The sequence below is a fragment of the Catellatospora coxensis genome (genome assembly GCF_016862635.1).
In the GTDB taxonomy this organism is placed as follows: Bacteria; Actinomycetota; Actinomycetes; order Mycobacteriales; family Micromonosporaceae; genus Catellatospora; species Catellatospora coxensis.
On record NZ_BONI01000070.1, the window covers coordinates 1 to 49,310 of the forward strand.

Consider the following 49,310-nt stretch of genomic DNA (forward strand, 5'->3'; position numbering starts at 1 on the left):
CCCGCCGGCCCTGGTGACGACGTGCCCGCCCACCCCCGTGGCGGGCGGACACGTCGTCGCGAGCTCGGCGCGTGGGGAAGGGCACCTTCCACAACGCATAGCGATGCGCTGAGCTGCTGCTCGTCTCGCTGACGCGAGCCGACGGCCCCCTCCTGTCAGCCGGTGGCGGGGATCGACCAGCCGTCGGCGAAGGTCGTGCCGGTGACCGGGCGGGCGGAGATGACGCAGCGCTGCTCGTCGGGCCAGAACCAGCCGGCCGAGCGGGCGATCGCCTGCCAGCCGTCGAGTTCCGCGTCGAGCGCGGTGCCGTACACGGCCAGGCCGAGCCGTCGCCACACCTCGTAGTAGGCGATCCAGTGCGCCTCCTGCTGGCCGTACCAGCAGACCGGGCTCGGCGCGCCCAGCAGCCGCTTGCCGGGCAGGTAGAACCCGCCTGCGAGCGAGGTGTAGAGGGCTTCGCGCACGTGGCGGCGCACGATGTCGACGAACGGGACGCCGTACGCCAGCGCCGCTTCGGCTGACTGGTTCGGCCAGGGTTGGCCCTTGTCCCGCTTGGGCGGCTTGGGGTCGAACAGCGGCGGGGCGATCCGGTCGTCCATGGCCCCGCGCAGCCTGGCCAGGGACGTGGCCAGGTCACTGGCCAGCGGAGGACGTTTGCCGAGCGGCGGATCGGTCACCCAGGAATGGAGTTCCCGCAGCGTCGGCAGGTGCCCGACCAGCGGCTGGGCTTCGGCGGGAGAGCGGACCCATACGAACTCGGGTCGGGGCCGGCCGAGTCTGCGATAGAGCTCGGTGAGGGCCTGCTCAGCAGCGGCCTGGCCGGTCGGCCCGCAGGCCGTGCCGTAGCCGTGCCACTCGTCGCGGACGGCGGCTGCCTGCTGCCAGAAGGCGGCACGTTCGTGCCGCGGGGCGGTCATACCGCGAGGGCGCGCACGCCCTTTCGCACAGAGGAGATCATGGCGCTGATGATCGCATCCGGACAGCCGTGTCGCAACGGGATATGAGAGGCGGGCCGCCCGGCATGTGGCGGCCCGCCGCTCGGTCCGTTACGGCATGGTCCACTTCTGGTTGGCCGCGCCCGCGATGCACTGCCACAGGTGGACGACGGTGCTGTCGGCGGAGTTGTTGCCCGACACGTCGAGGCACTTGCCCGACTGCGGGTTGCGCAGCGTCTGGTCTGCGGACTGGTAGGTCCAGTTCTGCGCGCCGGAGCCGTTGCAGGTCCACAGCTGGATCTTCGTGCCGTTGGCGCTGCCGCCGCCGGAGATGTCCAGGCACTTGCCCAGTGCGCGCAGGGTCTGCCCGTTCTGGGTCCAGGTCTGCGCCGTGGAGCCGTTGCAGGTGTATATCTGGATCTGCGTGCCGTCGGCGGTGCCGCTGCTGCGCACGTCGAGGCACTTGCCGCCCAGGCCCTTGATCTGCCCGGTGCCCGGCGTGGCGGTCTTCACGAAGGTGAAGTCGTCGACGTCGAACAGGCCGGTCCCGGTCCCGGTGAACGTCAGGTACACGTTCTGGTTGCCCGACGGCACCCCGGTCAGCGTGGTCTGCACGTTGGCGAACGTGGACCAGCCGCCGGTGTTGGGCACCGCGACCGTGCCGAGGATCGGCCCGGTGGTCGACCCGGTGCGCACCTGGATGCCGCCGCCCGCGCCACCGGACACGACCCGCGCCCGGAAGGTGGTCGCGCCGCCGACGTTCACGTTGTTGTACGCCGCCCAGTCGCCCGGCTCGATGTAGCCTAGCGTCTGGCCGTTGTTCGCGCCCGCCTTGGTGAACGCCTGCACGCCGCTCTGGCTGCTGAACGACTCGGCCTGCACGGTCACGTCGCCGACCGGCGGCTGCCCGAGTTCCTTGATCCGGATGTTGCGGAACTGGGCGGTGTCGGCCGCGCCGTGGTTCTGGATGCCGATGTGGCCGGCCAGGTCACGGGCGGCGTTGGTGTTGGTGAAGTCGTTGATCAGCACGCCGTTGAGGTAGATCCGCAGGCGCTGGCCCTCGACGAGCAGCTCGTACGTGTTCCACTCGCCGGCCGCGTTGAGCGCCGCGTCGCGGGCGGCGATGTTGGCCGACTGGAACGTGTACACCGCGCCGGTGGTGCGGTCGGCGGCGTCGGTGGCGTCGATCTGGATCTCGTAGCCGTTGTTGACCGCCGACCACGGGTCCGTCGACGGCGGGAAGCCGATGAAGATGCCCGAGTTCGAGTCGCCGGTGAGCTTCCAGTCCAGCTTCAGCGAGTACGAGGTGTACTGCTTGGCGCTGTACCAGTACAGGCCCATGCCGCCGACCGTGGTCAGGGTGGCGTCGGAGTTGGTGAGGCTGCCCGGCCCGGCCTGCGACCAGCCCGTGGTCGAGCCGTTGAAGATCGGCGTGTAGCCGGTCTCGGGGCGGCAGTCGGCCTTGCTGCGGCCGGACGCGTAGCGGATGCCGCCGAGCAGGTGGTTGCGGAAGTTCGCCTCGCCGTAGGAGGCCTGGGTGTGGCCGCCACCGGTGTAGAAGGACCGGCCGCCGTCGTACGCCTTGCACCAGACGTGCGGGTGGTCGGCGCCCATGCCGCCGCCGCTGTACGACGACTCGTCCAGGGTGGCCAGCACCTTCGCCGTGGACCGGGCGTTGGTCTGGTAGTTGTACCACTCGTCGGTGCGGGTCCAGGTCTGCGGCAGGTGCGCGGTCGCGGCGTGACCGCGGTCCTCGACCTTGACGTTGGCCTGCTGGATCGCCGGGTGCGAGGCGAACCACGCGCCGACCAGGTTGCCGTACCAGGGCCAGGAGTATTCGGTGTCGGCGGCGGCGTGCACGCCGACGTAGCCCTTGCCGGAGCGGATGTAGTTCTCGAACGCGGTCTGCTGGGTCGCGTCGAGCACGTCACCGGTGGTGTTGAGGAAGACGACCGCCTCGTACTGGGCGAGGTTGGCGGCGTTGAACTGGGCCGCGTCCTCGGTGGCGGTGACGGTGAAGTTGTTCGCCGCGCCCAGGTCACGGATGGCCTGGGTGCCCACGGCGATGGAGTCGTGCCGGAAGCCGGCGGTCTTGGAGAAGACCAGCACGTCGTACGGGGCGTCGGCGGCGGCCGCCGGAGTGGCGGTCATGGCCGCCACGGTCAGCGCGGCGGTTGCCGCACCGAGCAGGGGTCGCAGGATTCGCACGGTGATGCTCCTTTCTCGGACGGGAGCGGTCCAGGCGGGGCGGGGCTGCCCCGCCCGGACCGGGTCGATCAGGGCAGGGTCCACTTCTGGTTGGCCGCGTTGGCGACGCAGGTCCACAGGTGGACGATGGTGCTGTCGGCGGAGTTGTTGCCCGACACGTCGAGGCACTTGCCCGACTGCGGGTTGCGCAGGGTCTGGTCGGACGTCTGGTAGGTCCAGTTCTGCGCCGCGGAGCCGTTGCAGGTGTACAGCTGGATCTTGGTGCCGTCGGCGGTGCCGCCGCCGGCGATGTCCAGGCACTTGCCGAATGCCCGCAGGGTCTGGCCGTTACGCGTCCAGGTCTGCGAACCGGTGCCGTTGCAGGTGTAGATCTGGATCTGCGTGCCGTCGGCCGTCGCGCCGCTGCGCACGTCCAGGCACTTGCCCGCCAGGCCCTTGACCGGGCCGACGCCCGCGGCCGTGGTGAACGTGAACGAGTCCAGGTCGAACAGCGCCCCGGTGCCGCCGCCGAAGGTCAGGAACAGCGGGGTGGTGCTGTTCGGGGCGCCGGTGATGGTGCCGCTGACCGTCGCGAACGTCTCCCAGCCGCCGGTCACCGGAACGGTGGCCGAGCCGAGCACGGTGCCGGTGGCCGACCCGGCCCGGATCTGCAGCGTGCCGCCCACGCCACCTGAGGACACCCGGGCGGTGAAGCCGGTCGCGTTGCTCAGCCGGTACGGGTTGAACGAGATCCAGTCCCCGTTGTGGATGTCACCGACGGTCTTGCCGCCCTCGGCGGTGGCCTTGGTGAACGTGTTGATGCCCGAGGAGGAGCCGAAGTGCTCGGCCTGCCGGTGCCGCGGCTGCAGCGTGTGCTGCGTGTGCGTGGTCAGGCCCTGGTTGTCGGTGTACTCCGCGTCGAAGATCGCGAAGATGTTCGCCGCGTCGTCGTGCTCGCCGTCGACCGGGATGGTGATGGTGCCCGAGCAGCCGTTCTTCGAGGTGATCTGGTGGCCGTGCTGGTCGTGGCCGAGCACGTAGGTCAGCTTCACCCGAGCGCAGTCGATCGTGCCGTCACCGGCGTCGGTGACCGTCAGCGAGTAGCTGACCGTGTCGCCGAACGCGAACAGCTGGCCGTTGCCGGGGCTGTTGATGGTCACCGCGGGCGGGGTGTTGCCGACCGTGATGACGACCGAGTCGCTGCCGGTCGCGCCCTGCGGGTCGCGCACCGTCAGGGTCGCGGTGTACGTCCCGTTGGTGCTGTACGTCTTGCTCGGGTTGGCGGCCGTCGAGGTGGTGCCGTCGCCGAACGCCCACGAGTAGGTCAGCGCGCCGCCCTCCGGGTCCGACGAGCCGGCCGACGAGAACGCCACGGTCAGCGGGGCCGCGCCCGCGGTCGGGGTGCCGTTCGCGTTGGCGATCGGGGCCCGGTTGCCGGTGCCGATGTACTCGAAGCGGTACAGCGCCGAGTTGGCGTCGCCGTTGAAGTAGCCGGTGCCGTAGTCGAGCACGTACAGCGCGCCGTCGGGGCCGAACGCCGAGTCCATGACCTGCTTGCCGGTCCACGGGAAGGCGTCGATCGTGCCGCGCGAGCCGTCGGCGTTGACGTGGATCGGCTTGATCCAGCCGCGGCCGAACTCGGTCGCGAAGAACTGCCCGTCCATGTCCTGCGGGAACTTCACCGTCGACGTCGACGAGGCGTTGTACCGGTAGACCGGGCCGCCCATCGGGGACTCCGAGCCGCCGCCGAACTCGGTCGGCGTGCCGCTGTCGCCGCCGTACTTGATCCAGGCCGCGCGGGCCGGGGGCAGCGTGGACAGGCCGGTGTTGCGGAACGAGTTGTTCGTCGGGCCGCCGGTGCAGTTGAACTTCGGGCCCGTCGACGCGGTGGCGAAGTTCCACTCGTTGTAGGTCTCGGTGCTGGTGTTCGCGCCGGTGCAGTACGGCCAGCCGTAGTTGCCCGCCGAGGTGATCCGGTTGAACTCGACCTGGCCGCTGGGGCCGCGGTTGGCGTTGGTGGTGCCCGCGTCCGGACCGTAGTCGCCGACGTACACGACGCCGGTAGCCTTGTCGACGCTCATCCGGAACGGGTTGCGGAAGCCCATCGCGTAGATCTCGGCGCGGGTCTGCGCCGTGCCGGGCGCGAACAGGTTGCCCGACGGGATCGAGTACGACCCGTTGGCGTTGACCTTGATGCGCAGGATCTTGCCCCGCAGGTCGTTGGTGTTGCCCGCGGAACGCTGCGCGTCGTAGGCCGGGTTGCGGTCGGTGCGCTCATCGAGCGGCGCGTAGCCGTCGGAGGAGAACGGGTTCGAGTCGTCGCCGGTGGACAGGTACAGGTTGCCCGCCGCGTCGAAGTCGATGTCGCCGCCGACGTGGCAGCACAGGCCCCGGTCGGCGGGCACGTCCAGCACGTTGACCTGGCTGCCCATGTTCACCGTGAAGTCGGCGTTGAGGGTGAACCGGGCCAGCCGGTTGACGCCCTGCCACTGCGTCCAGCTCGTGCCGGTCGCGGGCGCGTCGCCGGTCGGAGTGGACAGCGGCGGGGCGAAGTAGAGGTAGATGAAGCGGTTCGTGGCGAAACCGGGATCGACGCCGACGCCCTGCAAGCCCTCCTCGTCGTGCTGGTACACCGGGATGGTGCCGACGACGGAGGTGGTCCCGGCCGCCGTGGTGCGGCGCAGGGTCCCGTTGCGGGCGGTGTGCAGCACGGACAGGTCCGGCAGCACGGCCAGCGACATCGGCTCGCCCATCTCGGCGACGCCGCGGGCCATCTCGATCTGCTGGAACTTGGTCGGGTCGATGGTGTGCGCGGCCGCGGGGGCGGTCGTGGTGGCGACCGCCGTCAGGGCCGACCCGGTCATCAACAGCGCGGCCGCGGCCGCACGCCATAGTCTGATGTGCCTGCGTGAATGTCTCTCGGACATTGCCGTCCAACCCTTCCTGACTGGGGGTATGCCAGGCAGGGCGCGCGCCGTCGCGCCTGATGCCGGGGTGGGCTAAGGGGTAACCGCGCCGCCGGTTACATCGACGAAACATGGTGGAGCTGTGACGGACACACTAGGGACTTTTCATCGAGGTGTCCATACTTTCCGATGGCGCGATGAAAAGTTTTGACTCGACGATCGAAAGTGGAGTGACACGGCTGGTCAGCGACCCGGTTTCACCACCATGTGTCGGCGGGTATCAGTCGCCATGAACCGCAACCTGATCCGGGCTCTGCTGTACGCCTGGGAGCGGCCGGAGTTCCGGGCCGGCCTGCAGCACCTGATCGACCTCGATCAGGTGACCGCTCTGCTGGCCGCACTGTCCACCGAGGACCGAGACCACGAGCAGGAACGCCGCGCCATGGACCTGCTGCGCTCCGCGCTGGACTCTCCCGAGATCCGCCGGGCGGTGCTGCTGCTCGTCGAGTCCGATGACATCCGCCTCCAGCTCGCCGCCGCGATCGCCGAAGGCCTGCCCGACCGGCCCGCCCTCGCCGTCGCGATCGCCGCCGCCCTCAACGATCCCCGCGTCCGCGCCCAGCTCAACGCCGCCCTGGAAACTCCTCAGGTACGCGACCTGCTCCTGCACGCCGCCGAGGACGGCGCCCAGGAGCGCCGCTGGTCCCTGGCCCGACGGCTGCTCGTGCTACTCGCCCGCCACCGCACCGCCCGCCGCCTCGCGTGGTCCCTACACCGCCACGGTCTGCTGCGTGCCCTGCGCGAGTGATGGGTTCGGTCCCACCTGCCACACAGCGGCGTGCGGGCAGGAACGGCGCCGGCCGACCCCGCCCGCGCGACGCAGGTCCGTAGGGCGGCTCGTCAGCTCACCCAGCTTCCGCAACTGAGGTTCGTCCAGGTGGTCGCGCCGACACTTCTGGTCTCATAGCAGGCGCGGAACTGGTCGAGCGTCGAATCACCCACCATGTTGGTGTAGTAGTTCCCGCGTGCCGTATGCGAAGCGATGGTCTTGTAGTAGACGTGCGTGGTCACGTATTCCCCGTCGAACCATCGGCGCTCGATCCTGATCCTGATGTCGACGTCGAAACACGGCGGGTGGTTGCCCGCGCACCAGGGGTCGAGGGTGATCCGAGCCCACCGGGCGTTGCACGCGGTCGACCTGCGGACATGCACTCCCCAGACGCCCACTGACGGCTGGTTGTACCAGACGTCTGAGTTGGGCGTCGTCGTCGTCGTGGCGGCGGCGTCGCAGCTTTCGGTCGCGGGGTTCTTGTTGTTGCAGCCCATGCCCGTGCAGGCGGCAAGCGCCCGCCCCGGAGATGCCACGACCCCGCCCGTCACGAAGGCCACGGCGAGCACGAGCGTCGCGAGCAGACGCCTGGCCTGGCTCGTTCTGTCAGACATTGCCGGTCTTCCTCCCCTGGTGTCCAGTGATACGGCGGCCGCCCGAAGGCGGCCCCGGTTCATTGGCACGCATTGTCCTGAAGGGAGTCACGACAGCCGCATCGGCCCGGCATCGCCCGGAGCGGGGCCGTCGAGGAGTGGCCGCCTCGACGGCCCGTTCACGCGGGAATGCCTAGGCCGCGCTGCCGACCGGCTGGTCGAACTGGGTCCGGTAGAGCTCGGCGTAGCGGCCGTCGCGGGCCAGCAGGTCCGGGTGCGTGCCGCGCTCGACGACCCGACCCGCCTCGATGACCAGGATCTGGTCGGCCTGGCGGACCGTGGACAGCCGGTGCGCGATGACCACCGACGTACGCCCGGCCAGGGCCTCGCCCAGCGCCTCCTGCACCGCCGCCTCCGACGTCGAGTCCAGGTGCGCCGTCGCCTCGTCGAGCACCACCACCCGCGGCCGGGCCAGCAGCACCCGGGCGATGGTCAGGCGCTGCCGCTCGCCGCCGGACAGCCGGTAGCCGCGCTCGCCGACGACCGTGTCCAGCCCGTCGGGCAGCGCTTCGACCAGCTCGGCGAGCCTGGCCCGGCGCAGCGCGTCCCACAGCTCCTCGTCGGTCGCCTCCGGCCGGGCCAGCAGCAGGTTGGCCCGCACCGACTCGTGGAACAGGTGGCCGTCCTGGGTGACCATGCCCAGCGTCTGCCGGATCGTCTTGGCGTCCAGGTCACGTACGTCGACGCCGGACAGCCGGACCGTGCCGCCGTCGGTGTCGTACAGCCGGGGCAGCAGCTGCGCGATGGTGGACTTACCCGCCCCGGACGAGCCGACCAGCGCCACCAGCTGGCCCGGCTCGGCGGTGAACGACACGTCGTGCAGCACCTGCGCGCCGCCGCGGGTGTCGAGCACGGCGACCTCCTCCAGCGAGGCCAGCGACACCTTGTCCGCCGACGGGTAGCCGAAGTCGACGCCGTCGAACTGCACCGACACCGGGCCGTCGGGCATCTGCTTCGGCTGCTCGGGCTCGGCGATCAGCGGCTTGAGGTCGAGGATCTCGAACACCCGCTCGAAGCTGACCAGGGCGCTCATCACCTCGACCCGGGCGCTGGCCAGCGAGGTCAGCGGGGCGTAGAGGCGCGCCAGCAGCAGCGCCAACGCCACCACCGAGCCCTCGTCCAGCGTGCCGCGCAGCGCGAACACGCCGCCCAGGCCGTACACCAGGGCAAGCGCGAGCGAGGAGACGAGCATCAGCGCTGTCACGAAGACCCACTGCACCATCGCGGTGCGCACACCGATGTCGCGCACCCGCCGGGCCCGCGCCGCGAATTCGGCCGACTCCCGTTCCGGCTGCCCGAACAGCTTGACCAGCGTCGCGCCGGGGGCGGAGAAGCGTTCGGTCATGTTGGTGCTCATGGCCGAGTTGTGCTCGGCCGCCTCGCGCTCCAGCCGGGCCAGCTTGTTGCCCATCCGGCGGGCGGGCAGCACGAACACCGGCAGCAGCACCAGCGCCAGCAGGGTGATCTGCCAGGAAAGCTGGATCATGACGACCAGCGTCAGCGCCAGCATGACCAGGTTCGCCACCACCCCGGACAGGGTGTCGCTGAACGCCCGCTGCGCGCCGATCACGTCGTTGTTGAGCCGGCTGACCAGCGCGCCGGTGCGGGTACGCGTGAAGAACGCGACCGGCATCCGCTGCACGTGGTCGAACACGGCGGTGCGCAGGTCGAGGATCAGGCCCTCGCCGATGGTCGCCGACAGCCAGCGGGTGGCCAGGCTCAGCCCGGCCTCGGCCAGCGCCAGTCCCGCGATGATCACCGCCAGCCAGACGACCGTGGTCTCCGGCCCGCCGTTGGTGATCGTGTCGATCACGCGGCCGGCCAGGATCGGCGTGGCCACCGCCAGCACCGCGCCGACCACGCTCAGCGCGAGGAAGGCCAGCAGCTGCCGGCGGTGCGGCCGGGCGAAACCGAGGATGCGCCGCAGCGTGGCCAGCGAGAACGGCCGACGCTCGTCCTGGGCGTTCATGGCGTGGTAGAGGGAGTTCCACGCCGCCATTTCCATGCTCATCGAGCTGTGCCTTTCCGTTGCGGAACGGTCGCGGCGGGCGGGCCCGTCGGCGACACCGTAGAACCTCAAGCGAGGGTCAGCTTCTTGACCTTGAAGGGTCGAGCTTGCGGGTCGAGACAGCTCGCGGTAATGAGCACGAGGTCACGCCGCGTTCGGCATGCTGACGGATACCCAGCGCGTAACACCGCGTGCGGCGATGTTGCAGGCTGCGTTGCGATCGGCGTGCTCAGCGAAGCCGCACGACCTGCAGCGGAACGTGGATTGGTTGGGTCGGTTGGCCTTGGCAATGTGCCCGCAGGCGGAGCATTGCTGGGAGGTGTACGCCGGGTTGACGTGTACCACCGCTACCGCTGCCCGCTTGGCCTTGTAGGCGATGTACTGACCGAGTTGGGCGAACGCCCATGAGTGCAGCGTGACCCGCTGGGGCCGTCGGAGCCGTACCCGGTCGCGGATGCCGCCCAAATCCTCTAGGGCGATTCCGCGGCCGGTGCGTTCGGCCTCGGTCACGATGGTCTTGGCGATGCGGTGGTTGACGTCGGCGGCGAACCGCGACTCCTTCCGCCGACGTTTCTTCAATAGCCTCTTGGCGGACTTAGTTCCGAGAGCCTGGAGTTTCGTGCGCAGCCGCTGGTCACGGTGCCGGGCTCGGTTAACGGCCTTGCCGCTGTGGCGACGGCCGTCGGAGTCGCTAGCAAGGTTGGCGATACCGAGGTCGACACCGAGGAACCCGTCCGGCTGCCTGGTAGGGGTGTCGGGGATATCACAGGTGGCGTATAGAAACCACATGCCGTCCCGGTGGACGAGGTCCGACTCTCCCTGACGATACCTAGCCAAGGTGGCGTATTGCGCCTCGCTGCAGCTGAACCGGATGGGCCCGGACCGCCCGTTGACCGTCCAGATTGACACCGTGCGGGCCGCCAACTGCCAGGATAGGCACCGGTCGTCGAACGGTTGCGCCGCTGCGCGACGGAAGCGGACCGGCCTGCCCTCAACGGCTCGACGTCGTGGCGACCCGGGCTTGCCGAGATGGCCAGCCGCGATGTTGGCCTTCAGCGCGGCATACGCACCGGACACCTTACGGGCAACGTGGATTGCTGGCTGTGCAGACAAACCCATGTCCTTGAGCTGGCCATAGGTAAGCCGCTGCAGCGACTGCTTGCCAAACACACCCCGCTGGTACGCCAGCTCGGACGCAACATTCGCGGCCTCGTTACACAGTTTCAGCGTCGCCTGTAATGCCACTTGCTGAGCGGCATCCGGGAATAGCCGGACCTGCACGACAATCTTCACCAGGCGCCCTTGCCACACTCGTTGGCTCGCCCGGCTGGCATCGACCGAGGCCACGCACGCTTGCCCACCCAGCCGACGCCGACCTCGGAGCAACATCCTGTCACTAGCCCGGTTGACGTCATACCTGACGTCTACCGGACGGGTCCGACATTCAGGCCGCGCGGCGCTGCTCCACGGTCACCTTCCGGGTGACGGCGACCCGGACCGGGAACGGATAGACCGGCGCGAGCGGGCCCTCCCCCTCGTCTCCGCCGCGGATCGACCAGGGGCTTCGCGGCCGGGCGGCACGGTCGGACGGCCCGTCGCCGCGCAGGCGCGGATGGTTCAGCGCCAGCAGCAGCCCGTATCCGGCGAGCACCAGCCCGTGCGACAGCACCCGGCCCGCCTCGACCCGGTCGGCCAGCGCGTCGTTGACGGTCAGCAGGCTGAGCACGATCACGAACGCGGTCATCACCGGCAGCAGCGCCGCCGGGCGAGTACGCCGCCAGGCCAGCCAGGCCAGGGCAGCCCCGATCGCCACGTTCCAGGCGGCGGACTCGTGCCACAGGTGCCCCGACGACACCGAGCCGACCACGCCGTGCGCGTGCCGCTCGGCCGCGGCCAGGCTGCTGATCTGCGCCACGCCCAGCAGGAACTGGCCCAGCCCGACGGCCAGCAGCGCCCGCCGCAGCCAGCCGGCGACGTCGAACCGGGCGCGCCGCGGTGGCGGGGTCGGCGCGGCGGCCAGCACCGCCGCGAGCGCCCGCTCGCTGAGCCCCGGCACCGGCAGCGCCGCGGCGGTCCGGGCCAGCCGGGTCACCGACTCCGCCCGCTGCCACCAGTCCGCGCACTCCGCACACCCGTCGACGTGCGCGTCGACCGCTTCGCGTTCGCCCGGCTCGTCCGCGCCGTCCAGGCGGGCCGACAGCAGCTCGCGCGCCTGTGTGCACCCCATGCCCACTCCCATGCGACACATTGTCGCCCATACCCGCGAGTTGGTTCCCGGGCATCGCTGTGACCTGCGGCGCTGTCGCGCACCGGGGGGATCGCATCGAAGGGCGGCGAACGATACGCTTCCGGTCATGTCCTACGGCGGTGACGACGAGCGCATCACGGCGCTGGCCCTGGCGGCCCGCGGCGGCGACCGCGCCGCCACCGAGGCGTTCGTGGCGGCTACCCAGCGCGACGTGGTCCGCTTCGTGGCGCACCTGGCCGGGGCCGCCGACGCCGACGACCTCGCGCAGGACACCTACCTGCGGGCGATGCGCGCCCTGCCCTCGTTCGAGGGCCGGTCCTCGGCCCGCACCTGGCTGCTGGCCATCGCCCGGCACACCGTCGTGGACCACCTGCGCGTGCTCGCCCGGCGGCCGCGCCCGGCGGACCTGGCCGACTGGGTGGCCGTGGCCGACACCGTGTCGGCGGGGGCGGCCGGGCGCTTCGACGAGCAGATCCTGCTGAACCGGCTGGTCGCGGGGCTCGACCCCGACCGGCGGGAGGCGTTCGTCGCCACGCAGGTGCTGGGCCTGTCGTATGTCGAGGCCGCCGAGGTGATCGGCTGCCCGATCGGCACCATCCGGTCCCGGGTCGCCCGGGCCCGCGACGACCTCGCCGCCGCGCTCGGCGACAGCGCCACCGCCGCCCCGCGCCGCCACCTGCGCGCCGTCTGACCGGCTCCGCCGACCCACGCCACCCGCATGTGGCGGACCCGTGGCAGCGTGAACACCGCTTCTTTTCCATAAACGGTGGCCTATCTCATCGAGTTCGATCTCGCGACATTCGCTGAGATAGGCCGCCGTTTATGGAGAGCGGACGAGCCGCGGGTCAGGGCACGATACGCCGACTCCGCCGGGCGACGGGTCAGGATCCGGTCGGGGTGGGCTTGCCGCGCAGGGCCAGGCCGAGGGCGGCCAGGGCGACGACCAGCGCGGCGATGCTCAGGCCGAGCGGCCAGCCGCTACCGCCGTCCGAGGACGCCGGGGTGTCGCCGGACGCGGAGTTGCTCCCAGCGGCCGCCGGGGACGCGGGCGCCGCGGCCTTCGGCAGGACCTTGAGCACGGGCGCGGGACGCTCCAGCTCGGCACCGGCCTTCGGCTCCTCGATCCAGCGCACGACCTCGCCGTCGGAGTACGTCTGCAGCGCCTTGAACACGATCTGGCTGACCTCCGGCACCGGCCCGGCGGACACGTCGAACTCCTGGAACTGGCCGGGCTTGACGGCCGAGGCGGCGTCCGCCGTCCAGGTGATCTTCGAGGCGGCCTCGGTGATCTCGTTGTCGTGGTTCTTGATCGGCGTCGCCAGCTTGCGCTTCTCCACCACGGCCGTCCAGCCGGGCACCGGTTTGACCGAGACGCTCGCGAACGGCGCGTCCTCGGGCAGCGTGACCTCCACCTTCACCGTCGACGCGTTGTCCTTCTCGTTCGGCACCCGGAAGGTCAGCCGGGCGTACCCGCCGGCGGTCGCCTCCTTCGGGTTGACCGTCACATGAGCCGCCGCCGGCACGGCCGACAGGCCGACCATCGCCGCCACCGCGACCGCCACCACGCCGGCCCGCCACCGCGCCCTCGCACCGATCTTCATCTCGCGTCCTTCACCTCGGGAGACCGGCGCGCCCCGCGGCGCGCCCGGCGGCGACCAGGTCACCGCGCGACACAGGTCGCCCCGGCCCGGCCGCCGGTTCCCGCACGTATGTGTGGACTGTCACCGATTCACCGGGAACTTCCCGGCTGTTCTCGGCGACACGGACCGGCGCGATGTCGGAGCCGTGACAGAACGCTCGGATGCGCCCGCCCATGCGGCACCGTGCACAGTGCATCGACCGCCGGCAGAGGAGGCACAGATGAGGGGCAGGACCAGGGCGGCAGCGGCCGCCATCGCGCTCGCCGCGGCGACCGGCCTGGCACAGACCGGCGCACCGGCCCAGGCCGCGGTGCCGGGCCTGCAGATCGTGTCCACGGCGAGCACGGGCGGCAGCGGCTCGCCCAAGAGCGTGACGGCCACGTGCCCGGCCGGCAAGCGGGTCGTCGGCGCGGGCTTCTATCTCGACGGAGCGGCCGCGCAGGTGGTGCTGGACGACCTGATCCCGGCGGCCGGTGCGGTGACCGCCACCGGTTACGAGGACCAGGACGGCACGGCCGAGAACTGGTGGATCCGCGCGTACGCGGTCTGCGCCGACCCGGTGCCGGGGCTGGAGATCGTCACCGCTGTCAGCGCCCCCGGCTCGGCCGCGCGCTCGACGACCGCCGCATGCCCGACCGGCAAGCGTGCCCTCGGCGGCGGGGCGACGATCACCGGCGGGCTCGGCCAGGTGGTGATCGACGCGATGATGCCCGCCTCGACGACGGTCACCGCGGCGGCGTTCGAGGACGGTGACGGCACCTCGGCCACCTGGACCCTGACCGCGTACGCGATCTGCGCGCCGGCGCTGCCCGGCCTGGTGCTGCCGACCGTCACCAGCCCGCCGACGACCGGCTTCCAGCAGGGCGCGTCTCCGGCATGCCCGGCAGGGACGGCGGCCCTCGGCACGGGCTGGGACGTCAATACCAGGTTCCCGGGTTCGATCTTCCCGGTCGCCGCTGCCCCGTCCGCCACGGGCGTGCTCACCGTGGCCCTGATGAACAACGCTCCCGGCCTGGCCGAGTGGACGCTGACCGGCCGCGCCGTCTGCGCGACGCCGTAGCCACGGGACACCTTCCGGCTGCCGACCAGCCGGAAGGTATCCCGCTGCCGCTCAGCTCACCAGGTCAGGCGGGCGTACCCGTCGGCTCCGGGTTTGCCGGTCACGCCCGCGGCCGAGTTGCCGCCCGCCAGGCCGCCGTCCGCGGCGAGGCTGCGGTAGTAGCCCCCGCGACCACCCGCACCGCCGCGTCCGCCGTTGCCGCCCGCGCCACCGGCGCCGCCGACGCCGTGCTCGACGTCGTCGGTCACGGCGCCGCCCGCGCCGCCCAGCCCGACCACCGTCGCGCCCGCGCCGCCGGCCCCGCCGGTGCCGCCGCTCGCGCCGTCGACCCCGGAGCCGCCGGCCGCGCCGTCGCCGCCGCCCTTGCCCGCATTGCCCGCCGCGCCGTCGGTGCCGGTGCACAGCGCCGCCGAGAGCACGGCCATCGTGCCGCCCGCGCCGCCGTCGCCGGGGGCGCTGCTGCCGATCCCGCCGGGGCGGGTGGTGCCGGGACGGCTGCCGGTGGCGTCCATGCCGCCGGGGCCGCCGTTGGAGAACTCCGGGCTGCCCTGGCCGCCCGCGCCGCCCGCGACCTGGGTCAGCAGCAGCGCGGTGTCGTTGAGCAGCACGCTGACCTCGGTGAGCGCGCCCTCCGCGCCGTCCGCGCCGGCCTTGGAGAGCTGGCCCGCGTTGCCGTTGCCGCCGGGCGAGCTCGGCGCACCGCCGGTCGCCGCCGCCGCGCCGCGTCCACCGCTGCCGCCGCGGCCGACCACGATGGACAGTTGCGTCGCGGGGAAGTCCGCGGGCAGCACACATTTGACGTACTGCCCCGCGCCGCCGGAGCCGCCGCCCGCGCCACCGCCGCCGGAGCTGCCACCGGCCCCGCCGCCACCGCCCCGGCCGAACAGGGACTTGCCGCCACCGCCGCCGCCCCCACCGGCTCCGCCGCCGTTGCCGCCGCCACCGCCGCCGCCCGCGCCCCACAGCTCCAGCGTCACCTCGGCACCGGCGGGCACGTCGAACGTGTACGTGCCCGCGGTGTCGTAGACCTGCTCACCGGCGGCGACGGCGCTCCAGGACGGCGCGCCGCCGACGACGGCTCCGGCGAGCAGCGCCGCGGTCAGCGCCGCCGCTCGATACGACTTTTTCACCACATGTCACCTTTCCTAGGATCGACCAGATCCTACGGAGGCGACTACGCCGAACCGATCTTCGCCACGCCCGTGACCTGCGAAAACACCTTCGACAGGGCTACATGGCGACGGCCGCGCCGGTGACCGCGACACCGCTGCCGGGGTCGGGCCCGATCCGGACGGTGAGCACGCTGGGGCGGCCCATGTCGACGCCCTGGTGCACGGTGACCGTGGCGGGCGGCGTCACCAGGCCCAGCTCGCGCAGGTAGCCGCCGAACGCCGCGGCGGCCGCGCCCGTCGCCGGGTCGTCCACCACACCGCCGGGCGGGAACGGGTTGCGGGCGTGGAACACGTTCGCGGACTCCCGCCACACCAGGTCGACGGTGGTCCAGCCGTGCCGGGCCATCAGCTCGCCGAGCACGGCCAGGTCGTAGTCCAGGTCGGACAGCCGCTGCCGGGTCGCCGCGGCAAGAACGGGATGCCAGACTCCGGCGTACGCCACCCGGGGCGGCAGGGCCGGGTCCAGGTCGGCGGCCGACCAGCCCAGCACGTCCAGCAGCGCGGCGAGATCGGCCTCGGCGATCGGCGCGGTACGCGGTGCGACGCTGGTCAGCGTGGCCGTGGCGGTGCCGTCGGCGGCCACCTCGGTGGACACCTCGACGGTGCCCGCCTTCGTGTCGAAGGTCAGCGGGCCCGCTCCGTGCCGCTCGGCGTACGCCGCCGCGGCCGCGATGGTCGCGTGCCCGCAGAAGTCCACCTCGGCCAGCGGGCTGAAGTACCGAGCCGTGAACCGGCCGCCGCCGCGCGGCACGAGGAACGCGGTCTCGGAGTACCCGACGTCCGCCGCGACGGCGAGCATCGTCGCGTCGTCGAGCGGGTTCGCGTCGAGCACGACGCCCGCGGGGTTGCCGCCGGCCGGGTCGGCGGTGAACGCCGCGTATCTCAGGATCTCCACGCACTCGACCGTACGGTCCGGGACGGCGCTCCCCCACGGCCAATTCGCGACGGGTGGCTCAGTCGCGCGGCGGCGAGGCGGCCAGCCGCGCGTACTTGATCATCAGTGGGCGCAGGCCGCGTTTCTCGTACACCCGCTGCGCGCCGAGGTTGGCCGCCAGCGTGCCGATGTACAGGTCGCCGATGCCCAGCTCGGCGAGCCGCGCGTCGACGGCGTCGAGCAGCCGGGTGCCGACGCCCCGTCCGCGGTGACTCGCCGCCACGGACAGCGACTCCAGCTCGGCGATCCGGTCACCGGACACCCAGGTGTCGTCCGGGCCCGCGAACACGTGCGTGAACGCGTACCCGACCAGCTCCCGGCCGTCCTCGGCCAGCAGGATGAACGAGCCCGGCTCGATGATCCACTGCCGGTACAGATCCCGGCGCAGCGCCCAGGACCGCTCGTCGGGGTACATCGCCAGCTCCGGCGCGACCTCCCGGTGGTGGCGGTGCAGCGACAGCCACAAGGGCTCCAGCGCGTCGACGGCCTCCGCGCCGGCCAGGCGGATCGTCACCCCGTTGTCGTTCACGAACGACAACGCTACCGAAGCGCCGGCGACCGCGTGCCCGCTCAGGACCGGCCGGTCAGGGCGCAGTTCTTCGCGGCCAGCCCCTCCTGCCACTCCACCTGCGGGCCTTCCGGCTCCGGCAGGTCGTCGCGGCGCTGCTGGCGCCCCTGCGCGAGGTGCACGGTGGACTCGCCGCGCCAGGTGCCCGCCACGACCGGCACCGGCCACGGCTCGACCGGCACGTGTCCGCAGTCGGTGACCCGGTACACCAGGGTGACCTTGGCGGATTCACCCGGTAGCAGCAGCACCGGCACCAGCAGGACCGTCGGGCGCACCTGCTTCGACAAAGGCGTCACGCCGGTGGTGGCCTCATCGTTCGACACCGGCTCACCATAGCGAGCCCACGCATCGCCGTGACAGCCATCGATTCAGCGCCGGGCGACGACGATGTCGGGCTCGTCCGCGCCGACCACGGTGAACCCGGCCTCGGTCAGCTCGGCGTCGAATCCGGACTCCGTGGCGAGATGGCCGTCGAAGACCTCGGTCTCCTCGCGTACGAGCGCGCCGTCGCGGCTGACCCGGTAGCTGAAGCGCCACCGGACCCGGTCCGCGCCGACCGGCGTGGTGGACACCTCGCCGGTGTACAGGTCCCCGCCGAGCCGCCACGACGGCAGGTCCCGGCGGTCCGCCGCGGCGCGGGTCGGCGGGCGTTGCACCACCAGCCGGCCCCCGGGCACCAGTGCCCTCGCCAGGGCACGCAGCGCCGCGGCCCGCTCGGACCGGTCGAGCCCGGCCATGGTGTTCAGGCACCAGGCGAAGTCGGCGACGCCGGTCAGGCCGAGGTCCTGGACGTTACGGGCGTACACGCGAACCCGGGGCAGCACCTCGGCCTGCCCGGCGAGGCGGCTCAGCAGCACGGCCCGCATGCTCGCGGCGGGTTCCACCGCGTGCACGGTCACGGAGCAGCGGCGGGCCAGCTGGTTGGTGGCCAGTCCGGTGCCCGCGCCGACGTCCAGCACACCCACCTCGGGACTGCCGAGCCACCGGTCGAGCAGCCGTCCGGTGACCGCGAGATGCTCGGTGGCCTGCAGCAGGTCGTAGAACTCCGCGGTGACGGCGTACGCCTGGCCCATGAGCCGATCATGCCAAAACACGTGGTGACCGGGCGTGGAACAGGCCGCGGCAGCCCGCCGCAGCCTGTCGCGGGCTCAGCCCGCGATGCCGGTCTCCAGGAATTGGCGCAGCGCCATCTTCGGGCGGTTGCCGATCGCGCTGGCGACGACCTCGCCGTTGCGGAACACGATCAGCGTCGGCATCGACATCACCTTGTACGCCCGCGCCGTCTCCGGGTTGTTGTCGGAGTCGAGCTTGGTGAACACCACCCGGTCGCCGAACTCCGCGGACAGCTCGTTCAGCGAGCGCTCCAGCACCTTGCAGGGCGCGCACCACTCGGCCCAGAAGTCGACCACCACGGGCCGGTCCGACTTCAGCACGACGTCGGCGAACGTGGCGTCGGTGACCTCGATCAGGGCACCGTTCTTCTCAGACATGACTTCTCCCGGTGGGCGATGGCTTCGTTGAGCTGGTGGTCGAGCTTTTCACGGACGGTGTTGAGCCGGGCGAGGCAGGTGTCCACCTCGTCTAGTTTGCGCCGCAGCACCGCGACGGAGTCGGGGCAGACGTCGCCGGTCGCGTGCCCGGCACGCAGGCAGGCTACGAACGGGCGGATGTCGTCCAGGTCGAACCCGACTGCGAGCAGGGCCCGGATCTCGTGCACGACCCGCAGCTCGGCCTCGTCGAAGGCACGGTACCCGTTGGTCGAGCGCCGCGACCGGATGAGTCCGTGCTGCTCGTAGTACCGCAGCGTGCGCGTGCTGGTGCCGGCGCGCTGCGCCAGCTCGCCGATGAGCATCCGGGTCCTCCTCCCTGTCCTGCACAACGCTAAACGTTGCCGCCGGTGTCAAGGCAAGGGTGGCCCCGGTCACGCCGCGCGGAGGTCGGCGGTGACCTTGACAGTTCTCGATGAGGATGCGGACACTGTGGAGCATCGCGTCCGGCCTACCCGGGCATGTCCGGGCGCGCGATGTTAACGCTAACATATATGTAGTTATATGCATTGCCGACTGCGACAAGGAGCAGCACATGCTCGGCAGCATTCCGTCCCCCAGGCGCTCCCCCGCCGCCCGCGCCCTCGCCGCCACCGCGGCCGTCCTGCTCGCGCTGCTCGCCGGCCTGACCGGCGCGCGCCCCGCCGCCGCGGCCACGGTGACCCGCTACGTGCTCACCGCGTTCACCAACAGCAGCGAGAGCAACCTGTACGTCTACACGTCCAGCAACGCGCGCGACTTCACGCTGCTGCGCGGCCCCGCGTACACCCCGCCGTCGGGCCTGATCCGCGACCCCAGCGTGCTCAAGCACAGCGACGGGCGCTACTACGTCGTCTACACCACCAACTGGACCGGCACCGAGTTCGGCATCGCGTCCAGCACCGACCTGATCAACTGGTCGTTCGTGCGCAACGTGCCGGTCGGCATCTCCGGCATCGTCAACACCTGGGCCCCGGAGTGGTTCGTCGACCCGGCCGACGGCAGCGTGAACGTCATCGTGTCGCTGAGCACCACCTCGTACGCGAACTTCCGGCCGTACCGCTACCGGGCCCTGAACACGGCGTTCTCGTCGTGGGCGGCGCCGGTCGCGCTGTCGGGCATCGCGCCGAACTACATCGACACGTTCGTGGTCCGGTCCGGCAGCACCTACCACGCCTTCGCCAAGAACGAGACCACCAAGTACATCGAGCACGCCACGGCGTCCTCGCTCAACGGCCCGTGGACGTTCACCGGCACCGGCAACTGGGCCGGCTGGGGCTCCGGAGTCGAGGGCCCGGCCCTGGTCCGGCAGACCGACGGCAGCTGGCGCATCTACATGGACGGGTACACCTCGGGGCACTACTACACGGCCACCAGCACCGACCTCAACAACTGGTCGGCCCGCTCGGACGTGCCCGGCGGGCTGAGCGGCTTCATCCGGCACGGCACCGTGCTGTCCGAGACGATCACCACCGGTGACGCGTTCACCTCGACGGCGGTCGCCCAGCACAGCGGCAAGTGCCTCGACGTGCCCAACGGGTCCACGGCCACCGGCACCCAGCTGCGGCAGTGGCCCTGCAACGGCCAGAGCCCGCAGTCGTTCCGGTTCAACCCGGTCGGCGTGGACACGTTCACCATCACCAACACCGCCAACGGGCTGTGCCTGGACGTCAACGGGGTGTCCACCGCCAACGGCGCGGCGATCATCCAGTGGACCTGCACCGGCACCGCCAACCAGCAGTTCACCCTGCGGCTGTCCAGCACGGGCGTCTACCAGCTCGTCGCGGTGCACAGCGGCAAGTGCGTCGACGTCAGCAACGCCTCCACCGCCGACGGCGCGCTCGCCATCCAGTGGACCTGCGGCACCGGCGCCAACCAGCGCTGGCGCCTCACCCGCTGACCCCGCCCACCCCCGCCCACCCCCGCCCACCCCGTCCAGCCCCGTCCCCCACCCCGTGCTCCATAAACGTTGGCCTATCTCATCGAAAATCCGTGCCCCGGATTCGATGAGATAGGCCAACGTCGTTGAAAAGCGGGCGGCCGGCGGGCGGGCGGCGGCCGCCCCGGGTCACTCGGTGGCGATGGCCGCCAGGATGTCGGCGCGGGCGGCGCGGCGCGCCGGCCAGAGCGCGGCCAGCACCCCGACCAGCCCCATGCCCGCCAGCGCCACCACCGCGGTCAACCACGGCACCGACATCCCGAACACCGGATTCGCCATGATCACGTACTGCATCACCCCGCCCAGCAGCACCCCGACCCCGATCCCGAGCACCCCGCCGTACAGCGAGATCACCACGCTCTCCCGGCGCACGGTCCGCCGCACCAGCGCCCGCGACGCCCCCAGCGCCCGGAACACGCCCAGCTCACGGGTCCGCTCCAGCACCGACAGCGCCAGCGTGTTGACCACCCCGAACACCGCGATCACCACGGCCGCCCCGAGCAGCACGTACACCAGCCCCAGCACCAGCTGGTACGGCGCGAGCAGGTCGTCGAGCAGCTGCTCGCGGTCCTGGACCAGCACGTCCGGCCGGGACGCGAACGCCCGCTCCAGCCCGGCCCGCAGCGCCGCCTGATCACCGCCGACGGCGTACATGCTGTCGCCGTGGCGGAGCACGCCCGCCGGGACCAGCGCGTCGTCGATCAGCTGGCCGCGCATCAGGTCACTGCCCTCGTGCACGCCCGCCACGGTCGCCGGCACCTCGACCGGCGTCACGTCGCCGTCCGCGCCGACGACCGGGAACCGGAGCCGGACCTGGTCGCCGACCTTCGCGCCGAGCCGGGTGGCGACCCGCTCGGCCAGCAGCACGCCCCGGCGCAGGTCGGCGTCGCCGGCGAGCATCGCGGGGCGCAGCGCGGTGCCGAGCGCGGCCGGGTCCAGGCCGGTGAACTCGGCGTCCTCCGCCGTGCCGCGCGCCGAGACCACCTCCACCTGGCCGGAGCGGGGGGCCGCCAGGCCGGTCAGCCCGGGCACCGCGAGCGCGGCGGTCCGGACCGTGTCGTCGAGCGTGCCGTACGCCGCCGCGCGCAGCACGACCGCGTTCTCGGGCACCGCCGAGCGCACCTGGGCGGTGGTCTCGTCGCTGAGCGTCTGGCCGACGGTCGCGAAGGCGCACACCAGCGACAGCCCGATCATGAGCGCGGACGACGTGGCCGCCGTGCGGCGCGGGTCGCGTACGGCGTTGCGCAAGGCGATCCGGGTGACCGGGCGGGGTGAGCGCAGCAGCCGGGTGAGCGGGGCGAGCACCGTCGACACCAGGATCGGTGCGGTGAGCAGCACCCCGACCCAGGCCAGCACCGCCCCGGCCATGGCCAGCACGCGTTTCGGCTCGGTCAGGTCCTCCGGGGAGGTGACCGCGACCATGGCCGCGCCGGCCGCGACGGCGAGCAGCCCGAGCACGGAACGCAGCACGAGCGAGCGCCGCGGCACGGCGGCGTCGGTGCGCAGCGCCGCCATCGGCGACACCCGGGCCGCCCGCCGCGCCGACCCGTACGCCGCCACGATCGTCACGACCACGCCGACCCCGTAGCCGAGCAGCACCGCCCACGGTGACACCACGTACGCGACCTCGCCGACCACCGGCAGCAGCCGCATCGCCAGCAGGCCCAGCCCGACGCCCAGCGCGACGCCGAGGGTGGAGCCGACGACGCCGAGCACGACGGCCTCGGCCAGCACCGCCCGGCGCACCTGCGCGCGGCGCGCGCCGACGGCCCGCAGCAGCGCGAACTGGCGGGTGCGCTGGGTGACCAGCATGGTGAAGGTGTTCGCGATGACGAACACGCCCGCCATCAGGGCCACCGCCGCGAACGCCAGCAGCGCCTTGCGGATCACGTCGCCGTTGCTCTGCGCCGCTTCGGCCTGCTTGGCGCGCAGCTCGCTGCCGGAGTCGACGCGGAAGTCCGCGCCTAGCGCGGCCTTGGCGGCCGCGACGACGGCCTGCTCGTCGCCTCCGGACAGTTCCACCCTGGCGAATCCGGGCGCGGCGGCCGGGGCGGCGTCGGGGCTGCGCAGCAGCCGGGTCGCGGTGGCTTCGTCGTACGCCACAGCCGGGTCGAACTCCCAGCCGGTGGCCCGGTAGGCGAAGACGCCGACGACGGTGGCGGTGTCGGACCGGTCCCCGCCGAGCAGCACCCGGGCCGAGTCGCCGACCGACAGGCCGGCCTCCTCGGCGGCCTGCTTCTCCAGCGCGACCTCCCCGGCCCGCGCCGGGCCGCGCCCGGCGGTGAGCGCGAAGCGCTGCGAGCCGTCCCAGTCGGTGCCCCCCGTCTCCGCCCAGGACGTGGTGCCGATCTTGCCGTCCTTGCCGACCAGGGCCGCATACCCTTCGCGTACGCCCTCGGCCCGGGTCACCCCCGGCAGCGCCGCGAGCCGGCCGACGACCTCGGCGGGCATCGCGGCGTCGGCCGGGTTCTTGGGCCTGGCCTGCACCACCGCGGCCAGGTCGGTGCGGTAGGAGCCGCTGCTGACGGTGGCCGCCGCGGAGTCCGAAACCACCCAGGTGGCCACCACGAAGCCCACCCCGAGCACGATCGCGGCCACGGTCATCGCCACCCGGCCCAGGTGTGCGCGCAGGTCGCGCAGCATCGCCCGCAGCATCAGGCACCCGCCCCGACGGCCGTGCGGGCGCCGCGCGCCGCGGACTCCAGCGCGCGGATCCGGTCCAGCACCCGGTCGGCGGAGGGTTCGCGCAGCTCGTCGACGATCTTCCCGTCGGCCAGGAACAGCACCCGGTCGGCGTACGACGCCGCGACCGCGTCGTGGGTGACCATCACCACGGTCTGCGCCAGCTCGTCGACGCTGCGCCGCAGGAAGCCGAGCACCTCCGCGCCGGCCCGGGAGTCCAGGGCGCCTGTCGGCTCGTCGGCGAACACCACGTCCGGCCGGCTGATCAGCGCGCGGGCACAGGCGACGCGCTGCTGCTGGCCGCCGGACAGCTGCGCCGGGCGGTGGTGCAGCCGGTCGCGCAGCCCGACCGCGTCGATCACGGTGTCGGCGAACGCCTGGTCGGGACGCCGCCCGGCCAGGTCCAGCGGCAGGGTGATGTTCTCCCACGCGGTCAGCGTCGGCAGCAGGTTGAACGCCTGGAACACGAAACCCATGCGGTCGCGGCGCAGCGCGGTCAGCGCGTCGTCGCGCAGGCCGCTCAGCTCGACCCGGTCGGCGCTGCCGTGCCGGGAGCCGTCCAGCCACACCCGGCCCGCGGTCGGCGTGTCCAGGCCGGCCAGGCAGTGCATCAGGGTCGACTTGCCGGACCCGGACGGTCCCATGATCGCGGTGAGCTCGCCGCGGCCGAAGGCCACCGTGACCGCGTCCAGCGCGATCACCTGCGCGTCGCCCGAGCCGTACCGTTTGGTGAGGTCTTCCGCGCTCACCGCGGCGTCGAAGTTCGTCATGACCGACACGCTGCCGCCCGGCGGCGGCCGTGCACTCCGGCAGGAGTAGATCAAGACCCGCTACTTAAGTAGCAGCCGGCGAGGACGGAAGTAGTGGCCGCCGCCGGGGTGCGCCTGCCTAAGCTCATCACCGAAACGGCGGAGTAACGGAAGGTGGGAGGCGTGGAGCACAGCGTGGCGCGGGTCCCCGGCCTGCCGTCGTGGCTGCAGCCGGGCAGCCGGCTGCGCCGGTTCGCGCACTGGCTGTACCCGTTCGCGCTCGGCTGCGGTGTGACGCTGTTCTCGTTCGTCTCCCCGCTGCGGCCGCCGATCTTCCTGTTCGACGGCCTGGACACCGACGCGCCCTGGGCGCTGGTGGCGCTGGCCATGCTGGCCGCGGGCGTCAGCGCCGCGTGGGTCCGCCGGGCCCGCTGGCCGCTGTTCGTCGTCTCGCTGGTCACCTGGCTGGGCATGACCATGATGGCTGCCGTGTTCGTCGCCTCCTACTACGCGGGCGCGGGCCGCCCTGGCAGGCCGCACCGGCCGGGTCGCGCCTGGCCGTACTTCCTCGCCGCGAGCACGCTGGTCGGCGTGCCCGTCGGCTGGAGCGCGGTGCACAGCGACCTGCTGTACGAGGGCATGACCGGCGGACTGCTCTTCGGCGCGGTGCTGACCGGCTCCTTCTGGGTGGGCATGACCGTCGTGCTGCCGTTCGTGTTCGGGCTGTGGGTGCGCGCCCGCCGCCAGGTGCTGGAGCAGCTGCGCGACCGGGCCGAGCGGCTCGAACGCGAGCAGCACGAACGCGCCGAACGGGCCCGGTCCGAGGAGCGGCGGCGGATCGCCCGGGAGATGCACGACGTGGTCGCGCACCGGGTCGCGCTGATGGTGCTGCACGCCGGGGCGCTGGAGGTCAGCACCGCCGACCCGCGCACCGCCGAGGAGGCGGCGCTGATCCGCACCACCGGCCGGGAGGCCATGCAGGAGCTGCGCGAGGTGCTGGGCATGCTGCGCGCGCCCGACCTGTCCGACGGCACCGCCCCGGACCTGGCTCCGCAGCCGACGCTCGCCGACCTGGACCGGCTGCTGGACGCCAGCCGCGCGGCCGGGCTGCCGGTGCGCCGGGTCGACGTCGGGCAGCGGCAGGAGGTGTCGCTGTCCGCGCAGCGCACCGCGTACCGGGTGGTGCAGGAGGCGCTGACCAACGTGGCCAAGCACGCCGGAGCCGTGCCGACCACGGTGACGCTGCGCCACGAGCCGTACGGGCTGGTGGTGGCCGTGGAGAACGCACCGCCGCCACAGCCGGCCCCGCCGATGCCGGAGAGCGGGCTGGGCCTGGTCGGGCTCACCGAACGGGTCGGCCTGGCCGGTGGCACGGTGCAGGCGCGGCCCCGGCTCGACGGCGGTTTCCTGCTGCACGCGCGCATCCCGGCGGACCCGCCGGAGCAGCTCGCGACCCGGGAGGTGGCGGCGTGATCCGGGTGCTGGTCGTCGACGACGAGGCGCTGGTGCGCTCGGGGCTGCGGATGATCCTCGAAGCGGCCGGTGACATCGCCGTGGTCGCCGAGGCCCGCGACGGCGCGGAGGCCGTCGAGGCGGCGCGCCGGCACCGGCCCGAGGTGGTGTTGATGGACGTGCGCATGCCCGGCACCGACGGGCTGACCGGCGCGGCCGCGGTCGCCCGGCTGCCGGAGCCGCCCCGCGTGGTCATGCTGACCACGTTCGACCAGGACGAGTACGTGCACGCGGCGCTGCGCGCCGGAGCGGTCGGCTTCCTGCTCAAGGACACCCCGCCGCGCGACCTGGCCGAGGCGGTGCGCACCGTGGCGGCCGGCAACGCGATGCTCGCCCCGACGGTCACCCGCCGCCTGATCAGCTCGTTCGCCGAGCGCGGCCCGTCGGTGGCCGACCAGGCTCGCGGGCGGCTGGCGGTGCTCACCGACCGGGAGCGCGACGTGGTGCGCGCCGTCGCCCGCGGCCTGTCGAACGCCGACATCGCCCGCGAGCTGGACATGGCCGAGACCACGGTGAAAGCCCACGTGAGCCGGGCGCTGGCCAAGCTGGGCCTGGCCAACCGGGTGCAGGCCGCGATCCTGGTCCACGACGCCCGCCTCGACGGCGGACCCGGCGCGACGGCGGCCTGACCGGCCGGGACAGCCGGGCGGGCCGGTCCCCGAGGGAGATCGGCCCGCGTACCCCGTGAAGGTCAGTTCCTGGTGTCGTCGCGGTCCTCGTCGCGGCCGCGCACCGCGTCGCGCACGTCGTCGGCGGCCATGGCAGCCTTCGCCTTGGCCTGCTCGGCGACGCCCTCGGCCTGCAGGCTGTGGTTGTCGGTCGCGTCGCCGACGCGCTCCTTGACCTTGCCCTTGAGGTCCTGCAGGTGGTGCTTGGCAGAGTCGACCGTTCCCATCGGTTCATCCCTTCCGTCGCTGCTCGTGCCCCTCTGAACTGCCCGGCGTACGGCGGCGGCAAACCCCGGCGCGATCCCGGCCACATCGGAGGGGCCAGGCCGCGGCCGAAACGTGAGGTACGCGACTACGGGAAGTAATAACGGCTCACTCACGTTTGTCGTTGGTGCGGTGAGGACATGGCTCACACGGCGGCTTCGGGAAGGCGGAACCATGACGGCGGCGGACGTGATGCTCGGCGGCGCGCTGGCCGGGGCATACCTCCTGCTGCTGGCCCTGCGTCGGCGGACCGCGGCCCGGCAGCGACGGACCGAGCGGGCCCTGTCCGTCGCGCGGCTGCCCGCACGGGCCTTCGTCCGGGGCGCGAGCCGTCCGGTCCGGGTGCTGCGTACCGGCCTGCGCCGGCACGCCGACCGGGTGCTGCTGCCCCCGCGCCGCGCCCGGCGGCGGCTGCCGATGCGCCCCGCCAACCGCAACGCCCTGGCCTGAGGACCGGGTCCGGGCCGCCCGTCCGCCGCGGCTCGCCCCGAAGGTCCGGCATCCGCGCCCCCTGTCCCGGCGACACCGATCGTGCCACTGTGGACTGATGAGACGGTCCGGGATCGCGCTCCTCCTGCTCGCCTTGACCGCCTGCACGCCAGGCGGCTCCCCGGCGTCCGCGCCGTCCGCCGTGGGCACGGCGTCGCGGCAGTCCGCGGCCGAGGCCGAGGCGACGCTGGCCAGCCTGCGCCGCGTCGACGACCTGCCGCTGTACGAGATGACCTATACCGGCGACTACGAGACCGCTGCCACCGGACCGGCGCCGACGGCCGCCACCCCGTTCGGATGCTCGCTGTTCGCCGCGTTCGGCGACCCGAAGCGACCGCTGTTCGGGCGCAACTTCGACTGGGACCCGAACCCCGCGCTGGTGCTGCGGGCCGACCCGCCCGACGGGCACGCGTCGATCTCCCTGGTGGACCTGCGCTACCTCGGCTTCTCGGCGGGCGACGACCCGCGCGGCGACCGCCGCCTGCTCGATGCGCCGCTGCTGCCGTTCGACGGGCTGAACGAGCGCGGTCTCGCCGTGGGCATGGCCGCCGACGACAGCGCGTACGCCACGCCCGACCCGGGCAAACCGACCGTGGGCAGCGTACGCATCCTGCGGCTGGTGCTGGACCAGGCGGCCACGGTCGACGAGGCCCTCGCGATCTTCGCCCGGCACAACATCGACTTCGTCGGCGGCCCGCCGCTGCACTACCTGCTCGCGGACGCGTCAGGCGCGTCGGCGCTGGTCGAGTACACCGACGGCCGCCAGCAGGTCGAGCGCGGCACGGCCCCGTGGCGGGCGCTGACGAACGTGCCGCTGGCCGGGGTCGGGGAGGAGGAGCGGCGGCACGACCGGCGCTACCGGGTGCTCGCCGACGCGCTCGGCCGGTCGAAGGGCGCGGTGACCGAGGCGGGCGCGATGGACCTGCTGCGCTCCGTGGCGCAGCCGCACACCCGCTGGTCGGTGACCTACGACCTGGCCACGGGGCAGGTCAAGGTGGTGGCCGGGCAGCGCTGGCAGACCGTGCACAGCTTCCGGCTGGCGGTCGGCTGACTCAGTCGCGCGGCGTACGCGGGCGCGGGATGGGCCGCAGGAACGGCTGGCGCTGGTTGCGCAGCACCTCGGGCACCAGCCAGGTCGCGCCGCTGGCCAGCACCGTCAGCATGAGCGGCACGGCCAGGTACGGGATGCCCGACAGCAGCACCGCCAGCCCGCCCCCGACGAGGTACGCGGCGACCGCGCCGAAGCGGCGCTGCCGGACCCCGGGCGGCTCGCCGCGTTCGAGCACCCACCATTTCGGCGGCTCGGCCCGGCGGCGGCGGATCTCGGCCTGCACGGCGCGGTTGGCCGCCTCCCACACGTTGCGGCGGTAGTCGTAGTCCTCGGCGTCGAAGTCGGCCGGGAAGTGCTTGCGCAGCACGATCAGCCGCAGGTACAGGGTCTCGTCAGGCACCTGGCGCAGGTCGTGAAGTTGCAAGCCTGACATGTCCGACACCTCCCGTTTGAGGATCGGCCCTGACGCTACCTTCCTGATCACCCGCCTGGCATCACCCGCTCGGCGTACGTCAGCTGTAGATCCTCTCCTCGTAGGCGGGCCCGTAGTAGGCCGCCAGCTCCTCGACGGTCTGGTCCGGGCGCTCCAGGGTCTGCGCGATCCGCGGACGCGACGGAGCCGCCTCGGGCTGCCAGGTCTCGGGCTTCCACAACGCCGAGCGCAGGAACGACTTCGAGCAGTGGTAGAACACCTCGTCGATCGACACGATCACGGCGAGTCGCGGCCGGTGGCCCTTGACCACCATGTCGTCGAAGAACGGCGCGTCGGACACCAGCTCCGCGTGGCCGTTGATCCGCAGCGTGTCGGTCCGGCCCGGGATCACGTAGAGCAGGCCGAGCTGCGGGTTGGACAGGATGTTGAAGAACCCGTCGGCCCGGCGGTTGCCCGGCCGCTCCGGGATCGCGATCGTGGTGTCGTCGAGCACCAGCGTGAACCCGGCCGGGTCGCCCTTGGGCGACACGTCGCAGCTGCCGTCGGCGTGCGAGGTCGCCACCAGGCAGAACGACGACGCCGCCAGCCAGGCGCGGTCGTACTCGTGCAGACTGGTCCGGGTCTTGCCGACGACGGCCGCGGTGGGCTCGCCCAGCAGCGCGCGCAGTTGTTCCGGTGTGGTGATCCGATGCGGACTCTCGCTCATGAACTGGTCCTCCCCGTCGGTGTGCCGAATCAGGAGCCTACTCCGCGCAGGTGGGCAGGCCCGTCCCTCCGGTCCGGCCATGCCGCGGACGGGCCGAATCCCGGGCGCTGACACGAAACCGCGGAACTGTCACACAACTGTCACAGTTCCGCCGGATGATCGCCGTACCGGCGGGTAAGGCTCGGGGTCCATCCAGGGAGGTGACGGTGGACGACGTGGTCCCCGCCGGCGCGACGCAGGTCGTGCCGTTGGTCGAGGTGCAGGTGCGCGGCGATCTGGACGTACGGTCCGCGCCCGGTGTGAACGACGTGCTGGAGGAGGCGCTGGCGCTGCACCCGCGCCGGCTCGTCATCGACCTCGCCGACTGCGAGCTGATCGATGCCGCCGGCATCCTGCTGCTGCTGGACACCCACCGCCGGGCCATGCGCGACGGCGGCACGGTGGCGCTGCGCTCGCCGTCCGCGCGGGCACGGCGCAACCTGAAACTCGCCCGCGTCGACCGGGTGCTGCAGGTGCTGACCGCGGACACCGATCCGCCGCAGGTGCTGCCGTGAGCCGCGGGCGACGGTACGGCCTGGTCATGGCCGTGGACCGCCTGCCCGCCGCCGATCCTGACGACAGTCGCGACCAACTGGGCGCCGCGCTGGCGGCCCTGCGGCCGCTCGTCGCGGCACAGTCCGGGGCATGGGCCGCGGCCGGCGGCGAGAGCAGCGGCGACGGCGTGCTCGGCGTGCACCCGCCCGTGCGGGCCGGCGCGGCCGCGCTCGGCGCGAGCCTGCTCCGCTCGCTCTGCCACCACCAGCCCGGCGACTTCCCGGGCGGCTGGTTCGACAGCTACCTGGCGGTCAACCGCCGGGTCGCCGCCGCCGTGGCCGCGTCGGCGTCGGCCTCGGCGACGGTGTGGACCCACGGCCACCAGCTGCAGTTGCTGCCGCGGGTGCTGCGCCGGATGCGCCCCGACCTGACCGTCGTCATGCACCTGCACACCACGTTCCCGCCCGCGGAGTCGTTCGCGCGGCTGCCCGAGCACCGGGCGCTGCTGTCGGGGCTGCTCGGCGCGGACGTGATCGCGCTGCCGCACCAGCGCGCCGTGGACAACCTGCTGGACCTCGCCGACCGGGTGCACGGCCTGCCGGTGCGCGAGGGCCGCATCACGCTCGGCCACCGGGGCGTACGGGTCGTCGCGTACCCGCTGCCGGCCGACATCGCGGGGGCCCGGCGGCTGGCCGGGCTGGCCCCGGTCCGCGCGGGCGGCGGGCGGATCCGGGCCGCGATGCGGGTGAGCGGAACCGTGCTGCTCTCGGTCGCCGGGTGGGATCCCGCCGACGCCGTCGAGCAGCGGCTGCACGCCTTCGAACGCTTCCTCGCCACGCACCGGCCCGCCCCCGGCGAGGTCGCGCTGCTGCACGTGGCCTGCGGCGATCCGCGCACCCCGGCCGAGGACGCGCAGCGCCAGCGGGTCGACCGGCTCATCGCGAAGATCAACGGTACGCACGCCAGCGTCGGGCAGGCGGTCGTGCACTACGTACGCGCCGAGCCGGACCGCCGCGACCTGACCGCGCTGTACCTGGCCTGCGACGGCATCCTGGTCACGCCGAGCCACCACGGCACGGTCGCCGCCGCGCACGAGTTCATCGCGGCCCGCGGCGAGCTCGGCGCGTCCGTCGTGGTCAGCGAGCTGACCAGCGGCGTCGCCGACCTGCCGGGCGCGCTCGCGGTCAACCCGCACGACACGGGCGCGTTCGCCGACGCCATCGCCTCGGCCGCCGGCCGCCACGGCCCGGCCCCGCGGGCCCGCCACGCCGACACCCCGCCCGCGCTGGACAGCTGGGCAGAACACCTGATGACGCTGGTACGGGCACGCGGCGCGGCCGTGCCGGCGACCCCGGAACGCCGCACCCGGCGGCTGTCCACCGGCGCGCACACCCGGCACACCCGGCCCGGCGGCTACGAGGTCGGCGGCCCGCCACTGGCCGCGCGGCGGGTTTCTGGGCGATGATGCGGCGATGGTTGCCGTACTGGTCATCGAAGACGACGACCGCATCCGCCTGTCGCTGACGCTGGCGCTCGAGGACGAGGGATACACCGTCTCGGCCGCCGCGACGGCCGAGGAGGGGCTGGTCCGTCAGCGCCGCGAGCCCGCGGACACGGTGCTCGTGGACCTGATGCTGCCCGGCATCGACGGGTTCGAGTGCATCCGGGAGCTGCGCCGCGCCGACGACGTGCCGATCGTGGTCGTCAGCGCCCGCGACGACACGCACGACATCGTCGCCGCGCTGGAGGCCGGGGCCGACGACTACGTCGTCAAACCGATCGCGGTCAAGGAGCTCACCGCACGGCTGCGCGCGCTGCGGCGGCGGGCCCGCGCGGCCACCGCGGCCGGCCCGCGCACCTCCGTGGTCGGTGAGCTGGAGATCCGGCCGCAGGCCGGCGAGGTGCTGCTGCGCGGCACCCAGCTGGCGCTGACCCGCACCGAGTTCCGGCTGCTGTGCGAGCTGGCCGAGCACGCCGGGCAGGTGCTGTCGCGCCAGCAGCTGCTGGAGCGGGTGTGGGAGTACGACTTCGGCGACGAGCGGCTCGTCGACGTGCACATCGGACGGCTGCGCCAGAAGGTCGAGGACGACCCGAGCAGCCCGGCCCGCCTGGTGACCGTCCGCGGCCTCGGCTACAAGCTGCAGCGATGATCCGCAGACCGGGGCTGCGCGCGCGGGTGACGGCGGGATTCGCCGTCGGGGCGCTGGGGGTGTCCACGGTCATGGGCGCGCTGTCCTACCAGCTCACCGAGCGCTTCCTGCTGGCGCAGCGAGAGGACTCGGCGGTACGCGCCGTGGCGCTGGACGCCGCGATCGTCGCCTCCGGCCTCGACGACGACCGGCCCGACGCGCTGACCGCGCTCAGCGCCCTGAACACCGGCGCGGACCGGCGCGCCTTCCTGCGCCGCGAGAGCCGCTGGTACTCCGCCCAGGTGGACACCGCCAACACCGCCGCCGAGATCCCCGACGCCCTGGTCCGCCTCGTCGAGCGGGGCGAGCCCGGCATCCAGCGGGTACGGGTCGACGGCGTGCCCGCCATGGTCATCGCCGTGCCCCTCGACGACGGCACGGCCCTCTACGAGGTCGACTTCATGCGCGAGCTGGACCGGTCGCTGAAGGTGCTCGCGCTGGTGCTGACCCTGGTCGCGGTGGGCACCACCGGAGCCGGGGCGCTGCTGGGCGCGTACGCGTCTCGCCGGGTGCTGCGCCCGCTCACCTCGGTCGCCAACGCCGCCAGCGAGATCGCCGCCGGGGACCACAGCGCCCGGCTCGACCCCGCCGCCGAACCCGAGCTGGCCCGGCTGACCACCTCGTTCAACCTGATGGTCGACCAGCTCTCGCGGCGCATGGAACGCGATCGCCGGTTCGCCGCCGACGTGAGCCACGAGCTGCGCTCGCCGCTGCAGACCCTGTCCGCCGCCGCCAGCGTGCTGGCCCGCCGCCGCGCCCACCTCGACCCGCGTACCGCGACCGCCGCGGCGCTGCTGACCGAGGAGGTCGAGCGCTTCCAGGACCTGGTGACGGACCTGATCGAGCTGTCCCGCAGCGACCAGGCCGCCGACCGCACCTCCGTCGACGTGCCCGCGCTGGCCCGCCGCCTGTGCCGGGCCCGCGGCCTGAACGTGAACCTGGTGTCGGTCGCCCAGGGCAGCGACGCGATCTGGCAGGTCGACCGGCGGCGCTTCGAGCAGATCCTGGTCAACCTCATTGACAACGCGCAGCGCCACGGCGGCGGCGCGGTCGCGGTGCGCCTGGGCGGCCGCCGCATGCTCGGGTACTACGTCGAGATCGACGACGAGGGCCCAGGGGTCAGCCCGGCCGACCGGGAGTCGATCTTCGACCGGTTCGTGCGCGGCCGCACCGCCGGAGCCCGCGGCGACAGCGAGGGCACCGGACTCGGACTGTCCCTGGTCGCGCAGCACGTGCAGGCGCACGGCGGCCGCGTGCACGTCACCGACCGCCCCGGCGGCGGCGCCCGCTTCCGCATCGACCTGCCGAAGGTGGCCCAGTGACCCGCCGTCTGCTGCCGGCGCTGATGTCGGTGCTGCTCGCCGCCGGGTGCGGTGTGCCGGTCGAGGACCGCCCGCGCGTGATCGAGGTCGGCACGCCGTCCCGGGTGGCGACCGGCGCGCCCTCGGCGGCCGCGTCCGGGCCCGCCGCCGAGAGCCTGTACCTGATCCGGGACGGCTCGCTGGTCGCGGTGCAGCGCCGGCTGGCCGCCGAACCCGACCCGCAACGCCTGCTCGGCGACCTGCTGGCCGGGCCGACCGAGGCGGAGCAGGACCGCGGCCTGAGCACCGCGCTCGGCGGGCGCGACGTGGTCGCGTCGGTGCGGCTGCTCGACGGCGTCGCGTACGTCGAGCTGCCCGCGGGCATCGAGAACACCGGCCGCAACGACGACGTGCTCGCCTTCGGGCAGATCGTGTGCACGCTGACCAGCCGCCGCGACGTCACCGGGGTGGTGTTCACGCAGCAGGGCGCGCGGATCGGGGTGCCCCTGCCGGACGCCTCGCTGAGCCAGGACCCGCTGCGCGCCGCCGACTACGCCGCGCTGATCGCCAACGGCTGAGCACCCCGGGCAACTACGCTGCAAGGGTGACCGAGTCCGTGGCGGTGGACCTCGACCGGCACGTCTACGGGGCGGCCGACGCCCCGATGACGCTGGTGGAGTACGGCGACTTCGAGTGCCCGTACTGCGGCGCGGCCGCGCCGGTGCTGCGCCGCCTGATCGACGAGTCGGACGGCGTGGTGCGGCTGGTCTACCGGCACTTCCCGCTGTTCACGGTGCATCCCTTCGCGCTGACCGCGGCGCTGGCCGCCGAGGCCTCCGGCGACCGCTTCTGGGAGATGCACGACCTGCTGTTCGCCCACCAGAGCCGGCTCACCGACCCCGACCTGGAGAACTACGCGCAGATGCTCGGCCTGGACTCGGTGACCGGCGAATCCGCCCAGCCGCACCGGCCCGCCGTCGAGGCCGACTACCGCTCCGGCGTCACGGCCGGCGTACGCGGCACCCCCACCCTCTTCGCCGACGGCAACCTCTACCAGGGCAAAGTCGAACTCGGCGCCCTCCGCAGCTCCCTCGGCCTCCGCCGCTGACCCCCCAAACGAAGGAAGGGCACCTTCTACACTGACGTCCGTTAACAAGGTGCCCTTCCTTCGTTCCCGTGCGGCAGCGGCGGGTCAGCGTTCGTTGAGGGTGGGGTCGCGCCAGGGGCCGGTGGGGAGTTCGGGCATGCCCTCGGAGTCGTCGACGGTGCACAGGGGCAGGCGCTCGCCGAGGCAGCGCAGGGCGACCGAGCCGAGCACGGCCGCCAGCAGCGAGCCGGCCAGTACGCCGATCTTGGCTTCGGCCTGCAGGAGCGGGTCCCTGAAGGCCAGGTCGGCGATGAACAGCGAGATGGTGAAGCCGATGCCGGCCAGCACCGCGCCGCCGATCAGGTGCCCGTAGCGCACCCGGCCGGGCAGCTCGCCCCAGCCGGTGCGCAGCGCCAGCGCCGCGCCGAGGCTGATGCCGATGGTCTTGCCCGCGACCAGCGCCACGACGATGCCGATGGTCACCGGTGAGGTGGCCGCCCGGCGCAGCGTCTCGGCGTCCAGCCGTACGCCCGCGTTGGCCAATCCGAACACCGGGATCACCAGGAACGCGCTGACCGGGTGCAGCGCGTCCTGCAGCCGGTCGTTGGGCGGCACGGTGGCCCGCGCCGCGGCGGCCGCGAGCCGGGCCCGGACGGCGTCGGCGCGCTCGATCACCGCCCGGCCGTAGAAGCGCAGCCGGTCGACCTGCTCCGGCTCCACCGGCGTGGCCGGCACGAGCAGCCCGACGATCACCCCGGCGAGCGTCGGGTGCAGGCCGGAGGCGAACACGGCCACCCACAGCAGCAGGCCGACCACGACGTACGCCTGCAACTGCCAGACCCGCGCCCAGCGCAGGCCGATCAGCACCAGGGTCAGCGCCAGCACCGCCACCAGCGCGGGCGCCGAGATCCCGCCACTGTAGAAGATCGCCATGACCAGGATGGCGCCGATGTCGTCGGCGATGGCCAGGGTCAGCAGGAACAGCCGCAGCTGGTCGGGGCAGCGCGGCCCGAACAGGGCGAGGATGCCGACCAGGAACGCCGTGTCGGTCGAGATCGGAATGCCCCAGCCGTGCAGGGCCGGGGGCGACGGGTTGAACGCCAGGTAGATCAGCGCGGGCAGGATCAGGCCGCCGAGCGCGCCGAGCACCGGCACCAGCACCGCCCGGGGGCGGCGCAGCTCCCCGACGGTCAGCTCGCGGCTGATCTCCAGGCCGACGGTGAGGAAGAACAGCGCCATCGCCAGGTCGTTGACCCAGTGCCGCAGGTCGAGGTCGATCCCGACGTCGCCGATCCGGACCGAGGCCTCGGTGTGCCAGAACTCCTCGTACCCGCCGCCGGGCAGGTTGGCCCAGATCAGCGCCAGCACCGTCGCGATGAGCAGCAGCAGGCCGCCGCCGGCCTCGGTGGCCAGGAAGCGCTGCAGCGGGTACGACACGTGCGGCACCGGGATGTGCACCCGCGGCCGGGGACCGGGCCGGGGCGGCCGCGGCTCGGTGTTCTGCGCGCTCACCGCGCCCCATCCGCGTGTTTTGTCACGCTTCCCATGATCCCGCGCACCGACGCCGCACCCGGGCCGTTTCGCGGACCCGGATCAAGGTCACTCGACTTGCCAGACACATGGGCGAATGCGGGCTCAAGATACGCACGGGTGCCTGGCAAGTCGGACGATCAAGGGGCCCGCGCGGGGTGGTGGTCGCCCCGCGCGGGTCGAGCGGTCAGGACACCGGGACGGGCCAGACGACGCCGGCGGAGCCGCCGCCACGGCGGACGGGTTCGGCGGCGGCGAGCATGCGGCCGTGGCTCAGGAACTCGATGCCGGTCGCGGCGCCGATCTCCGGGCTGGCCGCGAACGTATGGCCGAGCGCGGTCAGGCCGGGGATCTCCGGGGCGAAGTCGGCCTCGGCCAGCACCGCCGCCGTGTTGCGCTGGGTGGCACGGGCGGCGGCGACCGCCTCCGGCAGGGTCATACCCAGGTCGAGGCGGTTGACCAGGATCTGCAGCACGGTCGTGATGATCGTCGAGCCGCCGGGGGTGCCGACCGCCAGGAACGGCCGGCCGTCGGCCAGCACGATCGTCGGCGCCATCGAGCTGCGCGGGCGCTTGCCGGGGCCGGGCAGGTTCGGGTCGGGCGCGCCGCCCTGGGTCGGGGTGAAGTTGAAGTCGGTCATCTCGTTGTTGAGCAGGAAGCCCCGGCCCGGCACGACCATGCCGTTGCCGCCGGTCTGCTCGATGGTCAGCGTGTACTCGACCACGTTGCCCCAGCGATCGGCCACGGTCAGGTTGGTCGTGGACTGGCCCTCGGTCACCGCGGGACTCGGCGCGGCCGCCGCGCAGCCGCCGTACGACCCGTCGGGCTCACCCGGCGCGACCGGCTTGGCCAGCGCCTGCGCCGGGTTGATCAGGCAGGCCCGCTCCTTGGCGAACCCGTCGGAGAGCAGCTGCTCCAGCAGCGGGCGCGGGGTGAGGTCGCCGACGAAGCGGTTGCGGTCGGCGAACGCGAGCGCGGACGACTCCAGGTAGTGGTGCAGCGCCCCGGTGCGGGTGAGCGCGCTCAGGTCGGTCTGCTCCAGGATGTTGAGCGCCTCGCCGACGGCCTGGCCGCCGCTGGACGGGTTCGGCATGCCGTACACGTCGTAGCCGCGGTAGGACACCCGGGTCGGCTGCGGCGTACGCACCTGGTAGGCGGCCAGGTCGGACAGTGCCATGGTGCCGGGGCGGATCGGGAACGCCCAGGTGCCGATCGGCACGTCGGCGACCGGCGGGTGCTGCACGGTGTCGACGATGTCGCGGGCGATCGCGCCCCGGTAGAACACGCCGGTGCCGTGCCGCGCGATCTGGCGGTACGTGTCGGCCAGGTCCGGGTTGCGGAACACCGTGCCCGCCTCGGGCGGCAGCCCGCCCGGCAGGTACAGCGCGCTCGTGGACGAGAACTGCCCGAACGCGGCCGCGTTGTCGCTGATCTGGGTGCGGAACGTGTTGTCGACGACGAACCCGCGGTCGGCGACCTTCGCCGCCGGGCGCAGCGCGTCGGCCAGGTCGGTCGTCCCCCACTTGCGCAGCGCCTTGTCCCAGGTGGCCAGTGTGCCGGGCACGCCCGCGGCGATGCCGCTGACCCGGGCCTCCTGGAACGCGTACGGCAGGCCGGTCGCCGGGTCGACGAACGCGGTCTCCCCCATCGACATCGGCGCGGCCTCCCGGCCGTCGACGGTGTACACCCGCCGGTCCTTGGCGCTGTAGTAGACCAGGAAGCCGCCGCCGCCGATACCGGCCGAGAACGGCTCCGTGACGCCCAGCGTCGCCGCCGCCGCGATCGCCGCGTCGACGGCGTTGCCGCCCTTGCGCAGCACCTCCAGGCCGACCTTGGTCGCGTCGAGGTCGACGGTCGCGACCGCGCCGCCGTAGCCCGTCGCCACCGGGACCTTGTCCAGGTCAGGTGGCCTCGGGCTCGCCTGGACGGGCCCGGCGGCGGCGGTCGACGCCAGGGTCGCGACGGCGATGCCGGCGAGCGCACGGCGGTGGCGCAGTCTCATGGACTTCCTCCTGGATCGGATCAGGTCGATGTCTTCACCGTATGCCGGATGGCCGCCGCGCGCACGCCGAGTCGTGGTCAGAACCGCCGCGTGAACGGTTCCGGTTTGCGCATACGCACCAGCAGGAGCAGTGGCAACAGGACATACGGAAGGTTGAACGACAGGAACTTGACCGGGTTGGGGGTCTGCCACTGCGGCTCGCCGAAGAACTCCACACCGAACACGATGATCCCGGTGATCGTCGAGATCATCGTCGCGTAGATCACCGCGGGGAGCTGGATCCAGTTGCGGCCGCGGATCAGGGCGTACACCAGTACCAGATAGAAAGGCATGTAGACCAGGGCGGACAGGCCGGTGACGATGCGCATCCACACCGGCGGGTGCATGAACAGCGGGTCGGTGTCGTGGGCGTACCAGTAGTTCGAGTTGAGGATGACGTTGTCCGACGGCTCGCTGAAGTCGAAGCCCAGCGTCGGCATCAGGTCGGCGATCAGCGACGTGATCGTGAAGACGCTGAACACGACCGCGAAGAAGATGTCGATCCGGCGTTCGCGCAGGGGCAGGTTGGCGCTCATGGGGTGTCCTCACTCGGTGCGAGGTGATCGATTGGCAGGCAATGTACTGCCTCGATCACCCGCGCGACACCCTGCGATCAGCTCGCGCCGAACCCCGCCACGAACCGCCGCTGCCAGGGCGTCTCGACAGCCCGCGGGTGGTAGCCGGCGCGCACGTAGGCGACGGCGCGGTCGGCGGGCACCCCGTCGAGCACCGCGAGGCAGGCCAGCGCGGTGCCGGTGCGCCCGATCCCGCCACCGCAGGCCACCTCGACCCGCTCGTCCCCGGCCCGGTTCAGCGCCTCGACCAGTGCGTCCCGGAAGCCCGCCCGGTCGGCGGGCAGCCAGAAGTCGCGCCAGCGCACCCACCGCGCCGCCCACGGCGTCTCGGGCGGCGGCTCGCCGAGCAGGTACAACGCGAACTCCGGAACCGGGCCGCCGGGCAGCTGGCGGCGCAACCCGCGGCCGCGCACCAACCGGCCGGAAGGCAGCCGAAGCACCCCCGACCGGTCCTGCTCCCATGTCACCACGGCGCGACCGTAACAGTCCTTCGGAAGCCGTCGGCACCGTCGCAGACGGCTGGGGCGACTCCACGCGACTCGGGCTGGAGTCCGATGCCGCAGCACCGGTCGCGGACGCCGCACGGCAAGCATCGCGCTCAACGATGATCCGTTTTTGTGGACGCCTGACGTCGTTATAGGCACACCCAGCGTCCACAAAAACGGATCATCGAGCACGCCGACCCAAGCCGCCTTGCGCAGAACGTGATCGGTGGAGCAGAACGGACCCATGCCGGGTCTGAACTCGGCTCATCCGCGCGGTCGATGGGTTTCAGCCCAGCCGGTCGTTGAAGTCGCTTCCGAGCGCCGCCAGGCGTTTGCGGGCGTCCGAGTCGCCGTGGAGCCGCCAGCGCAGGAAGTCGGTGGTGGACTCGGCGACGCGCGCGAAGTCCGGGTCGGCCGGGGACATGAACGGGTTGCGGTGGGTGCCGGCCGGGAGCGTCAAGAACGCCTTCGGCCAGGGCACGGCGTCGTACGCGGCGAGCCCCTGATCGATCGTCACGACCCGGTCCCCCGCACCGTGGATGAACAGCATCGCCGCCGGGTCGCCCCGGAACGCCGCGCCGACGTCGCGGGCGCTGCCCGCCAGCACGATCCCGGCCTTCAGCCGCGGGTCCCGCCACTTACCCAGCGCCCCGACCGTGGTCATGCCGCCCAGCGAGTGCCCGCCGGCCGCGATCCGGTCCGGGTCGAGCCGGCCGTACAGCGGACCGCCCTGCTTCGCGTTGTCCGCGAGCAGCGCGTCGAGCACCGCCGTGACGTCCTGCGGCTGGTTGAGCAGATCCATCACGTCGAGCCTCGCCGCCGCGCCGTTGGTGTACGGGAACGTAGGCGCGGCCACCGCGAACCCGGCCACCACCCAGTGCGCGATCAGGTCCGCGTACTCCGACACGTGGCAGGTGTACCCGTGCACGAACACCACCAGCGGATGCCTGCCCCGGCCGGGCGGCAGGTGCACCTCGGTCGGCAGCGGCCGGTCCGCGCCCCGGGCGAGGCCGAGCCGCACCACCGTGGACGGCGCGGCCTCCGGCGCGGTCGGCGAGCCGCATCCGGCCAGCATGATGAGTCCCGCAGCGATGATCGCAGTCCGGCGGCGCACAGCGCCCTCCCCCGTCGTCGTATGGCGTCCTGAGGGAGGTACCCGGCGAGCCCGCGCCGGGGTTGTCCTTCGGCGACACCGATCGGATCGAGCCGGGCTCATGCCAAACCGTGGCGGCGGTTATGCTCGCGCACCATGATCTTCTCCCGGAAGCGGCGTCCCGATCACTCCGCCGCGACGGCGGCGTTCTGGGCGGCCTGGCCGCAGCTGCGCGCCCGGTCCGAGGCGGCGATCGCCGCCCGCGGCTTCCCCGACGACCTGGTCGCCGACCTCTCCGCCCGGGTCAACGACATCCACCCTGAGCTGGAGTGGGAGTTCAGCAAGGGCCGGGTGTCCGAGCACGCGTTCATCCTCAGCGCGGCCGGTGACCCGGCGCTGCGCGCGATCGCGTACCGCTGGCGGCAGGCGGCCCCGGCGGCCGACGTCACGTGGGAGTTCCACGACGCCCGGCAGGCCGAGCCGGAGATGTTCGAGGCTGCGTTGCAGATCGAGGGCCACCGGGTGGAGCTGGCCGAGCTGCGCTACGCCTTCAGCCTCGACGAGCCGCGCAGCGAGTACGACATCCTGGTCTTCCACCCCGTGTTCGCCGCGATGACGCAGAACGAGCGGCTTCGGCTGGCTTTCCTGTCGCTGGCGTGGCTGCTGGGCGAGGACGCGGTCGAGATCTGGATCGGGAGCGTCGACGTCGCCGCCGAGTGCCCGGCCGGGGCGCAGCCGCCGCAGCAGCTGGCCGCGGCGGTCGCGGAGCTGGCGGCGCAGTACCGCGACGAGACCTGGGTGCTGCTGGGCAGCAGCCCGGACGCCGAGGTCCCGCGCATCGCCACGACGCAGCGGCCGCTCAAGCCCGCCCGCTGGCCGCTGCTGGACACGCACGTCGCGATCACGCTGGCGTTCCGCGGCCGGGACAACGGCATGCCGGAACCGGACGCGCTCACCGCGCTGCGCGACTTCGAGGACCGGCTGCGGGAGGTGCTCGCCGACGCCGAGCTGATCGCGCACGAGACCAGCGCGGGGATGCGGACGTTCCACGTGTACGCCGACTCGGTCCGCTTCTCCGCCGACGCCGTCGAGAAGCTGGCCAAGGGCTGGTCCGGGCGGGCGAAGGTCAAGGTCGGCGCGGATCACGGCTGGGAGGGCGTGCGGCACCTGCGGCCGTGACCCCGCTCAGGTGCGCAGGGTCTGCCGGGGCGAGCGGCCGTACTCCTCCCGGTAGACGGCCGCGAAGCGGCTCAGGCTGGTGAAACCCCAGCGGCGGGCGACCGCGGCCACGGTGTCGCCACGGGTCGGGTCGGCGGTCTGCAGGTCGCGGTGGGCCCGGGACAGCCTGACCCGGCGCAGGTACGCCATCGGGGTGCTGTCGGCGTGCCGGGCGAACGCCGCCTGCAGCCCGCGGGAGGAGATCCCGGCCGCGTCGGCGATGTCCTCGACGGTCACCGGCTCGTGCGCGTGCGCGTCGATGAAGGCGACCGCGCGCCGCAGCGCCGCGGGCGCGACCCGGCCGGGCTCGCCGACGTAGCCGGTGGCGGTGGCGGTGTTGGGGAAGGTCGCGATGGCCGTGGTGGCGGCCAGGTCGACGGCGGCCGCGTGCACGAGCGGGTTGGCCAGCGGCGTGTCCGGAGTGTTGAGCGTGTGGAACAGGTACGCCATGGTGTCACGCCAGTGCCGGCCCGCCTCGGCGGAGATGGGGGCCATGCCGTCGAAGCGGAAGTCGGCCAGCGCGATGCCGGCGCGGGCCGCGACCCGGGCGACCCGGTCGACGGGCAGGCGCAGCAGCCGCAGGTCGAAGTCGCTCCAGCGGATGGTCAGCGGCATGCCGGTCGGGTAGAGGAAGGCCTCGCCGCGCATCGGCCGCAGTTCCTCGCGCCCGGCCCGGACGACGAGGTCGGCGTTCAGCGTCACCACGAACATCAGGTACGGCAGCGGGTCGGTGACCGTCTCCACCGTCGCGGTGTGCCGCACGCTGTCCATGCCCAGCTCACCGGCCTGCACCACGTGCTGCCGGAACCGGAAGTCCTCGGCGCCGCCGAACACCCGGTGCCGGTGCTCGATGTACGACTCGCGCAGCACCTCGTGGGCCGCGTCCACGTCCCCGGTCGCGAACTCGCGCGCGCGTACCCGCAGCGATACACCCTCAGCCATGTCACCCATCCCCGGTGCGGCGGCCCCGGCCGTGGTGGTCGGGGTGCCTACCCGGCAAACGAGGGTCCGGGGAACCGGGTGTTGCGCCGAGGGGACGTGACCTGCGTTCGCGTCCGGGACGGTCAGCCCGCGAGCGCGGCCGGGCGGGCGACGGTGACCACGGTGCCCTCGTGCCGGGCCTGCTCGGCGGCGAAGGTGGCCAGGTGGGAGTTGAGCGTCTGCGCCGGGCCGGACAGGATGAGCGCCGGGTCGCCGGTGGCCACCGCGGCGGTGAACGCGTCCATCAGCCCGGCGTCGCCGCCGCCGTGCCCGCCCGCGGCGTCGGCGCCGCCGGCGGTCGCCGGGTCGTGGCTGGTCGCGGTGCCGGTGGTGAAGTCGTGCACGGTCACGCTGACGGCGTCGCAGACCAGCTCGCCGCGGGTGCCGAAGACGCGGGTGCGCCGGTGGCCGCCGGTGTTGAAGGCGTTCATGGTGAACGACGCGGTCACCCCGCCGTCGAACTCCATCGCGACGACCTGGTGGTCGACGACGTCGTTGTCGCACGCGTACACGCAGCGGCCGTAGGGTCCTTCGCGCAGGGCGGCCGTGAGCGACTCCTCGGTGAAGACCGGGGTCACCACGGACAGCGGCCAGCCGTGCTCGCCGCGGGCCAGCCGGTCGCGGTAGAGGCGGGGGGCGGAGTACGGGCAGTCCGGCTCGACGGCGCAGTCCAGGCAGCGGTCCGCGGCGGCGGCCGGGCGGTTCTCGGGGCGGAAGTGGCGCAGCCCGCCGAAGCTGGACACGCGGGCGATGTCACGGCCGACGATGTGCTGCAGCCAGTCGATGTCGTGGCAGGACTTGGCCAGCAGCATGAAGCTGGACAGGTCCTCGCGCCGCCAGTTGCCGCGCACGAACGAGTGCGCCTGGTGCCAGAAGCCGACCGGCTCGTGGTGCTGCACCGACACCACGTCCCCGATCGCCCCGGCGTCGATCAGGTGCTTGACCAGCCGGGTGTACGGGGCGTACCGCAGCACGTGGCACACGGCGAGCAGCACACCGGCCTCGCGTACGGCGTCGACGATGCGCACGCACTCCTGCGGGGTCGGCGCGAGCGGCTTCTCCAGCATGATGTGCAGGCCGCGCGCGGCGGCGGCCACGGCCGGGTCGGCGTGCCCGGCGTCCTGGGTGGCGATGACGACCGCGTCGGCCGCGAGGTCCCCGTCGGCGAGCAGCTGCCGCCAGTCGTCGTGCAGCGCGGCCGGGTCGAGGCCGTGCGCCGCGGCGAAGCGGGCGCGCCGGTCGGGGTCGGGTTCGGCGACGGCGACGAACCGGGCCCGGTCGGGATGGGCCAGGGCCCAGCGGGCGTACGCGTTGCCGCGGTCACCCGCGCCGATCAGCGCCAGACGCACAGGGTTCACGTAATACTCCCGAAGATCGGTGCCCGGTCCCGGCCACTATAGGAACCGTTTTCTGCGACGGCAAGCAGCGGCCGGGCCCGGAACGTAGCACGTCCCTGGCCCGGCCGTCCCCTCCCCGCCCGCCGCGGGTGGAGCCTCAGACGCCCTTGGTGAAGGTGTCGCACTGGCGGCCGTCGCCGGTGCGGTAGCCGGTGTTGAACCAGTCGCTGCGCTGCTTGGCGGTGCCGTGGGTGAACTTGGACTCGTCGACCCGCCCGCCCGACTTCTCCTGGATCTTGTCGTCGCCGATCGCCGCCGCGGCCTCCAGGGCCTGGTCGATGTCCTGCTGGGTGACCGACTTGAAGATCGCGGTGCCCTTGTCGTCCTTGGTCTCCACGGCGTGCTTGGCCCACACCCCGGCCAGGCAGTCGGCCTGCAGCTCCAGCTTCACCGACAGCGCGTTGGCGTTACCCGGGTCGCGCTCGGACTGCCGCTGCACGTCGGCCGAGATGCCGAGCAGGTTCTGCAGGTGGTGGCCGTACTCGTGGGCCAGCACGTACGGCTGGGCGAACTGCCCGTCGGCGCCGAAGCGGCGGGCCAGCTCGTCGTAGAACGTCAGGTCGATGTACACCTGCTTGTCCGGCGGGCAGTAGAACGGGCCCACCCCGCTGTCGGCCGGGCCGCAGCCGGTGTTCACGGCCTGCGAGAAGAACACCGTGTCGGTCTGCTGGTACGGCTGCCCGAACGTCTCCGGCATGGCCTGCTGCCAGTACGCCTGGATCGAGTTCACGTACAGCGTGTTACGGCACTCGGCGTTGTCGAGCCGGTCCGGGTTCGCCGTCGAGCAGGTCTCGCTCACCCCCGGCCCGCCGTCGCCGCCGCCGAACAGCTGCGGGCCGAGGAAGGTCCCGGCCAGCGCCAGCCCGATCACGATCAGCGTGCCGAGCAGGCCGCCGCCGACCGGGATCGGGATGCCGCCGAGGCCACCGCCCCCTCCGCCGCCCCCGGATCCCCGGGCGTCGGTCACCTGGCTGGTATCGATGTCCGCGTTCTCGTTGAGGGTCATGCCGGCGCGATACCCCGCGCCGGCTGCCCCTTAACCGGTCACGACCCGGGCGCGAGGTCCATCACCGAGACCCGGCACACCGGCTCGCCCTCGACCACCACGGCGTGGATCTCCCGGTAGCCGGGACCGGCCTCCTTCGTGGTGATCCGGAAGTACGGCTCGCCGTCGCCGACCGAGACGAAGTTGTCCGGCAGGTCCACCTCGGCCAGCGAGTTCCACTGGTGCTCGTCGCGGAACGTCGGGGCCGTGTCGGCGGTGTACTGCTGGTAGTTCTCCCCCAGCCAGACCGCCGCGGCCCGGGTGCACGAGCCGTAGTACGTGCTCTCGTAGTCGTGCCGGGCCGTGGTGTAGCCGCCGGCCAGCGGGCTGAAGTACGAGTACTCGTACGGGTAGATGCGAGCGGAGGCGTAGAGGGCCTCGCCCTGGCCGAGCACCGCCGCGCCGATCAGCGCCCAGGCCAGCGCCGTGCGGCCGGAGTCGAACGACTCCCGCGCCCAGCGCACCAGCAGCACCGCGGCCAGCACGATCATGCCGGGCGCGACGAACAGGAACTGGCGCAGGCTGTTGTACAGCGTCGAGTGCGCCCCGATGATCAGCGCGAGCGGGACCAGGATGTACGCCCCGACCAGCAGCATCCGCCCGTCGAGCCGCCGCCGGCGGACCAGTCCCACGACCGCGGCCACCGCGCCCGCGACGGTCAGCGCGACCACGGGCAGCGGCGAGCCGATCACCAGCCACCAGGGGGCGTAGTACCAGGGCAGCTGCGTCGAGCGGACCATCTCGCCGCCGAACAGGATCTCGTTGTCCCAGTCGTACTTCGCCATCGACTCGACCGACGACAGCAGCCCGTCGACGGGGTTGGTCAGCAGGAACGGCCAGAACACCGACATCACCAGGTACGCCGTGGTGCCGATGGCCAGCATCGCGGTGAGCTGGTTGGTCAGCTCGGTGCGCAGCTCGCGCCCGCGCAGCTTGTACCCGTACCGGATCCAGAAGCCCGCCGACACCAGCGCCAGCAGCCCGAACCACAGCAGCGCGTTGACCCGGACGGAGCCCGCGAAGCCGATCGCCGCGCCGACCCCGGCCAGCTCCAGCACCTCGAACCGGCGGTCCGGCTGCCGCCAGCGCCGCATCAGCCGCAGCACCAGCCACAGCACCAGGACCATCGCCACGGCCAGCGGGATGTCCTTGGAGTTGTTCATCATCTGGCCGGTGTAGCGCGGGTACAGCGCGAGGCCGACCGCGGCGGCGAGCCCCGCCCACGCGCCGAGCCGGCCGCGTCCGGCCAGCTCCCGGGCGGCCAGCGCGGCGATCAGCATGCCGAGCACGCCGAACAGCCCGTTGACGATGGTGCGGGTGTTCCAGATCTCCCCGGTCAGGTACTGGAAGAACGCCACGATCAGCTCGAACCCGGAGCCGTGCTGCGGCATGTAGAGGTAGTCCGGAAAGTCCAGGAATGACCGGTCAGTGGTGCCGGACAGGTAGAACTTCAGCACCCTGGCGCCGTAGTCGTCCTGCATGTACTCGTCGTAGGTGCGGCCGTGGAAGCGGCCCTGCGCGACGGTGAAGCAGGACATCACCAGCAGCAGGGCGCCGAGCAGCAGGTGCGGTAGCCGCTCGCGCCACCACGGGGCGGCGGGCTCGGCGGCGACGGCGGGCGGGGCGTCGTCCGGGCTCGCGGTTTTCGGCTCGACGTCTACATCGGACACGGAGCTGCTCCTGAGGTATGGGGACGGGTGGGCGGCCGGGCCCGCCACCAGCAGGCCCCGGGCCCCGGGGCTGTGGGAACCGCGCCGCCCGGATCGACGGGTCCCTCACCGCAAGATTGTCGCCCAGCCTGCCGCCGAGCACCAGCCGCGCCCGCGCGCGTCCCGCTCAGCGGGGCAGTCCGCCGCCGAGCAGCCGGACCGTGAACCCGTCCGGCTCGCGCCGCAGGGAGACGTACGAGCAGATCTGGTGGGCCAACCACAGGCCCCAGCCGCCCGGGCTCGCCCCGGGGACCAGGCCGACGAGGGGGTCGGCGGGGCCGGGCCCCCGATCGGTCACCGTGACCACGATGCGGCCCGGCACGGCCCACAGCCGCAGCAGCACCGGCGGCCGGCCGTGCAGGATCGCGTTGGTGACCGTCTCGGTGGTCGCCAGCAGCAGGCCGCTGAGGTCGTCCTCGGCCAGGCCGGCGGTCGCCTGCAGCGCCACCAGCGCGCCGCGGGCCTGCCCGGTCGTCGGCGCGCTCAGCTCGATCGCGGGCGCGGTGTCCTCCAGCGGGTCGCGCCACGGCGTCACCCCCTCCGCCAGCAGGGCCAACGGGTCCTGGAAGGCGAGGTTGGCGGTATGCCCGAGCGGCGTGGCGATGTGCGGGTGGGTGCGCCGCACGAAGTCGAGCACCTCGTCCGGCGTGGTCCGGGTGTCGTACGGGCACAGCCCCCACATCGGGAAGTCGTCGTAGGCGTGGTTCACCGCCGCCTCGTAGCGCGCCCACCACTCCCACGGCACGCCCACACCCGGATGCGGCACGTCCCCGGCGACCCGGATCTGCGCGGCTCCGGCCGCCACGTGCGCGGCGAGCATCTCCCGGTACCGCTTGATCGCGCCGGCCGGACGCTGGTACTGCGCGTCCCCGCGGATGAAGATCACCCCGCTGTCGCCGCCCAGGGCGTCGCGGACCAGCCGCTCGTTGCGTTCGGCGAACACGGCCAGCGTGGGCTCGCCCTCGGCCACGCCGCCGGTGAGGAAGGGGATGACGACGGAGAGGAACTCCTCGTCGGATGCGTAGAACGCCGTCTCGTGGAAGAAGCCGCGGTGTTCCGCGGCCGCGCCCGTCCTCACGACACCTGCTCGTGCATCATCGACTCCCCGCACGTCAGGCAGGTACCCCGGACGTGTCCGCCCAACCTAACACGGGCATGTGAGATCGTCTCCGGTTCACCGACCGGCCGGAACCGCCCCGCGTCAGTCGACGGGTTCGCCGCTGAGGTGCGCGTACACCCCGGCCACCTGCAGCACGCGCAGCGCCATGCCGGCCGTGTTGACCAGGCGCAGGCCCTGGCCCGCCCCGACCGCGTCGTTGCGGGCCCGCACGAAGGCCCGGATGCCGGACGAATCGATGAACGTGACCGCGGTCATGTCCACCTCGACCGGCAGGCCCGGGTGCGCGGCCGCCGCCGTGGACAACCAGCCGTGCAGGTCGTCGGCCACGGCCAGGTCCACCTCGCCGCTCAGCGCGACGCGCACCACGCCGTCCGTCGCGACGACGTGGTGGCTCAGCTGAGGTGGTGGCAGGCTCACGCGAAGCTTTGTAGCACACCTGCCCGCGCGGGCGCTCGGGCGAGGTCAGCCGCCGACGTGGATGCCGGGCCGCCGGGACGGGTCGGCGTCGCGCTCGCGCAGGATCTCCCGGACCACCGGCGGGGTGTCGCCGCGGCCGAGGAACAGGTAGCGCAGCAGGTGGGTCAGCGGCGAGCCCTCGGACCACTCGAAGTAGCAGTGCGGGCGCACCCCGGTGGTGTCGCGCAGCGCGAGCAGGATCGCCGCGATGGCGTTCGGGGCGGCCGGGGCCGACGCCCGCAGCACCCTGTACTCGCCGACCTGCACGCCGGTCACCTGGAGCACGTCGGCGAACATCGACGGGTCCACCACGTCGATCTCCAGGAACAGCACGTCGGCGCGGCCCGGGACGGGGTTCATGCCGCGCTGCTCGCGCTCCTTGGCGGCGTACTCCGCGACGTCGCCCGCCTGGCGGCGGTTGGCGATCAGGTTGAGCTGCCCGTCGTGGTCGATCGAGTCGGTGACGAACCGCCGGGCGCGGGTGTCGAACTCGATGTGCTTGACGCGCAGCTCGGTGGTGCGGGCGGCGCGGGAGATCAGCGAGATCACCACGATCGCGGCGATGAACATCGCGGAGATGGCGATGCCGTCGGGTTTCTCGTGGATGTTCTCGCCGAGGGCGTACAGCAGGATCAGGGTGAGCACCGCGAACCCGGCGGTCGCCCATTTACGCCGGTAGCGGGCGGCCGAGATGGTGACCGCGACGCTGCCGGAGACCATCATCGCCAGGATGCCGGTGGCATACGCCCCGGCCTGCGCCTCCACGTCGGCCCCGAACGCGATGGTCACGCCCACGCAGACGACCGTGTAGACCAGCACCACCGGGCGGACCGCGCGAGCCCACTCCGGCGCCATGCCGTAGGAGGGCAGGTAGCGGGGCACGATGTTGACCAGGCCCGCCATCGCCGACGCGCCGGCAAACCACAGGATCAGGATCGTGCTGATGTCGTAGACGGTGCCGAAGCCCTCGCCGAGGTGCTCGTGCGCGAGGTACGCCAGCGCCCGGCCGTTGGCGGCGCCGCCCTCGGCGAACTCCTCCGCCGGGATCAGCACCGTGGTGACGAAGCTCGTCAGCAGCAGGTACACCGACATGATCAGCGCGGCCACGGTGAGCAGCTTGCGGGTGTTGCGCACCCGCGACGCCATCCGGGTGCGGCCGTCGGAGCCCTCGGCGGCGACCAGCGGCATCATGCTCACGCCGGTCTCGAAGCCGGACAGGCCCAGCACCAGCAGCGGGAACGCCAGCACCGCCGGGCCGAGCATCCCGCCGAACCCGCCGCCGCCGCTGGTCAGCGCGTCGGTCCAGCCCGACCAGGCGCCTGGGGTGGTGAACACCTCGACCAGGCCGTACCCCGCGATGATCGCGTTGAGGCCGAGGAAGACCGCGACC

47 protein-coding genes are annotated in these 49,310 nt (G+C 72.8%); 15 read left to right on the forward strand and 32 right to left on the reverse strand.

Translation table 11 applies throughout. The features are described from left to right. Positions 1–155: 155 nt before the first annotated feature. From Cco03nite_RS31705 to Cco03nite_RS31715, 3 genes are all read right to left on the reverse strand, one after another. On the reverse strand, positions 156–917 hold the full coding sequence (locus Cco03nite_RS31705) for a hypothetical protein (RefSeq protein ID WP_203696982.1): 762 nt from the start codon (positions 915–917) through the stop codon (positions 156–158). A 129-nt stretch (positions 918–1,046) separates the two neighbouring features. Beyond that, positions 1,047–3,086: a ThuA domain-containing protein gene (locus tag Cco03nite_RS31710; RefSeq protein ID WP_203697064.1), complete on the reverse strand. Its 2,040-nt coding sequence runs from the start codon at positions 3,084–3,086 to the stop codon at positions 1,047–1,049. Positions 3,087–3,211: 125 nt separating this feature from the next. Further along, positions 3,212–6,049, reverse strand: a complete 2,838-nt coding sequence (locus tag Cco03nite_RS31715) for a PQQ-dependent sugar dehydrogenase (RefSeq protein ID WP_203696984.1) — start codon at positions 6,047–6,049, stop codon at positions 3,212–3,214. A gap of 268 nt (positions 6,050–6,317) precedes the next feature. On the opposite strand from Cco03nite_RS31715, the gene Cco03nite_RS31720 reads away from it, so the two are divergent. Next, positions 6,318–6,836 carry a hypothetical protein gene (locus Cco03nite_RS31720; protein ID WP_203696986.1) on the forward strand — a complete coding sequence of 173 codons (519 nt, stop codon included), beginning with the start codon at positions 6,318–6,320 and terminating at the stop codon, positions 6,834–6,836. A gap of 92 nt (positions 6,837–6,928) precedes the next feature. Here Cco03nite_RS31720 and Cco03nite_RS31725 read toward each other — a convergent pair whose 3' ends face one another. The 4 genes from Cco03nite_RS31725 to Cco03nite_RS31740 all read right to left on the reverse strand — a co-directional run bounded on the left by Cco03nite_RS31725 (position 6,929) and on the right by Cco03nite_RS31740 (position 11,745). Further along, entirely contained in the window at positions 6,929–7,471 is a 543-nt protein-coding gene (locus tag Cco03nite_RS31725) for a DUF2690 domain-containing protein (protein WP_203696988.1), read from the reverse strand. 172 nt (positions 7,472–7,643) lie between these two features. Then, positions 7,644–9,521 (reverse strand): ABC transporter ATP-binding protein, encoded by a 1,878-nt coding sequence (locus Cco03nite_RS31730; protein ID WP_203696990.1) that lies wholly within the window; start codon positions 9,519–9,521, stop codon positions 7,644–7,646. A gap of 141 nt (positions 9,522–9,662) precedes the next feature. Then, a complete protein-coding gene (locus Cco03nite_RS31735; RefSeq protein WP_203696992.1) occupies positions 9,663–10,811 on the reverse strand; it encodes an RNA-guided endonuclease InsQ/TnpB family protein in 1,149 nt (382 codons plus the stop codon). Between the two features lie 151 nt (positions 10,812–10,962). Continuing rightward, positions 10,963–11,745: a zf-HC2 domain-containing protein gene (locus tag Cco03nite_RS31740; RefSeq protein WP_203696993.1), complete on the reverse strand. Its 783-nt coding sequence runs from the start codon at positions 11,743–11,745 to the stop codon at positions 10,963–10,965. A gap of 127 nt (positions 11,746–11,872) precedes the next feature. Between Cco03nite_RS31740 and Cco03nite_RS31745 the strand changes: the two genes are divergently transcribed. Beyond that, positions 11,873–12,457, forward strand: coding sequence for a sigma-70 family RNA polymerase sigma factor (locus Cco03nite_RS31745; protein ID WP_203696995.1), 585 nt, complete (start codon positions 11,873–11,875; stop codon positions 12,455–12,457). A gap of 190 nt (positions 12,458–12,647) precedes the next feature. Here Cco03nite_RS31745 and Cco03nite_RS31750 read toward each other — a convergent pair whose 3' ends face one another. Further along, the gene (locus Cco03nite_RS31750; RefSeq protein WP_203696997.1) at positions 12,648–13,367 is read right to left on the reverse strand and encodes a YcnI family copper-binding membrane protein; all 720 of its coding nucleotides are present in this window, start codon (positions 13,365–13,367) and stop codon (positions 12,648–12,650) included. Positions 13,368–13,626: 259 nt separating this feature from the next. Here Cco03nite_RS31750 and Cco03nite_RS31755 point away from each other — a divergent pair, with 259 nt between their 5' ends. Next, positions 13,627–14,466 (forward strand): hypothetical protein, encoded by an 840-nt coding sequence (locus Cco03nite_RS31755; RefSeq protein WP_203696999.1) that lies wholly within the window; start codon positions 13,627–13,629, stop codon positions 14,464–14,466. Positions 14,467–14,522: 56 nt separating this feature from the next. Here the strand turns inward: Cco03nite_RS31755 and Cco03nite_RS42980 are convergent, their stop codons facing one another. The 7 genes from Cco03nite_RS42980 to Cco03nite_RS31790 form a co-directional block, all read right to left on the reverse strand. Then, the gene (locus Cco03nite_RS42980; RefSeq protein ID WP_203697001.1) at positions 14,523–15,596 is read right to left on the reverse strand and encodes a hypothetical protein; all 1,074 of its coding nucleotides are present in this window, start codon (positions 15,594–15,596) and stop codon (positions 14,523–14,525) included. A 100-nt stretch (positions 15,597–15,696) separates the two neighbouring features. Continuing rightward, a complete protein-coding gene (locus tag Cco03nite_RS31765) occupies positions 15,697–16,533 on the reverse strand; it encodes a PhzF family phenazine biosynthesis protein (RefSeq protein WP_203697003.1) in 837 nt (278 codons plus the stop codon). 58 nt (positions 16,534–16,591) lie between these two features. Beyond that, positions 16,592–17,101, reverse strand: a complete 510-nt coding sequence (locus Cco03nite_RS31770; RefSeq protein WP_203697004.1) for a GNAT family N-acetyltransferase — start codon at positions 17,099–17,101, stop codon at positions 16,592–16,594. 41 nt (positions 17,102–17,142) lie between these two features. Beyond that, positions 17,143–17,463: a hypothetical protein gene (locus Cco03nite_RS31775; protein ID WP_203697005.1), complete on the reverse strand. Its 321-nt coding sequence runs from the start codon at positions 17,461–17,463 to the stop codon at positions 17,143–17,145. A gap of 45 nt (positions 17,464–17,508) precedes the next feature. Continuing rightward, positions 17,509–18,213 carry a class I SAM-dependent methyltransferase gene (locus Cco03nite_RS31780; protein WP_203697006.1) on the reverse strand — a complete coding sequence of 235 codons (705 nt, stop codon included), beginning with the start codon at positions 18,211–18,213 and terminating at the stop codon, positions 17,509–17,511. Between the two features lie 75 nt (positions 18,214–18,288). Then, on the reverse strand, positions 18,289–18,630 hold the full coding sequence (trxA, locus tag Cco03nite_RS31785; RefSeq protein WP_275412090.1) for a thioredoxin: 342 nt from the start codon (positions 18,628–18,630) through the stop codon (positions 18,289–18,291). Continuing rightward, positions 18,606–18,992: a MerR family transcriptional regulator gene (locus Cco03nite_RS31790; RefSeq protein ID WP_203697007.1), complete on the reverse strand. Its 387-nt coding sequence runs from the start codon at positions 18,990–18,992 to the stop codon at positions 18,606–18,608. Before Cco03nite_RS31790 ends, trxA begins: the two co-directional genes overlap by 25 nt. Before the next feature lie 230 nt (positions 18,993–19,222). Between Cco03nite_RS31790 and Cco03nite_RS31795 the strand changes: the two genes are divergently transcribed. Further along, positions 19,223–20,566 (forward strand): RICIN domain-containing protein, encoded by a 1,344-nt coding sequence (locus Cco03nite_RS31795; protein WP_203697008.1) that lies wholly within the window; start codon positions 19,223–19,225, stop codon positions 20,564–20,566. 168 nt (positions 20,567–20,734) lie between these two features. Here the strand turns inward: Cco03nite_RS31795 and Cco03nite_RS31800 are convergent, their stop codons facing one another. Together Cco03nite_RS31800 and Cco03nite_RS31805 are read right to left on the reverse strand one after the other, a co-directional pair. Next, a complete protein-coding gene (locus tag Cco03nite_RS31800; protein ID WP_203697009.1) occupies positions 20,735–23,260 on the reverse strand; it encodes an ABC transporter permease in 2,526 nt (841 codons plus the stop codon). Next, positions 23,260–24,057 carry an ABC transporter ATP-binding protein gene (locus tag Cco03nite_RS31805; protein ID WP_203697010.1) on the reverse strand — a complete coding sequence of 266 codons (798 nt, stop codon included), beginning with the start codon at positions 24,055–24,057 and terminating at the stop codon, positions 23,260–23,262. The genes Cco03nite_RS31800 and Cco03nite_RS31805 overlap by 1 nt, the downstream gene beginning before the upstream one ends. 162 nt (positions 24,058–24,219) lie before the next feature. On the opposite strand from Cco03nite_RS31805, the gene Cco03nite_RS31810 reads away from it, so the two are divergent. Together Cco03nite_RS31810 and Cco03nite_RS31815 are read left to right on the forward strand one after the other, a co-directional pair. Next, positions 24,220–25,509, forward strand: coding sequence for a sensor histidine kinase (locus Cco03nite_RS31810; protein WP_203697012.1), 1,290 nt, complete (start codon positions 24,220–24,222; stop codon positions 25,507–25,509). Continuing rightward, positions 25,506–26,177: a response regulator gene (locus tag Cco03nite_RS31815; RefSeq protein WP_203697014.1), complete on the forward strand. Its 672-nt coding sequence runs from the start codon at positions 25,506–25,508 to the stop codon at positions 26,175–26,177. Before Cco03nite_RS31810 ends, Cco03nite_RS31815 begins: the two co-directional genes overlap by 4 nt. A 62-nt stretch (positions 26,178–26,239) precedes the next feature. On the opposite strand, the gene Cco03nite_RS31820 is transcribed toward Cco03nite_RS31815, so the two are convergent. Continuing rightward, positions 26,240–26,443 carry a CsbD family protein gene (locus Cco03nite_RS31820; protein ID WP_203697016.1) on the reverse strand — a complete coding sequence of 68 codons (204 nt, stop codon included), beginning with the start codon at positions 26,441–26,443 and terminating at the stop codon, positions 26,240–26,242. 211 nt (positions 26,444–26,654) lie between these two features. Here Cco03nite_RS31820 and Cco03nite_RS31825 point away from each other — a divergent pair, with 211 nt between their 5' ends. Beyond that, positions 26,655–26,930 carry a hypothetical protein gene (locus Cco03nite_RS31825; RefSeq protein WP_203697018.1) on the forward strand — a complete coding sequence of 92 codons (276 nt, stop codon included), beginning with the start codon at positions 26,655–26,657 and terminating at the stop codon, positions 26,928–26,930. 97 nt (positions 26,931–27,027) lie between these two features. Then, positions 27,028–28,020, forward strand: coding sequence for a linear amide C-N hydrolase (locus Cco03nite_RS31830; protein WP_203697020.1), 993 nt, complete (start codon positions 27,028–27,030; stop codon positions 28,018–28,020). A 1-nt stretch (position 28,021) separates the two neighbouring features. Here the strand turns inward: Cco03nite_RS31830 and Cco03nite_RS31835 are convergent, their stop codons facing one another. Both Cco03nite_RS31835 and Cco03nite_RS31840 read right to left on the reverse strand, forming a co-directional pair. Beyond that, entirely contained in the window at positions 28,022–28,453 is a 432-nt protein-coding gene (locus Cco03nite_RS31835) for a hypothetical protein (RefSeq protein ID WP_203697022.1), read from the reverse strand. Positions 28,454–28,532: 79 nt separating this feature from the next. Beyond that, positions 28,533–29,159, reverse strand: a complete 627-nt coding sequence (locus tag Cco03nite_RS31840) for a pyridoxamine 5'-phosphate oxidase family protein (RefSeq protein WP_203697024.1) — start codon at positions 29,157–29,159, stop codon at positions 28,533–28,535. A gap of 206 nt (positions 29,160–29,365) precedes the next feature. Between Cco03nite_RS31840 and Cco03nite_RS31845 the strand changes: the two genes are divergently transcribed. From Cco03nite_RS31845 to Cco03nite_RS31870, 6 genes are read left to right on the forward strand one after another with little or no spacing between them, the layout of a single operon-like run. Continuing rightward, positions 29,366–29,713, forward strand: a complete 348-nt coding sequence (locus Cco03nite_RS31845; protein ID WP_203697026.1) for an STAS domain-containing protein — start codon at positions 29,366–29,368, stop codon at positions 29,711–29,713. Beyond that, on the forward strand, positions 29,710–31,158 hold the full coding sequence (locus tag Cco03nite_RS31850) for a trehalose-6-phosphate synthase (RefSeq protein WP_203697028.1): 1,449 nt from the start codon (positions 29,710–29,712) through the stop codon (positions 31,156–31,158). The genes Cco03nite_RS31845 and Cco03nite_RS31850 overlap by 4 nt, the downstream gene beginning before the upstream one ends. A 7-nt stretch (positions 31,159–31,165) precedes the next feature. Beyond that, positions 31,166–31,843: a response regulator transcription factor gene (locus Cco03nite_RS31855; protein ID WP_203697030.1), complete on the forward strand. Its 678-nt coding sequence runs from the start codon at positions 31,166–31,168 to the stop codon at positions 31,841–31,843. Next, positions 31,843–33,204 (forward strand): sensor histidine kinase, encoded by a 1,362-nt coding sequence (locus Cco03nite_RS31860; protein ID WP_239167826.1) that lies wholly within the window; start codon positions 31,843–31,845, stop codon positions 33,202–33,204. Before Cco03nite_RS31855 ends, Cco03nite_RS31860 begins: the two co-directional genes overlap by 1 nt. Further along, positions 33,201–33,761, forward strand: coding sequence for a GerMN domain-containing protein (locus Cco03nite_RS31865; protein ID WP_203697034.1), 561 nt, complete (start codon positions 33,201–33,203; stop codon positions 33,759–33,761). The genes Cco03nite_RS31860 and Cco03nite_RS31865 overlap by 4 nt, the downstream gene beginning before the upstream one ends. A 26-nt stretch (positions 33,762–33,787) precedes the next feature. Continuing rightward, on the forward strand, positions 33,788–34,291 hold the full coding sequence (locus tag Cco03nite_RS31870) for a DsbA family protein (protein WP_203697036.1): 504 nt from the start codon (positions 33,788–33,790) through the stop codon (positions 34,289–34,291). Positions 34,292–34,375: 84 nt separating this feature from the next. On the opposite strand, the gene nhaA is transcribed toward Cco03nite_RS31870, so the two are convergent. From nhaA to Cco03nite_RS31895, 5 genes are all read right to left on the reverse strand, one after another. After that, positions 34,376–35,782 (reverse strand): Na+/H+ antiporter NhaA, encoded by a 1,407-nt coding sequence (nhaA, locus tag Cco03nite_RS31875; RefSeq protein WP_203697038.1) that lies wholly within the window; start codon positions 35,780–35,782, stop codon positions 34,376–34,378. Positions 35,783–35,987: 205 nt separating this feature from the next. Further along, positions 35,988–37,796: a gamma-glutamyltransferase gene (gene ggt / locus Cco03nite_RS31880; protein WP_373314378.1), complete on the reverse strand. Its 1,809-nt coding sequence runs from the start codon at positions 37,794–37,796 to the stop codon at positions 35,988–35,990. Between the two features lie 83 nt (positions 37,797–37,879). Continuing rightward, positions 37,880–38,377: an EXPERA domain-containing protein gene (locus Cco03nite_RS31885; protein WP_203697042.1), complete on the reverse strand. Its 498-nt coding sequence runs from the start codon at positions 38,375–38,377 to the stop codon at positions 37,880–37,882. A 77-nt stretch (positions 38,378–38,454) separates the two neighbouring features. Continuing rightward, on the reverse strand, positions 38,455–38,886 hold the full coding sequence (locus Cco03nite_RS31890; RefSeq protein ID WP_203697044.1) for a protein-tyrosine phosphatase family protein: 432 nt from the start codon (positions 38,884–38,886) through the stop codon (positions 38,455–38,457). Positions 38,887–39,187: 301 nt separating this feature from the next. Then, complete coding sequence (locus Cco03nite_RS31895; protein ID WP_203697046.1) at positions 39,188–40,015, reverse strand: alpha/beta hydrolase family protein; 828 nt, start codon at positions 40,013–40,015, stop codon at positions 39,188–39,190. Positions 40,016–40,150: 135 nt separating this feature from the next. On the opposite strand from Cco03nite_RS31895, the gene Cco03nite_RS31900 reads away from it, so the two are divergent. After that, positions 40,151–41,173, forward strand: a complete 1,023-nt coding sequence (locus Cco03nite_RS31900) for a DUF695 domain-containing protein (protein ID WP_203697048.1) — start codon at positions 40,151–40,153, stop codon at positions 41,171–41,173. Positions 41,174–41,179: 6 nt separating this feature from the next. On the opposite strand, the gene Cco03nite_RS31905 is transcribed toward Cco03nite_RS31900, so the two are convergent. The 7 genes from Cco03nite_RS31905 to Cco03nite_RS31935 form a co-directional block, all read right to left on the reverse strand. Further along, on the reverse strand, positions 41,180–42,154 hold the full coding sequence (locus Cco03nite_RS31905) for an AraC family transcriptional regulator (RefSeq protein ID WP_203697050.1): 975 nt from the start codon (positions 42,152–42,154) through the stop codon (positions 41,180–41,182). Between the two features lie 122 nt (positions 42,155–42,276). After that, positions 42,277–43,551, reverse strand: coding sequence for a Gfo/Idh/MocA family protein (locus Cco03nite_RS31910; protein ID WP_203697052.1), 1,275 nt, complete (start codon positions 43,549–43,551; stop codon positions 42,277–42,279). Positions 43,552–43,687: 136 nt separating this feature from the next. Then, positions 43,688–44,596, reverse strand: a complete 909-nt coding sequence (gene ypfJ, locus Cco03nite_RS31915) for a KPN_02809 family neutral zinc metallopeptidase (RefSeq protein ID WP_203697054.1) — start codon at positions 44,594–44,596, stop codon at positions 43,688–43,690. Positions 44,597–44,634: 38 nt separating this feature from the next. Further along, complete coding sequence (locus Cco03nite_RS31920) at positions 44,635–46,305, reverse strand: hypothetical protein (RefSeq protein WP_203697056.1); 1,671 nt, start codon at positions 46,303–46,305, stop codon at positions 44,635–44,637. Positions 46,306–46,471: 166 nt separating this feature from the next. Next, positions 46,472–47,422, reverse strand: a complete 951-nt coding sequence (locus Cco03nite_RS31925) for an anti-sigma factor RsbA family regulatory protein (protein ID WP_203697058.1) — start codon at positions 47,420–47,422, stop codon at positions 46,472–46,474. A 123-nt stretch (positions 47,423–47,545) separates the two neighbouring features. Continuing rightward, the gene (locus tag Cco03nite_RS31930; RefSeq protein ID WP_203697060.1) at positions 47,546–47,881 is read right to left on the reverse strand and encodes an STAS domain-containing protein; all 336 of its coding nucleotides are present in this window, start codon (positions 47,879–47,881) and stop codon (positions 47,546–47,548) included. Positions 47,882–47,926: 45 nt separating this feature from the next. Further along, positions 47,927–49,310 (reverse strand): APC family permease (locus Cco03nite_RS31935; RefSeq protein WP_203697062.1); only part of this gene is annotated, 1,384 nt, incomplete at its 5' end.

What these genes read in the sequence shown, in the direction of transcription:
- Cco03nite_RS31825 (WP_203697018.1), top strand. Translation starts at nt 26,655, where the DNA reads ATGACGGCGGCGGACGTGATGCTCGGCGGCGCGCTGGCCGGGGCATAC.
- Cco03nite_RS31835 (WP_203697022.1), bottom strand. Translation starts at nt 28,453, where the DNA reads ATGTCAGGCTTGCAACTTCACGACCTGCGCCAGGTGCCTGACGAGACC.
- Cco03nite_RS31715 (WP_203696984.1), bottom strand. Translation starts at nt 6,049, where the DNA reads ATGTCCGAGAGACATTCACGCAGGCACATCAGACTATGGCGTGCGGCC.
- Cco03nite_RS31885 (WP_203697042.1), bottom strand. Translation starts at nt 38,377, where the DNA reads ATGAGCGCCAACCTGCCCCTGCGCGAACGCCGGATCGACATCTTCTTC.
- ypfJ (WP_203697054.1), bottom strand. Translation starts at nt 44,596, where the DNA reads ATGACCCTCAACGAGAACGCGGACATCGATACCAGCCAGGTGACCGAC.
- Cco03nite_RS31780 (WP_203697006.1), bottom strand. Translation starts at nt 18,213, where the DNA reads ATGGGCCAGGCGTACGCCGTCACCGCGGAGTTCTACGACCTGCTGCAG.
- Cco03nite_RS31840 (WP_203697024.1), bottom strand. Translation starts at nt 29,159, where the DNA reads ATGAGCGAGAGTCCGCATCGGATCACCACACCGGAACAACTGCGCGCG.
- Cco03nite_RS31720 (WP_203696986.1), top strand. Translation starts at nt 6,318, where the DNA reads ATGAACCGCAACCTGATCCGGGCTCTGCTGTACGCCTGGGAGCGGCCG.
- Cco03nite_RS31730 (WP_203696990.1), bottom strand. Translation starts at nt 9,521, where the DNA reads ATGAGCATGGAAATGGCGGCGTGGAACTCCCTCTACCACGCCATGAAC.
- Cco03nite_RS31705 (WP_203696982.1), bottom strand. Translation starts at nt 917, where the DNA reads ATGACCGCCCCGCGGCACGAACGTGCCGCCTTCTGGCAGCAGGCAGCC.
- Cco03nite_RS31750 (WP_203696997.1), bottom strand. Translation starts at nt 13,367, where the DNA reads ATGAAGATCGGTGCGAGGGCGCGGTGGCGGGCCGGCGTGGTGGCGGTC.
- Cco03nite_RS31725 (WP_203696988.1), bottom strand. Translation starts at nt 7,471, where the DNA reads ATGTCTGACAGAACGAGCCAGGCCAGGCGTCTGCTCGCGACGCTCGTG.
- Cco03nite_RS31905 (WP_203697050.1), bottom strand. Translation starts at nt 42,154, where the DNA reads ATGGCTGAGGGTGTATCGCTGCGGGTACGCGCGCGCGAGTTCGCGACC.
- Cco03nite_RS31805 (WP_203697010.1), bottom strand. Translation starts at nt 24,057, where the DNA reads ATGACGAACTTCGACGCCGCGGTGAGCGCGGAAGACCTCACCAAACGG.
- trxA (WP_275412090.1), bottom strand. Translation starts at nt 18,630, where the DNA reads ATGTCTGAGAAGAACGGTGCCCTGATCGAGGTCACCGACGCCACGTTC.
- Cco03nite_RS31855 (WP_203697030.1), top strand. Translation starts at nt 31,166, where the DNA reads ATGGTTGCCGTACTGGTCATCGAAGACGACGACCGCATCCGCCTGTCG.
- Cco03nite_RS31745 (WP_203696995.1), top strand. Translation starts at nt 11,873, where the DNA reads ATGTCCTACGGCGGTGACGACGAGCGCATCACGGCGCTGGCCCTGGCG.
- Cco03nite_RS31830 (WP_203697020.1), top strand. Translation starts at nt 27,028, where the DNA reads ATGAGACGGTCCGGGATCGCGCTCCTCCTGCTCGCCTTGACCGCCTGC.
- Cco03nite_RS31790 (WP_203697007.1), bottom strand. Translation starts at nt 18,992, where the DNA reads ATGCTCATCGGCGAGCTGGCGCAGCGCGCCGGCACCAGCACGCGCACG.
- Cco03nite_RS31710 (WP_203697064.1), bottom strand. Translation starts at nt 3,086, where the DNA reads ATGACCGCCACTCCGGCGGCCGCCGCCGACGCCCCGTACGACGTGCTG.
- Cco03nite_RS31795 (WP_203697008.1), top strand. Translation starts at nt 19,223, where the DNA reads ATGCTCGGCAGCATTCCGTCCCCCAGGCGCTCCCCCGCCGCCCGCGCC.
- Cco03nite_RS31800 (WP_203697009.1), bottom strand. Translation starts at nt 23,260, where the DNA reads ATGCTGCGGGCGATGCTGCGCGACCTGCGCGCACACCTGGGCCGGGTG.
- Cco03nite_RS31740 (WP_203696993.1), bottom strand. Translation starts at nt 11,745, where the DNA reads ATGGGGTGCACACAGGCGCGCGAGCTGCTGTCGGCCCGCCTGGACGGC.
- Cco03nite_RS31820 (WP_203697016.1), bottom strand. Translation starts at nt 26,443, where the DNA reads ATGGGAACGGTCGACTCTGCCAAGCACCACCTGCAGGACCTCAAGGGC.
- Cco03nite_RS31900 (WP_203697048.1), top strand. Translation starts at nt 40,151, where the DNA reads ATGATCTTCTCCCGGAAGCGGCGTCCCGATCACTCCGCCGCGACGGCG.
- Cco03nite_RS31755 (WP_203696999.1), top strand. Translation starts at nt 13,627, where the DNA reads ATGAGGGGCAGGACCAGGGCGGCAGCGGCCGCCATCGCGCTCGCCGCG.